At 67.1% G+C, this 55674-nt stretch carries 54 protein-coding genes (2 of these 54 running past the window's edge); 26 read left to right on the top strand and 28 right to left on the bottom strand.

What is annotated here, in order from left to right:
- From WKW79_RS12085 to WKW79_RS12050, 8 genes are all read right to left on the bottom strand, one after another.
- A protein-coding gene (locus WKW79_RS12085) for an ATP-binding protein (RefSeq protein WP_340335395.1) crosses the window boundary here: on the bottom strand, positions 1-840 show its 5' portion. 726 nt of this gene lie to the left of the window's left edge; only the first 840 of its 1566 coding nucleotides appear in the window; it begins with the start codon at positions 838-840; its stop codon lies off the left edge, out of view.
- 22 nt (positions 841-862) lie between these two features.
- Entirely contained in the window at positions 863-1168 is a 306-nt protein-coding gene (locus tag WKW79_RS12080) for a hypothetical protein (protein WP_340335394.1), read from the bottom strand.
- Positions 1159-1779, bottom strand: coding sequence for an ATP-binding protein (locus WKW79_RS12075; RefSeq protein ID WP_340335393.1), 621 nt, complete (start codon positions 1777-1779; stop codon positions 1159-1161). The genes WKW79_RS12080 and WKW79_RS12075 overlap by 10 nt, the downstream gene beginning before the upstream one ends.
- Entirely contained in the window at positions 1779-2930 is a 1152-nt protein-coding gene (locus tag WKW79_RS12070) for a porin (RefSeq protein WP_340335392.1), read from the bottom strand. The genes WKW79_RS12075 and WKW79_RS12070 overlap by 1 nt, the downstream gene beginning before the upstream one ends.
- A gap of 203 nt (positions 2931-3133) precedes the next feature.
- Positions 3134-4591: an efflux transporter outer membrane subunit gene (locus WKW79_RS12065; RefSeq protein ID WP_340335391.1), complete on the bottom strand. Its 1458-nt coding sequence runs from the start codon at positions 4589-4591 to the stop codon at positions 3134-3136.
- Positions 4588-7791, bottom strand: coding sequence for an efflux RND transporter permease subunit (locus WKW79_RS12060; RefSeq protein WP_340335390.1), 3204 nt, complete (start codon positions 7789-7791; stop codon positions 4588-4590). Before WKW79_RS12060 ends, WKW79_RS12065 begins: the two co-directional genes overlap by 4 nt.
- A gap of 418 nt (positions 7792-8209) precedes the next feature.
- Entirely contained in the window at positions 8210-11353 is a 3144-nt protein-coding gene (locus WKW79_RS12055; RefSeq protein WP_340335389.1) for an efflux RND transporter permease subunit, read from the bottom strand.
- A 109-nt stretch (positions 11354-11462) separates the two neighbouring features.
- Positions 11463-13046: an efflux RND transporter periplasmic adaptor subunit gene (locus WKW79_RS12050; protein ID WP_340335388.1), complete on the bottom strand. Its 1584-nt coding sequence runs from the start codon at positions 13044-13046 to the stop codon at positions 11463-11465.
- 274 nt (positions 13047-13320) lie between these two features.
- Between WKW79_RS12050 and WKW79_RS12045 the strand changes: the two genes are divergently transcribed.
- The 6 genes from WKW79_RS12045 (at position 13321) to WKW79_RS12020 (ending at position 17374) form a co-directional block, all read left to right on the top strand.
- Positions 13321-13845, top strand: a complete 525-nt coding sequence (locus WKW79_RS12045) for a DUF6622 family protein (protein WP_422823880.1) — start codon at positions 13321-13323, stop codon at positions 13843-13845.
- A 26-nt stretch (positions 13846-13871) separates the two neighbouring features.
- Complete coding sequence (locus tag WKW79_RS12040) at positions 13872-14174, top strand: 2TM domain-containing protein (protein WP_340335387.1); 303 nt, start codon at positions 13872-13874, stop codon at positions 14172-14174.
- A 34-nt stretch (positions 14175-14208) separates the two neighbouring features.
- On the top strand, positions 14209-15189 hold the full coding sequence (locus WKW79_RS12035; protein WP_340335386.1) for a sterol desaturase family protein: 981 nt from the start codon (positions 14209-14211) through the stop codon (positions 15187-15189).
- A complete protein-coding gene (locus tag WKW79_RS12030; RefSeq protein ID WP_340335385.1) occupies positions 15186-16250 on the top strand; it encodes a sensor histidine kinase in 1065 nt (354 codons plus the stop codon). Before WKW79_RS12035 ends, WKW79_RS12030 begins: the two co-directional genes overlap by 4 nt.
- A 130-nt stretch (positions 16251-16380) precedes the next feature.
- A complete protein-coding gene (locus WKW79_RS12025; RefSeq protein ID WP_340335384.1) occupies positions 16381-16509 on the top strand; it encodes a hypothetical protein in 129 nt (42 codons plus the stop codon).
- Between the two features lie 22 nt (positions 16510-16531).
- Entirely contained in the window at positions 16532-17374 is an 843-nt protein-coding gene (locus WKW79_RS12020) for a LytR/AlgR family response regulator transcription factor (protein WP_340335383.1), read from the top strand.
- A 96-nt stretch (positions 17375-17470) separates the two neighbouring features.
- Here WKW79_RS12020 and WKW79_RS12015 read toward each other — a convergent pair whose 3' ends face one another.
- Complete coding sequence (locus WKW79_RS12015; RefSeq protein ID WP_340335382.1) at positions 17471-17812, bottom strand: hypothetical protein; 342 nt, start codon at positions 17810-17812, stop codon at positions 17471-17473.
- Between the two features lie 140 nt (positions 17813-17952).
- Here WKW79_RS12015 and WKW79_RS12010 point away from each other — a divergent pair, with 140 nt between their 5' ends.
- From WKW79_RS12010 to WKW79_RS12000, 3 genes are all read left to right on the top strand, one after another.
- A complete protein-coding gene (locus WKW79_RS12010) occupies positions 17953-19755 on the top strand; it encodes a glutamine--tRNA ligase/YqeY domain fusion protein (protein ID WP_340335381.1) in 1803 nt (600 codons plus the stop codon).
- A gap of 60 nt (positions 19756-19815) precedes the next feature.
- Positions 19816-20757 carry a peptidoglycan DD-metalloendopeptidase family protein gene (locus WKW79_RS12005; RefSeq protein ID WP_340335380.1) on the top strand — a complete coding sequence of 314 codons (942 nt, stop codon included), beginning with the start codon at positions 19816-19818 and terminating at the stop codon, positions 20755-20757.
- Positions 20758-20977: 220 nt separating this feature from the next.
- A complete protein-coding gene (locus WKW79_RS12000; protein WP_340335379.1) occupies positions 20978-21853 on the top strand; it encodes a TauD/TfdA dioxygenase family protein in 876 nt (291 codons plus the stop codon).
- Between the two features lie 7 nt (positions 21854-21860).
- On the opposite strand, the gene WKW79_RS11995 is transcribed toward WKW79_RS12000, so the two are convergent.
- Complete coding sequence (locus tag WKW79_RS11995) at positions 21861-22196, bottom strand: hypothetical protein (RefSeq protein ID WP_340335378.1); 336 nt, start codon at positions 22194-22196, stop codon at positions 21861-21863.
- 106 nt (positions 22197-22302) lie between these two features.
- Positions 22303-23256, bottom strand: a complete 954-nt coding sequence (locus WKW79_RS11990) for a M14 family metallopeptidase (RefSeq protein WP_340335377.1) — start codon at positions 23254-23256, stop codon at positions 22303-22305.
- 132 nt (positions 23257-23388) lie between these two features.
- Between WKW79_RS11990 and WKW79_RS11985 the strand changes: the two genes are divergently transcribed.
- Positions 23389-23601 (top strand): hypothetical protein, encoded by a 213-nt coding sequence (locus WKW79_RS11985; RefSeq protein WP_340335376.1) that lies wholly within the window; start codon positions 23389-23391, stop codon positions 23599-23601.
- Positions 23602-23652: 51 nt separating this feature from the next.
- Complete coding sequence (locus tag WKW79_RS11980; protein ID WP_340335375.1) at positions 23653-24792, top strand: NHL repeat-containing protein; 1140 nt, start codon at positions 23653-23655, stop codon at positions 24790-24792.
- Here WKW79_RS11980 and WKW79_RS11975 read toward each other — a convergent pair.
- The 6 genes from WKW79_RS11975 to WKW79_RS11950 all read right to left on the bottom strand — a co-directional run bounded on the left by WKW79_RS11975 (position 24789) and on the right by WKW79_RS11950 (position 31353).
- The gene (locus tag WKW79_RS11975; protein ID WP_340335374.1) at positions 24789-25850 is read right to left on the bottom strand and encodes a hypothetical protein; all 1062 of its coding nucleotides are present in this window, start codon (positions 25848-25850) and stop codon (positions 24789-24791) included. The genes WKW79_RS11980 and WKW79_RS11975 overlap by 4 nt on opposite strands.
- An 80-nt stretch (positions 25851-25930) precedes the next feature.
- Complete coding sequence (locus WKW79_RS11970; RefSeq protein WP_340335373.1) at positions 25931-26653, bottom strand: ABC transporter ATP-binding protein; 723 nt, start codon at positions 26651-26653, stop codon at positions 25931-25933.
- A gap of 14 nt (positions 26654-26667) precedes the next feature.
- The gene (locus tag WKW79_RS11965; RefSeq protein ID WP_422823878.1) at positions 26668-28614 is read right to left on the bottom strand and encodes a branched-chain amino acid ABC transporter ATP-binding protein/permease; all 1947 of its coding nucleotides are present in this window, start codon (positions 28612-28614) and stop codon (positions 26668-26670) included.
- A gap of 21 nt (positions 28615-28635) precedes the next feature.
- Positions 28636-29511 carry a branched-chain amino acid ABC transporter permease gene (locus WKW79_RS11960; protein WP_340335372.1) on the bottom strand — a complete coding sequence of 292 codons (876 nt, stop codon included), beginning with the start codon at positions 29509-29511 and terminating at the stop codon, positions 28636-28638.
- A 109-nt stretch (positions 29512-29620) separates the two neighbouring features.
- Positions 29621-30820, bottom strand: coding sequence for an ABC transporter substrate-binding protein (locus tag WKW79_RS11955; RefSeq protein WP_422823877.1), 1200 nt, complete (start codon positions 30818-30820; stop codon positions 29621-29623).
- A gap of 182 nt (positions 30821-31002) precedes the next feature.
- Complete coding sequence (locus WKW79_RS11950) at positions 31003-31353, bottom strand: hypothetical protein (protein ID WP_340335371.1); 351 nt, start codon at positions 31351-31353, stop codon at positions 31003-31005.
- Positions 31354-31491: 138 nt separating this feature from the next.
- On the opposite strand from WKW79_RS11950, the gene WKW79_RS11945 reads away from it, so the two are divergent.
- Positions 31492-32187, top strand: a complete 696-nt coding sequence (locus WKW79_RS11945; protein WP_340335370.1) for a DUF899 family protein — start codon at positions 31492-31494, stop codon at positions 32185-32187.
- A gap of 15 nt (positions 32188-32202) precedes the next feature.
- On the opposite strand, the gene ylqF is transcribed toward WKW79_RS11945, so the two are convergent.
- Positions 32203-33183, bottom strand: coding sequence for a ribosome biogenesis GTPase YlqF (gene ylqF, locus WKW79_RS11940; RefSeq protein ID WP_340335639.1), 981 nt, complete (start codon positions 33181-33183; stop codon positions 32203-32205).
- A gap of 97 nt (positions 33184-33280) precedes the next feature.
- Here ylqF and bamE point away from each other — a divergent pair, with 97 nt between their 5' ends.
- The 7 genes from bamE to WKW79_RS11905 all read left to right on the top strand — a co-directional run bounded on the left by bamE (position 33281) and on the right by WKW79_RS11905 (position 39110).
- Positions 33281-33880 carry an outer membrane protein assembly factor BamE domain-containing protein gene (gene bamE, locus WKW79_RS11935; protein WP_340335369.1) on the top strand — a complete coding sequence of 200 codons (600 nt, stop codon included), beginning with the start codon at positions 33281-33283 and terminating at the stop codon, positions 33878-33880.
- 105 nt (positions 33881-33985) lie between these two features.
- Positions 33986-34573, top strand: coding sequence for a cell envelope protein SmpA (locus WKW79_RS11930; protein WP_340335368.1), 588 nt, complete (start codon positions 33986-33988; stop codon positions 34571-34573).
- A gap of 187 nt (positions 34574-34760) precedes the next feature.
- Entirely contained in the window at positions 34761-35753 is a 993-nt protein-coding gene (locus WKW79_RS11925; protein WP_340335367.1) for a substrate-binding domain-containing protein, read from the top strand.
- Between the two features lie 5 nt (positions 35754-35758).
- Positions 35759-36499, top strand: coding sequence for an ATP-binding cassette domain-containing protein (locus WKW79_RS11920; protein WP_340335366.1), 741 nt, complete (start codon positions 35759-35761; stop codon positions 36497-36499).
- Positions 36496-37545 carry an ABC transporter permease gene (locus WKW79_RS11915; protein WP_340335365.1) on the top strand — a complete coding sequence of 350 codons (1050 nt, stop codon included), beginning with the start codon at positions 36496-36498 and terminating at the stop codon, positions 37543-37545. The genes WKW79_RS11920 and WKW79_RS11915 overlap by 4 nt, the downstream gene beginning before the upstream one ends.
- Positions 37546-37760: 215 nt before the next feature.
- Positions 37761-38651 (top strand): FkbM family methyltransferase, encoded by an 891-nt coding sequence (locus WKW79_RS11910; protein ID WP_340335364.1) that lies wholly within the window; start codon positions 37761-37763, stop codon positions 38649-38651.
- A gap of 144 nt (positions 38652-38795) precedes the next feature.
- Positions 38796-39110, top strand: a complete 315-nt coding sequence (locus WKW79_RS11905; RefSeq protein WP_340335363.1) for an NIPSNAP family protein — start codon at positions 38796-38798, stop codon at positions 39108-39110.
- A gap of 8 nt (positions 39111-39118) precedes the next feature.
- Here WKW79_RS11905 and WKW79_RS11900 read toward each other — a convergent pair whose 3' ends face one another.
- The gene (locus WKW79_RS11900; protein ID WP_340335362.1) at positions 39119-39520 is read right to left on the bottom strand and encodes a PaaI family thioesterase; all 402 of its coding nucleotides are present in this window, start codon (positions 39518-39520) and stop codon (positions 39119-39121) included.
- Between the two features lie 179 nt (positions 39521-39699).
- Between WKW79_RS11900 and WKW79_RS11895 the strand changes: the two genes are divergently transcribed.
- The 3 genes from WKW79_RS11895 to WKW79_RS11885 all read left to right on the top strand — a co-directional run bounded on the left by WKW79_RS11895 (position 39700) and on the right by WKW79_RS11885 (position 42609).
- Positions 39700-41331, top strand: a complete 1632-nt coding sequence (locus WKW79_RS11895; protein WP_340335361.1) for a DUF4139 domain-containing protein — start codon at positions 39700-39702, stop codon at positions 41329-41331.
- A gap of 45 nt (positions 41332-41376) precedes the next feature.
- Positions 41377-42009: a LysE/ArgO family amino acid transporter gene (locus WKW79_RS11890; protein ID WP_340335360.1), complete on the top strand. Its 633-nt coding sequence runs from the start codon at positions 41377-41379 to the stop codon at positions 42007-42009.
- Positions 42010-42180: 171 nt separating this feature from the next.
- Positions 42181-42609 carry a CBS domain-containing protein gene (locus WKW79_RS11885; RefSeq protein ID WP_340335359.1) on the top strand — a complete coding sequence of 143 codons (429 nt, stop codon included), beginning with the start codon at positions 42181-42183 and terminating at the stop codon, positions 42607-42609.
- A 97-nt stretch (positions 42610-42706) separates the two neighbouring features.
- Here WKW79_RS11885 and WKW79_RS11880 read toward each other — a convergent pair whose 3' ends face one another.
- The gene (locus WKW79_RS11880) at positions 42707-43090 is read right to left on the bottom strand and encodes a hypothetical protein (RefSeq protein ID WP_340335358.1); all 384 of its coding nucleotides are present in this window, start codon (positions 43088-43090) and stop codon (positions 42707-42709) included.
- A gap of 197 nt (positions 43091-43287) precedes the next feature.
- Here WKW79_RS11880 and WKW79_RS11875 point away from each other — a divergent pair, with 197 nt between their 5' ends.
- Positions 43288-44967: an AMP-binding protein gene (locus WKW79_RS11875; protein ID WP_340335357.1), complete on the top strand. Its 1680-nt coding sequence runs from the start codon at positions 43288-43290 to the stop codon at positions 44965-44967.
- 27 nt (positions 44968-44994) lie between these two features.
- Here WKW79_RS11875 and WKW79_RS11870 read toward each other — a convergent pair whose 3' ends face one another.
- The 6 genes from WKW79_RS11870 to WKW79_RS11845 form a co-directional block, all read right to left on the bottom strand.
- Complete coding sequence (locus WKW79_RS11870; protein ID WP_340335356.1) at positions 44995-46041, bottom strand: Gfo/Idh/MocA family protein; 1047 nt, start codon at positions 46039-46041, stop codon at positions 44995-44997.
- A 56-nt stretch (positions 46042-46097) separates the two neighbouring features.
- Entirely contained in the window at positions 46098-46385 is a 288-nt protein-coding gene (locus tag WKW79_RS11865; protein WP_340335355.1) for a putative quinol monooxygenase, read from the bottom strand.
- 1 nt (position 46386) lies between these two features.
- Positions 46387-46932: a hypothetical protein gene (locus tag WKW79_RS11860; protein ID WP_340335354.1), complete on the bottom strand. Its 546-nt coding sequence runs from the start codon at positions 46930-46932 to the stop codon at positions 46387-46389.
- Entirely contained in the window at positions 46932-47615 is a 684-nt protein-coding gene (locus WKW79_RS11855; protein ID WP_422823875.1) for a C39 family peptidase, read from the bottom strand. Before WKW79_RS11855 ends, WKW79_RS11860 begins: the two co-directional genes overlap by 1 nt.
- A gap of 8 nt (positions 47616-47623) precedes the next feature.
- Positions 47624-48001, bottom strand: a complete 378-nt coding sequence (locus tag WKW79_RS11850) for a hypothetical protein (RefSeq protein WP_340335353.1) — start codon at positions 47999-48001, stop codon at positions 47624-47626.
- A gap of 102 nt (positions 48002-48103) precedes the next feature.
- On the bottom strand, positions 48104-49642 hold the full coding sequence (locus tag WKW79_RS11845; protein ID WP_340335352.1) for a hypothetical protein: 1539 nt from the start codon (positions 49640-49642) through the stop codon (positions 48104-48106).
- 564 nt (positions 49643-50206) lie between these two features.
- Between WKW79_RS11845 and WKW79_RS11840 the strand changes: the two genes are divergently transcribed.
- Both WKW79_RS11840 and WKW79_RS11835 read left to right on the top strand, forming a co-directional pair.
- The gene (locus tag WKW79_RS11840; RefSeq protein ID WP_340335351.1) at positions 50207-51607 is read left to right on the top strand and encodes a transporter; all 1401 of its coding nucleotides are present in this window, start codon (positions 50207-50209) and stop codon (positions 51605-51607) included.
- A 26-nt stretch (positions 51608-51633) separates the two neighbouring features.
- Positions 51634-53070, top strand: coding sequence for a sigma-54 dependent transcriptional regulator (locus WKW79_RS11835; RefSeq protein ID WP_340335350.1), 1437 nt, complete (start codon positions 51634-51636; stop codon positions 53068-53070).
- 44 nt (positions 53071-53114) lie between these two features.
- Here the strand turns inward: WKW79_RS11835 and WKW79_RS11830 are convergent, their stop codons facing one another.
- Positions 53115-54032 (bottom strand): SDR family oxidoreductase, encoded by a 918-nt coding sequence (locus tag WKW79_RS11830; protein ID WP_340335349.1) that lies wholly within the window; start codon positions 54030-54032, stop codon positions 53115-53117.
- 138 nt (positions 54033-54170) lie between these two features.
- Between WKW79_RS11830 and WKW79_RS11825 the strand changes: the two genes are divergently transcribed.
- Positions 54171-54530, top strand: coding sequence for an HPF/RaiA family ribosome-associated protein (locus WKW79_RS11825; protein WP_340335348.1), 360 nt, complete (start codon positions 54171-54173; stop codon positions 54528-54530).
- A 16-nt stretch (positions 54531-54546) separates the two neighbouring features.
- Here WKW79_RS11825 and WKW79_RS11820 read toward each other — a convergent pair whose 3' ends face one another.
- Positions 54547-55674 carry the 3' portion of an alpha/beta hydrolase gene (locus WKW79_RS11820; protein WP_340335347.1) on the bottom strand. The gene runs 24 nt beyond the window's last position, so 1128 of the gene's 1152 nt are visible here — the last part of the coding sequence; its start codon lies beyond the right edge, outside the window — the gene reads right to left on this strand; the stop codon is at positions 54547-54549.

The following is a 55674-nucleotide window of genomic DNA, read 5'->3' as shown; positions in this document are numbered from 1 at the left end:
GTCCAGGCGTGCCGCCATGTCGTTGAAGGTGCGGCCGAGCAGCGCGAGTTCGTCGGTGCCATGCACGGGCACGCGCGTGACCGCGCGACCGCTGGCCACGTCGCTGGCAGCCTGGGTCAATGCGTCGATCGGGCTGAACCAGCGCCGCGCGAGCAGCCACGACAGGGCCAGCGCCAGCACCAGGCCAGCCAGGCCGGTCAGCATGACGATGCCCGACTGGCGCGCGACGAAGGCACGGTCGGCCTCGCTCTTGAGGCCCTCGAGCGGCGCCAGCACGAGGTAGCCGACGATGCCCTTGCCCTGCCGGATCGGCAGCCTTGCAGCCTCGTGCGGATCGGCCACCAGACCCACCACGGTGGCGCCCGTGGCGTCGACCAGGCTCAGCCGCTGGAAGGGCGAATCGCCGGACGGGCGACCGCCGAAGAAGAGCCAGGGTGGCGGCGCATAACGCGACGCGCCGGCGTCGATGCGCGGCCAGGGTGGCGGGCCGTCCGGCCGCTGGCCTTCCTGCTCCCTGGAAGGCGGCCGCTGGTACCAGGGCGGCAAGCGGTTGTCCTCATTGCCCCGCGCGTCGGTGTTGGCCAGCCCGAAGTCGCCCATCTGCAGCCTGCGCCAGGCATCCTCGTCGTCGCGCAACTTGCCCCAACTGCCATTGGCCGCGTAGTGCTTCTGCAGCAACTGCACGAGCCAGTCCATGCGCCGGATCTCGATCTCGGCCACGTAGGGCCCGAGGCCGCGCTGCAGGCCGAAGATCGAGAAGCCCGCGAAGATCAGCAGCACGCCGAGCAACAGCGTGGCGAGCGCCAGGAAGATCTTCCTGGAGAGCGTCAGTCGGGGCATCGGTTCATACGGCGCAAGACCTTTATTCTGCGGCGGCAATCATCGATGGGCCGGGGGATCGATCGGGCGCACGGTCGGGTGCTTGGCTCGGCGCGCCTGCCGTGAGGCGCGCCGAGCCCGGCGTCCTGCGTTGCCGGGGACCGTCGGCGCTGGCGACCTGTACCGGCCCGGTGGCCATGATCGGCGCCAGCGTGAATTGGCGGAAATTGCCTGTGCCCGTATCTTCGACCGGCCGATCGTCGCTGCGTTCGCCGCAGCCGACCATCGCGCACAAGGTCAGCGTGCAGAGCGCGATCGCCACCGGCCGACATGCAGCTGCTACATGCATGCCGCCACCCCGCTCGTAATTTGCGCGCACAGGGGCACCCGCAAGGTGATGCCGAGTTCGCCGGTGGGCGCGGGCGCCGTGTACACGCGCCCGCCGTGCTCGGTCGCGAGACGCTGGCAGCTTGCCGCGCAGGCGTCGATGCCGCCCTCCGCCGAATCGCGCGGCGCAAGCCCCTTCGCCGCGCGCTCGAACAGCCGGGCCAGCGCGGTACCCTGCCCGGGGGGAGCGGCGTCCAGAAAGTGCACCACCGCATGCTGCCCTTCGACGCGTGCCAGCACTTTCAACGTACCGCCGGCCTGCATCGCATGTGCGGCGATCTTGACCACGTGCGACAGCAACTGGCGGATGGCGGACTGCCGGACGAACACCGGCAACTCGCTGCACAGCAGTTGCTGGTTCAACACGATGCCGCGCTGCTCGAGCAGTGCCGCGCAATCGAAGGGCATGGCGCGCAGCAATTGCAGCAGGTCGGTGTCGGTGCGTGGCTCCGCCGGCATCGTCAGCGCTGGCATCGGGGGCGCCACGGGCCTGCGCGTCCTGCGCTCGAGCGTGTGCCAGAACGCGGTGAGCGTGGTCGCGGACACGATGGTCATGATGAGCGGGCCGGTCATCAGAACGCGTGGCGGATGCCGAAGTCGTAGCCGGTCGACGAGCGCGGGATGCCGGTGTAGCTCACCGCGCCGCCGGTGGTGATGGCCGAACTCAGGCCGCCCGTGTAGAACGCGTCGTTGCTGTTGTTGACGCGAGCCACCGTGGTGTACAGCGCGGTGCGCTTCGACAGGTTGTAGACATAACCGAGCGCATATTTGTCGACGCGCGGGTTGTCGCCGTACACACCTGCCGCACCGTCGTTGTAGCGCACGGCCGAATAAGCCGCGCGAATCAACCCGGCGCCCACCGGCACCGTCGCGCCCAGCAGGTAGCCGTTGTAGCTGTCGTGCGTCGATGCCACCGTCGTTCCCGAGAACTTGTTGCGCACGCTCGAGAGTTCGCTGAACAGCTTGACCGGCCCGAAGTCCCAGGACGCGCCGAGGTTGGCCGATTGCACGGTGCGCCCGAGCGCGCTGGTGTCGATGATGGTGTTTTCGCCATACGAGGCCGCGATGTCGAGCGGGCCGTTGGCATAGCCGAAGCGTGCGCCGATGTAGCGGCCCGCATTGCTGTTGGTCGAAGGGATCAGCGGCGACACCGTGGTGCTGTCGACGTTCTCGTGCAGGCCGTATTGCACCTGCCCGTAGAAGCCGCCGAGGTTGCCCGGCAGGAAGTAGCCGACCACGTTGCTGGAGCGCATGTAATTCGGGTTGGCCAGCGTGCTGCTGCCGTTCACGGACGAGATCACGTTGGCACCCGAGCCGTAGGCGCCAAACGGGTCGAACACGGTGTCGTTCCAGTAGTTGGCGTTGTAGTCGCGGCCAAGCCGGAATTCGCCGAAGCGGCCCGACAGGCTCACCGTCGAGCGGCGGGTGAAGTTGAGGCCGCTGCCACCATCGTCGGTGCTCAGCGGCGCCTCCAGCCAGAAGCTCGCCGCCAGGCCGCCGCCCAGGTCTTCGGTGCCCTTGAAGCCGATGCGGCTGGCGTCGTAGCCCGAGTTGGTCAAGCTCCATTGACTTTGCTTGTAGCCCTGCCCCGTAACCGGGTCGCGCGAGGTGGCCGACTGGTAGCTCGCGGCGGTGTCGATCACGCCAAACACCGTCACGGACGACTGCGCAGAGGCCAGGCCCATGCCCAGGGACGCCATCGTTGCCGAGAGGATTCGTTTCATTCAGTTTTCTCCGTTCAAGGGATTGCATCGAGTCGTTGCGATGAACTGCTTCAGCGCGACGACAAGGCGATGTTGAACGGCGAATTCGGAGGCAAATGGGAGGTGGCGTAACGAGTGGTGGGGGTGAGAATTGCGGATGCGGCGAGCATGACGAACGCACGAACGTGATGAAGGCCGCGAGCGCGGGCGGCCGCAGAATGCCGTCAGCGCGGCGACGAAGTGGCGGTCTTCTCCGCGTCTGCGTCATGCATCCAATCGGCATCCCAACCACCGCCCAGACCCTGTATCAAACCCACCGCCGCCGCCTGCCGGCTGACCTGCAACTGCAGCACCGTGCGCCGCGCGCTGAGCGCGGAGGCTTGCGCCGTGACCACGTCGGTGTAGCTCACCTGGCCTGCGCGATAGCGGTTGAGAAACTGTTGCTCGGTCTTGTCGGCTGCGACGGACGCTTCGCGTCGCAACGCCTCCTGCTGGGCCAGGCTGGCCGTGGCCGTGAGCTGGTCCTCGACGTTCTGGAAGGCCGTCAGCACGGTCTGGCGGTAGCGGGCGACGGAGGATTCATGCGCAGCCTTCGCCGCATCGACACGCGCACTGATGGCGCCCGCATCGAACAGCACCTGCGAGGCCGAGAGGCCGAAGGACCAGACCAGTTGCGGCGCGCTGAACAGGTCTTGCCAGCGCAGGGAGGTGGTGCCCGCCGTGGCGCTGATCGTCAGGCTCGGGTAGTAGGCGCTGCGTGCGATGCCGATCTGCGCATTGGCGGCGGCAACGGCGCGCTCGGCGGAGGCGATGTCCGGGCGGCGCTGCAACAAGGTCGACGGAATGCCCAGCGGCACGGCGGGCACCACCGGCTTCCAGGCGGTCAGGGCGGCCAACTCGAACTGCGCCGGCGCCGCGCCGACCAGCACGGCAATCGCATGCTCGAGCGTGTCGCGCGTCTGCTTCAAGGCCACGCGTTCCGCACGCGCATTGACCAGTTGCGTCTGCGCCTGCAACACGTCGCTCTGCGGCGCGATGCCGGCTTCGTAGCGGTTGCGGGCGATGGTATAGCTGCGCTGGTAACCCTCGATGGTGTCGTCCAGCAGGATCAATTCGGCATCGGCTTCGCGCAGCGAGAAATAGCTGGTGGCCAGGAGGCCGATGGCCGACAGCCGCGCCGCCGCCAGGTCCGCCGCGCTGGCCTGGGCCTGGGCCTGCGCGCTGCCCACGGCGGCGCGCAGGTTGCCCCAGATGTCGGGCGTCCAACCCGCGTCGAGCGAGACGCCGGCGGAGCCCGCGACGATCGGCACGGTGCGGTCGCCACTGCGCCGCGCGTTGCCGGACAGGCCCAGCGTCGGGAACAGGGCCGCGCGTTGCTCGCGCACCAGCGCCTGGGCCTGGTCGTAGTTGGCGACGGCTGCGGCGATGTTCTGGTTCGACACCTGCACGCGCTCGGCCAGCGCGTTCAGGCCTTCGTCGCCGAAGAGCTTCCACCATTCGCCGCGGTCCAGCGTATCGGCGGGCGCGGCGGGCACCCAGCCTTCGGCGGCGCGGGCTTCCTTCCAGGTGTCGGGGGAAGCGATCGCCGGCTTTTCATAGGTCGGCCCGACGGCACAGCCCGCCAGCAACACGGCCAGCGCCAGCACGACGGGTTTGATCAAGAGGGAATGCGGCACAGTCATGTCGAGAGGCCGGCGGAACGGCTCAGGTATTTTTCGTTGGCGGGGCGGCGGCGCAGCTTGTCCATCAGCACGTAGACGACCGGCGTGGTGAGCAGCGTGAGCAACTGGCTCGCGATGAGGCCGCCGATGATCGACACGCCCAGCGGCTGCCGCAGTTCGGCCCCTTGGCCGAAGCCGATGGCCAGCGGCAATGCGCCCAGCGCCGCCGCCATGGTGGTCATGAGGATGGGCCGGAAGCGCAGCAGGCAGGCCTCGCGCACGGCCTCAGTCGCGGTGAGCCCGCGCGCACGCTCTGCCTCCAGCGCAAAGTCGATGATCAGGATGGCGTTCTTCTTCACGATGCCGATCAGCAGGAACACGCCGATCAACGCAATGATCGAGAAGTCCATGCGGAACAGCAGCAGCGCCAGCACCGCGCCCACGCCCGCCGACGGCAAGGTGGTCAGCACGGTGATCGGATGGATCAGGCTTTCATAGAGAACGCCCAGCACGATGTAGATCACCACCAGCGCCGCGAAGATCAGGAAGGCCTGCTGCCCCTGCGATTGCTGCGCACTCGCGGCCGTGCCGCTGAAGCTGCCGCGCACGTTGATCGGCATCGCGATGTCGGCACCGGCCTGCTCGACGATGGCGCGTGCTTCGCCGATGGAAACACCCGGGACCAGGTCGAAGGAGATCGTGCTCGACAACTCTCCTCCCTCGTGGGAGATCGACATCGGGATGGCGCGCTCGGAGATTTTCGCGACCGTGCTCAGCGGGACCATCGTCGTGGTGGTGTTGGCCAGCGGCGAGCCGGTCGAGGCGCCGCGCAGGCCGGGGTTGGCCGAGGTCAGCACGGGCACATTGCCGCTGGTCACCGACGGGTCGGACGGCACGTAGAGGTCCTTGAGCTCCACCGGCCCGCGCATGAAGCGCGGCGCCCATTCCATGATCACCGCGTACTGGTTGAGCTCGTCATAGATGGTGGCCACCGAGCGCTGGCCGAAGGCGTTGTAGAGCGAACTGTCGATGGCGCTGGAACTCAGGCCCAGGCGCGAGGCGCTGTCGCGGTCCACGTTCACGAAAGTCTCGACGCCGTTGTCGGACTGGTCGCTGTCGATGTCGGTCAGCGACTCTTCCAGCTTCAGGCGATCCGCCAGCTTGCCGACCCACAGGCGCAGGTCCTTGAGATTGTCGCTCTTGAGGGTGTACTGGTAGGTCGAATTGCTGGAGCGCCCGCCCATGCGCAACTCCTGCACCTGGCCGAGGAACACGCGCAGGCCGGTGAGCTTGTCGAGTTGCGGGCGCAGCCGCGCGATGACTTGCGCGCTGGTCGCGTCGCGCTGGTTCACCGGCTTGAGGTTGACGAACATGAAGCCGCCGCCCGCGCGGCTGCCGCCCGAGAAGCCGACCACCGTGTCGACGGCCGGATCGGCGCGCACGATGTCGACCGCCTGCTTCAGCTTCTCGCCGAGCGCGATCGACGAGATGCTCTGGTCGGCACGCAGGCCGCCATTGAGCTGCCCGTTGTCCTGCTGCGGAAAGTAGCCCTTGGGCACGTGCTTGAACAGGTAGAAGTTCAAGCCGATCACCGCCACCAGCACCAGCATCACGATGGTCTTGCTGTGCAGCGCCCAGTCCAGGCTGTGCTCGTAGGTGCGCAGGATGAAGTCGTAGCTGTTCTCGGCCCAGCGCACCGGCCAGGCACGCTTGCGCGGCGGCGCGTTCGGGTCTTCCTTCGGCTCGGACGAGAGCAGCCAGGCGCACATCATCGGCGTGGTGGTCAGCGAGATCACCAGCGAGATCAGCACCGCCGCCGACAGCGTGATCGCGAACTCGCGGAACAGCCGGCCCACCTGCCCGTCCATGAACAGCAGCGGGATGAACACCGCCACCAGCGACAGGCTGATCGACAGCACGGTGAAGCCGACCTCGCGGGCGCCGAGCAGCGCAGCCTCGAGCCGGTTCATGCCGGCCTCGATGTGGCGGCTGGTGTTCTCCAGCACCACGATCGCGTCGTCCACCACGAAGCCGGTGGCCACGGTCAGCGCCATCAGGCTCAGGTTGTTGAGACTGAAGCCCAGCAGGTACATCACGCCGAAGGTGCCAAGCAGCGACACCACGGTGGCGACCGCCGGCACGATGGTCGCGCGCGCCTTGCGCAGGAACAGGCCCACCACCAGCACCACCAGCACGATCGAGATCATCAGCGTGACCTCGACCTCGCGCAGCGACGCGCGGATGGAGTTGGTGCTGTCCGATGCCACCTGGACGTCGATGTCCTGCGGCAGTTGGGCGCGCAGTTCGGGAATGAGCGCGCGCACCCCATCGACGGTTTCGATGATGTTGGCGCCGGGCTCGCGCGTGATGAGGATGATGATGGCCGGCTCGCCATTGAAGAGCCCGGTGGTGCGCCGGTTCTCGACGCCGTCGACCACGTTGGCCACGTCCGACAGTCGCACGGCCGCGTTGTTGCGCCACGCGATGATCATCGAGCGGTAGTCGGCCGCGCGCAGCCCCGGCGAGGGCGTGTAGATCTGCAAACGCCGCCCTTCCCCTTCGATCGCGCCCTTGGGCCGGTTGGCGTTGCTGGCCTGGATGGCGGCGCGCACATCCTCGGTGCTGATGCCGTACTGGTTCAGCGCGTAAGGCTGCAACTCGATCCGCACCGCCGGCAGCGAGCCCCCCCCGATCTCGACATCGCCCACGCCCGGCACCTGCGAGACGCGCTGGCTGACGATGTTGGACACCGCGTCGTAGATTTGCCCCGGCGTCTTGGTCTTGGAGGTGAGCGCGAGGATGATGACCGGCGACGATGCCGGGTTGGCCTTGCGATAGGTCGGGTTGCGACGCAGCGTGGCGGGCAGGTCCACGCGCGCCGCGTTGATCGCCGCCTGGACTTCGCGCGCCGCGCCGTCGATGTTGCGGCTGAGGTCGAACTGCAGGCTCACGCGACCGGAGCCGGTCGAACTGCTCGACGTCATCTCGTTGACGCCCGCAATGGTCCCGAGCCTCCGTTCCAGCGGCGTGATGACGCTGCTGGCCATGGTGTCGGGGCTGGCGCCGGGCAGTTGCGCCGTCACCGAGATCGCCGGGTAGTCGACGTTGGGAAGCGGCGAAACCGGCAGCACGAAGAAGGCCGCGATGCCGGCGAGTGCGATGCCGATGGTCAACAGGACCGTGGCGATGGGACGCTTGACGAAGGGGCTGGAGAGGTTCACTTCTCCGCTCCTGTGGTGGTTCGAAGGCGTTCGGAGTTCGGGGAGCGGCGGCGTGCCGGTTTTGCTCCCTCTGCCCCCTGGAGAGAGTTGGGGTGAGGGCAACCCGTGCGCCCTCGTCGACCCGGTATTTCTCCCTCTCCCTCTGGGAGAGGGCCGGGGTGAGGGCAGCCCCCTCCCCCACGGACGAGACGGTGGATCTCCCCCAAGCCCGGTACGCGGTGCGGACTGGCCGATCCCTTGTGCGGCGCTGAGGAGCGCAGCATTTGCCGGATCAGGGCCGCATGCTGATTGAGCGAAGCGAGATCATGCGGACCCCGGCAAATGCGAGCACCGCAAGGGAGCCCCGAAGGGGCCGCCGCAGTAGGGTCGGACAGACCGTACCGCGTACCGGGCGCTCTCTGCAAAAGGCGCGCACGAATCACGCCACCACCTCAGCAGTCTTCCGACCAAACCGCCGCCCCATCCGATCGAACGCCAGATAAATCACAGGCGTCGTGAACAGCGTCAACACCTGGCTCACGATCAACCCACCAAAGATCGCCAGACCCAGAGGCCGCCGCAACTCCGCCCCCTCCCCAAACCCCAGCATCAACGGCACCGCAGCAAACAACGCCGCCAACGTCGTCATCAAAATCGGCCGAAACCGCAACAACGCCGCCTGGTGAATCGCCTCCTGCGGCGACTTGCCCTCGGTGCGCTCCGCATCGATCGCGAAGTCGATCATCATGATCGCGTTCTTCTTCACGATGCCGATCAGCAGGATGATCCCGATGATCCCGATCACCCCCAGGTCATTGCCCGTGATCCACAAGGCCAGCAACGCGCCCACGCCCGCGGATGGCAGCGTCGACAAGATCGTCAGCGGATGGATGTAGCTCTCGTACAGCACGCCCAGCACGATGTACACGCACACCACCGCCGCCAGGATCAGCCACAACTGGTTCGACAGCGACTTCTCATAGGCACCCGAAGCGCCCAGGAAGGTCATCGTCACGCTCGCCGGCATGCCGATGTCCTTCGCGGCCTGGCGGATCGAATCCACCGCCTTGCCCAGCGACACGTTGTGCGCCGTGTCGAAGCCCACCGTCGCCGCCGGGTACTGCGCCACGTGCGTGATCTGCAGGGGCGCGAGTTGCTCGCGGATCGTCGCCACCGCCGACAAGGGCGTCGGCGCGCCGGTCCCCGTCTTGAGGTTCAGCGTGCCGAGCTGCTGCGGCGTCTCGATCGAATCGGCCTTGGCCTCCAGGATCACGCGGTATTGGTTCGTCTCGGTGAAGATCGTCGACACGATGCGCTGGCCGAAGGCACTGTAGAGCACGTCGTCCACCGCGCTCGCCGTCACCGCCAGGCGCGACGCCGTGTTGCGGTCGATGTCTACATAGGCCGACAAGCCCTCCGCGCCCGCATCGCTGGTCACGTTGCGCACCCGCGGCTCATGCTCCAGCCGGGCCATCAGCTTCTTCACCCACTCGGTCACCGTGGCCGAACTCACGCCCTCGATCGACAGGCGGTACTCGGTCGGGCCGGTCTCCGCGTCGATGGTCAGGTCCTGCGTCGGCTGCAGGTACAGCGTCACACCGGCCACCTCGCGCACACGTTCGCGCAGGCGGTTCATCACGTCTTCCTGGTTGCCGTGCTTCGGCTTCAGGTTGACCAGCATGCGCCCCGTGTTGAGCATCGTGTTGTTGGCCGCGTCGACACCCGTGAACGAACTCAGGCTCTCCACATCCGGGTCGGCAAGGATCGCCTTCGCGGCAGACTGCTGAAGCTGCGACATGCGCTCGTACGACACGTCCTGCGCCGCCTCGATGCGCGCCTGCAACTGGCCCGTGTCCTGCGTCGGGAACAGGCCCTTCGGGATGAACACGTACAGCGCCACCGTCAGCACCAGCGTCAGCAGCGCGACGATCATCGTCAGGCCCTGCGCACGGAACACCCAGCCCAGCGACACGTCATAGCGCGCGATCACCGCGTCGAAGAAGGCCTGCACCTTGCCCGCCACGCCGCGCGTCGCGTTGTGCGGTTCGCTCTTCAACATGCGCGCCGACATCATCGGCACCAGCGTCAAGGACACCACCGCGGAGATCAGGATCGTGATCGCCAGCGTCATTGCGAACTCGCGGAACAACCGCCCCACCACGTCGCCCATGAACAGCAGCGGAATCAGCACCGCGATCAGCGACACCGTCAGCGAGATGATCGTGAAGCCGATCTGCGAGGCGCCCTTGATCGCCGCCGCGAAGGGCTTCTCGCCTTCCTCCAGGTAGCGCGAGATGTTCTCGATCATCACGATCGCATCGTCCACCACGAAGCCGGTCGCGATCGTCAGCGACATCAGGCTCAGGTTGTTGAGGCTGTAGCCCAGCATGTACATCACGCCGCAGGTGCCGATCAGCGAGATCGGTACGGCCAAGCTCGCGATGACCGTGGCGCGCCAGCTGTGCAGGAAGAAGAAGATCACCAGCACCACCAGCACCACGGCCAGCGCGAGTTCGATCTCGACGTGCATCACCGAGGCGCGGATGCCGGTGGTGCGGTCGCTGAGCACCTTCACGTCGAGGCCGGTGGGCAACTGCGCCTGGAGGTCTGGCAACTGTTTCTTGATGGCATCGACCGTGGCGATCACGTTGGCGCCGGGCTGACGCTGCACATTCAGGATGATCGCCGGGGTGAGTGCGCCTTCCAGGCTCTGCGCCGACGTATCCTCGCTGCCTGCCGAGGGTGTCCCCTTCCAGCCCGACCAGGCGCCCAGCTTCGTGTTCTCCGCGCTGTCCACCACCTGCGCCACGTCGATCATGCGCACCGGTGCGTTGTTCTTGTAGGCGACGATCAGGTTCTTGTAGTCGTCGACCGTCACCAACTGGTCGTTGGCATTGATACTGTACGAGCGCTTCGGCCCGTCGAAGCTGCCCTTGGCGCTGTTGGCATTGGCATTCGAAATGGCCGTGCGCAGCGCATCGAGCCCGATGCCGTAGGAAGCCAGCGCACGCGTGTCGGCCTGGATGCGCACCGCAGGCCGCTGCCCGCCCGAGAGCGTGACCAGCCCCACGCCTGACACCTGGCTGATCTTCTGCGCGAGGCGCGTGTTGACGATGTTCTGCACCTCGGTCAGCGGCATCGTCTTCGAACTGATGGCGAGCGTGAGCACCGGCGCATCGGCCGGGTTGACCTTGGCATACACCGGCGGCGCGGGCAGGTCGGCCGGCAGCAGCGAGTTGCTGGCGTTGATGGCGGCCTGCACCTCCTGCTCGGCCACGTCCAGCGTCTCGGTCAGCGAGAACTGCAGGGTGATGATCGACACACCGGCCGCGCTGGTCGAACTCATGCGGTTGAGCCCGGACATCTGGCCGAAGTTGCGCTCCAGCGGCGCCGTCACGGTACGGCTCATCACTTCGGGGCTGCCGCCCGGATAGAGCGTCTGCACCTGGATGGTCGGATAGTCGACCTGCGGCAGTGCAGACAGCGGCAGGAACTTGAAGCCCACCAGACCGGCCAGCACGATCGCGACCATGAGCAAGGCCGTCGCGACCGGACGCTCGATGAAGGGGCGGGACGGGCTCATGGCAGTCTCCCCGCCCAACTCAACGCACCGCCACTGCAGAGCATGCGAGCGTGCCTGGCACGGCTCGACACTTCGCTCATGGCCCTGTCCCTGATCCTGCGTGCCACGCTCATTCCGCCTGGCGCCGCGGGCGCTCGCTCATGCGCTGCCAACGCTCCAACGCGGCGGGGTCGCCCCGGTCGATAGCCTCGAGGAACTTCTTGCGGCGATCCAGTTGCTCGGGGTCGTCCTTGGCCGAATCGAGCATGCGCTGGCGCTGCTCGGGCGTGGGTGGCTTGACGGCCGCGGCTGCGACCGCAGGTGCCGGCGTTGCGGGCGCGGCCTGCGGCGGCGCGGCGGCCGCGCCATTCGCCGGCCCTGGCGCTGCGGCGCCCTCTCCCGAAGCCGGCGCCTGCCCACCCGCTGCACCCTGCCGCTTGCCGCGCTGCCGATCGCCGGGCGCGTCGGTCGGCAACTGCACGCGCGAACCATCCTTCAGCCGGTCGCCGCCTTCCGTCACCACGCGCTCGCCTTCCTTCAGGCCTTCCGTGATCACCACCGAATCCACCGACGCATCCCCGCGCTTCACATTGCGCATGCTCACCGTGCGGTCCTCGTTGATCACGTACACGTAGTTGCCCGTCCCGGCCGTGCGCAGCGCCGTCACCGGCACCACCACTGCCGCCGCGATGGTCCGCAATTGCAGCTTGATGTTGACGAACTGGCTCGGGAACAGCGTGTTCTTCGTGTTGTCGAAACGCGCCTTGGCTTTCACCGTGCCAGTGGTGGTGTCGACGATGTTGTCGAGCGTGGAGAAGGTGCCCGTGTCCAGCGTGGTGGCACGCGTGCGGTCGAGCGCGGTAACGCTGAGTTTCGCGCCTTGCGCCATGCGCGCCTCGATCTCCGGCACCCGGTCCTGCGGCACCGAAAACTGCACGTCGATCGGGTTCATCTGCGTGATCGTCGCGATGCCGGTTGTGCCGCCCGCCGACACATAATTACCCGGGTCCACCGTGCGCAGGCCGACGCGGCCGGTCACCGGCGAGGTGATGCGCGTCCAGTCGAGGTTCAGTTTGGCGGCTGCTTCCGCGGCCTTGTCGGTGATCACCGTGCCTTCGAGTTGCTTGACCAGGGCGGCCTGCGTGTCCACGTCCTGCCGCGCGATCGAGTCCTGGCCCAGCAGCGTGCGATAGCGCGTCAGCGTGACGCGCGCGGCTTCCAGTTGCGCCTCGTCGCGCACGCGCGTACCGTTGGCCTGCATCAGCGCCTGCTCGAACGGACGCGGGTCGATGCGCGCGAGCACCTCGCCCTTCTTCACGACCTGGCCTTCCTTGAACAGCACGTCGGTCATGACGCCGCTGACCTGCGAGCGCAGCATCACGGTGGTCAACGGCGTGACGGTGCCCAGCGCATCGAGGATCACGGGGATGTCCGCGTGAGCCGCAACCGCCATGCCCACCGTGACGGTCGGCCCTGCGCCATTGCCGGCGCCGCGCGGCCCGCCGGGCCCACCGGGCCCGCCCGGTCCGCGCGGGCCACCCGCGCGCGCGCCCGCCGCGTCGACAGGCGGTCGATTGATCAGGTACCAGGCCGCCCCCGCCACGCCAACCACCAGCAGCAGCGCCACGACGGCGCCCAGCCAGCGCCGCCGCCGCGTCGGCGGCACAGGAGCGGTCGGTGGCAAGGGTTGGAGGTCTGGGGGGCGGGAATCCATGGAGGGTCCTGGGTCAACGGGGCAATGCGCGAAAAACGGCGCTTCGATACGGGTCGCGGCGATGGTAGCGCGCTCATCCACGGCTAATACGACGGCTGTTCTGCCGTGCCGTAAAGCGTGTGTAAAGCGCGCCGCAGCGCACTGGATTTCACGCCGCCCGGCTGCATTTCGCGCCGCCCCACTGCATTTCGTCGCATGCCGCTCGTCGCTGCGGCCGACCATCGGCACAGTCCGCCCATCGTCTTCCAGACCACTACCTGATCGGACCACCACCATGATGCTGCTGCAAATCCTCTCCCACACGCCCCGCTGGGTCTTCGTGCTGTTCGCCGTGCTTGTCTGGTTCGGCGCGAAACAGTTGCTCGCCAGCAGCGTGAGCCTCGCGCGCACCACCGTCATGCCGATCGCGATGACCGCCCTGTCGATGTCCGGCGTGTTGTCCGCCTTCGGTGACTCGCCGATGGCACTGGTTGGTTGGGCCGTGGCGGCCATCGCCCTTGCAGCCCTGTTGCTGCAACGTGGCGCACCGGCGGGCACCCGCTACGACGCCGACGCACGCCGCTTCCACGTGCCAGGCAGCGCCGTGCCGCTGGTGCTGATGATGGCCATCTTCGTCACCAAGTACGCCGTCGGCGTGGTGATGGCGATGCATCCCGAGCTTGCCCACAATCACAACCTGGCCCTCGGCATCGGCACACTGTACGGCGCATTTACCGGCACCTTCGCTGGACGCGCGATCCGCCTCTGGCAGTTGGCGATCCGCCACGACCGCAGCCTCGCCGCCGAGCAGGCCGCCTGATCGCAACGCAATCAAGGAGAAACGCCATGCAAGCCACCACCCTGCCCCTGGACGAAGACACGCGCCTGGACAAGCTGGCCCGCCGCCGCGCCCGCGCCAAGATGGGCTTCTTCTCGCACGCGACCATCTACGTCGCCGTCAACCTCGGCCTGATCGCCCTTTCGCTGAGCACCGGCCGGCATTGGGCCTTGTTCCCGCTGCTGGGCTGGGGCGTCGGGCTGCTGGCGCACGGACTGTCGGTGTGGGTCTTCGCGCCGGGCGGCGACATGATGGAAAGCATGGTCCGGCGCGAACGGACCAGGCTGGTGTCGAAGTCCGAACCATGGTGATTGAAAGCCGCTTCTTCCTCCAGAATCTCAAGCCATGAACGTCCTGCTGCTGGTCCTCAAGCTGTCGGTGCTCACCGTGCTCGTCGCTTCCGTCGCCGAAGCGCTGGTCCTCTCGTGGCGCCATGCCCGGCGCGGCGGCCCCGCCTACGACTGGAAGGCGGCTGGCATCTCCGTGGTGGACTTCCTGGTGCGGCAATACGCGCTCACCTGGCTGCTGCTGTGGCCCTTCGCGATGTGGAGCGGCGCGATGGACTGGGTCTGGCAGCACCGCCTCTGGACGCTGCCGCTGGACCACTGGTGGGGCTGGGTCGCCTGCTTCATCGGCCAGGAGTTCTGCTACTACTGGTACCACCGCGCGGCGCATCGCGTGCGCTGGTTCTGGTGCACGCATGCGATTCACCATTCACCCAATCAGCTGAACCTGTCGGCCGCCTACCGCTTCGGCTGGACCGGCAAGCTCACCGGCAGCCTGGTCTTCTTCATGCTGGCGCCGCTGCTGGGCATGCCGCCCGACGTGATCCTCCTGATGCTCACGCTGAACCTGCTCTACCAGTTCTGGGTACATGCGACGTGGATCCCGCGCCTCGGCCCGCTGGAGTGGTTCCTCAACACGCCCTCGGCGCACCGCGTGCACCATGCCTCGAACCTCGAATACCTGGATGGCAACTACGGCGGCGTGCTCACCGTGTTCGACCGCCTGTTCGGCACCTACATTCCCGAGCGCGACGACCTGCCCTGCCGCTACGGCCTGGTCACGCCCATCACCACCTACAACCTGCTGCATATCGAGTTCTGCCACTGGCAGGCGCTGTGGCGCGACCTGCGCTCGGCACGCTCGGCACGGGCGGTGTGGGGCTACCTGTTCAAGCCACCGGGCTGGTCGCCGGATGGGCAGGGGACCACCACGGAAGAGTTGCGGCAGCGTGCGCGCGTGATGGTGGCTCCAGCAGGTGGCGAGGCACGTGCCGCAGGCGGTGCCCGGCCCGCCACGGACGACATGACCCTGGCCCCATGAACATCCGCTGGCGCGACGCCGTTCGCCACTTCCTCCAGATCGCCGCGTTCTGCTGCGCCATCGCAGTACTCACAACGCTGATCTGGCCCGCGAGGAGCTACGGCAACCAGCTTGGCTACGCGCTCTCGATCGGCATCGTGTCATGGCTGGTGATCGAATTCGGCCGCTACTTCTTCGACCCGCGCAACTGCCACACCGACAGCAGCGGAGGCCATGGCTGGCCGAAGGGCTGGCGCGGCATCCTGCTGGCCACCATCGGCATTTCCTGCGGCTTCTTCTTCGGCGAACGCATCGCCGGCATGCTCCTTGGCACCGGCCAGGCGAGCTCGCCGCGCGATACCGTCATCAGCGTGGTGATCACTGCCATGGCCGGCACGGTCGTCACCTTCTACTTCCATTCGCGCGGCAAGGCGGCCATGCTGGCTGCACAGGTCAACGCCGCCGAACGCGATGCCAGCGAGGCCAAGCTCAAGCTGCTCGAAAGCCAACTCGAACCGCACATGCTGTTCAACACGCTGGCCAACCTGCGCGTGCTCATCACCACCGACCCGCAGCGCGCCGTAGCCATGCTCGACCGGCTCAACAGCTACCTGCGCGCCACGCTCAGCGGCTCACGCGCGCTGGCGCATCCGCTGTCCGCCGAGTTCGACCTGCTGCGCGACTACCTCGAGCTGATGTCGGTGCGCATGGGCGACCGCCTGCACTACACGCTTGACCTGCCCGACCACCTGCGCGACGTGCAAGTGCCGCCGCTGCTGCTGCAACCGCTGGTCGAGAACGCGATTCAGCATGGGCTGGAGCCGAAGGTGGGCGGCGGCAGCATCATCGTGCGTGCCTCGCAACAAGGCACGGGAAGCGAGGCGCGACTCGTCCTGGAGGTCAACGACACCGGCGTCGGGCTGTCGCAGCACGCGAGCACCCTGGACGAACCGGGACGCGGCTTCGGACTCACCCAGGTCCGCGAACGGCTGGCCAGCGCCTACGGCGATCGCGGCGCGATCACGCTCGCCCCGGCAGGCAGCGGCGGGGCCTGCGCGGCGGCTACGTTGCCGATGGGCTGAGGCGCATTCATGACCTCGGCATTTTGCTAGGCTCGTTCGAATGGCCAACACGCGCAGCAGACTTACTTCGCAGAGGCAAGCTCCCAATTCCACATCGGCCCGGTGCGCTCCGAAACTCCCGCCCGGGCCGATGCGCGATTCGCAAGCTGTGCACGATGCGCTGTTTCTCAAGGAGGAGTGCCCGCCACCGGCCAAGTCGCTCGATGAACTGAAGAAGGGCATCCGGACCCATTTCAAGCGCCGTCATTCCGACAAGTGATCGATCAAGCCGCCCGCAAGCCATGACCCGCCCCACCGCCCTCATCGCCGAAGACGAACAACTGCTGGCCCAGGCCCTCCGCGCCGAACTCGCTCAAGCCTGGCCCGAGCTCGACGTGGTCGCGATGGTCGGTGATGGCCGCAGCGCCGTCGTCGCCGCGCTGGAGCGCTTGCCCGAGGTGCTGTTCCTCGACATTCGCATGCCCGGCCAGGACGGCCTTTCTGCCGCGGCGGAACTTGCCGACACCTGGCCGCTGGACAAGGCGCCGCTGCCGCAACTGGTGTTCGTCACCGCCTACGACGAGTACGCCGTGCGCGCCTTCGAGCAGCAAGCTGTCGACTATGTGCTGAAGCCGGTGCAAACCGAGCGCCTGCGCAAGACCGTCGGTCGCCTGCAAGCCGCGTTGACGGCACGCTCGCCCGCGCCGCCCGACAGCGCCAGCGCCGCGATCGAGGAAACGCTCGCGCAATGGCGCCGCATGCTCTCCGCCGCCGGCAACGGCGCGCTACCCGGCTTGCCGGCCACAGCGCCCGCCCCGCTCAAGCTCATCGCCGCCAGCGACGCCGGAGGCGCCACCGTGCGCATGGTCCCCATCGACGAGGTGCAGTACTTCGAGGCCGCCGACAAGTACGTGCGCGTGCTCAGCGCATCGCACGAGTACCTCATCCGCACGCCGCTCAAGCAACTGTTGCCCCAGCTCGACCCCAACACCTTCTGGCAGGTGCACCGTGCCGTTGTGGTCAACACCCATGCGATCGAGGCCGTGCATCGCGACGAGGCCGGCAAGCTGCACCTGCAATTGCGCAACCGCGCCGAGCGCCTGGCCGTCAGCCGCCTGTTCGCGCACCTGTTCCGCGCGATGTAGTCGCCGCGCGGACCGTGCACCCATGAAAAAAGCCGACTCCTTGCAGAGCCGGCTGGTGCCGCAGGCCTTCAAGAATAATGAAGGCCTATGGGAAGATCAACGGTAATAGCCGTGGCCGTGACCATGGCGATAGTAGCCGCGCGGCGGACCGTAGTAGACCGGCGCGGGACGGTAGTACACAGGCGCGGGTGCGTAGTAAACCGGCGCCGGCCGGTAATAGACAGGCGGTGCCGGCTGGTAGTACACCGGCGCAGGCGCCGAGTAGACCGGCGCGGGTGCGTAGTAACCCGGCTGGGCCACACCGATCGCCACGCCCGGGACATTGACCCCCACCGACCAAGCCACCCCGGCATTGGCCGACGCAGCCGCGAAAAGCGCTCCCGCCCCCACGGCGGCAGCGGCTGCGAACTTGAAAAGAGTTGAACGATTGAGGCTCATGATTCGGGTTCTCCGGTTTCAGGGGCTGAAAAAGACCGCCCATGCAAGTATTCAACGCGCCAGGTGCAAAGCGGATGCCTCCTCCTCTGTGAAGAAGGTACCCAAAGGTAACGCGATGCCCCGCCACCTAGAATGAATGGATGACTTCCCCCGTTGACAAAGATTCCGCAAAGCCAAGCAATTTTTTGCGCCACGTGATCGAAAGCGACCTCCAGCAGGGGGTTTACAGCGCCCGCAAGTGGGGTGGCAGCCCCGGAGACGCGCAACACCATGCACAAGGCATGCCAGACCCGGCCAAGGTCCGCATGCGCTTTCCGCCGGAGCCCAACGGATACCTGCACATCGGCCATGCCAAGAGCATCTGGCTCAATTTCGAGCTGGCCAAGGAATACGACGGCGTCTGCCACCTGCGCTTCGACGACACCAACCCCGAGAAGGAAGAACAGGAATACGTCGATTCCATCCGCGACGCCGTGCGCTGGCTCGGCTACGCGACCGACCTGGCCGACCGTCCCGAAGCCGCCGGCACGACACAGTCGCACGAGTACTTTGCCAGCGACTACTTCGACTTCATGTACCGCGCCGCCGAATACCTGATCGGCGCCGGCCTGGCCTACGTCGACGAGCTAAGCGCCGAGGAAATCCGCGCCAACCGTGGCGACTTCAACACGCCCGGCACCGACAGCCCCTTCCGCACCCGCAGCCCGGAAGAAAATCTCGCCCGCTTCCGCGCCATGCGCGACGGCCAGCTCGACGACGGCGCCGCCATCCTGCGCGCGAAGATCGACATGGCCAGCCCCAACATCAACATGCGCGACCCGGCGCTCTACCGCATCCGCCGGGCCACGCACCACAACACCGGCGACAAGTGGTGCATCTACCCGATGTACACCTTCGCGCACCCGATCGAAGACGCGCTGGAAGCCATCACCCACAGCATCTGCACGCTCGAATTCGAAGACCAGCGCCCCTTCTACGACTGGCTGCTGGACCGCCTGGCCGAGGGCGACCTGATCGAGAGCCCCCATCCGCGCCAATACGAGTTCGCACGCCTCAACGTCACGCACATCATCACCAGCAAGCGCAAGCTGCGCCAACTGGTCGAAGAGGGCCACGTCGACGGTTGGGACGACCCGCGCATGCCCACCCTCGCCGGCCTGCGCCGCCGCGGCTACACGCCCGATGCGCTCAAGCTCTTCTGCGAACGCAGCGGCGTGACCAAGTCCGGCGGCTGGATCGACTACGCCAGCCTGGAAGCCGCGCTGCGCGACACGCTGGACCCCATCGCCCCGCGCGCCATGGCCGTGCTCGACCCGGTCAAGCTGGTCATCACCAACTGGGGCGAACTGATGGGCGGCGACGATGCGCTCGACGACTGCGCCGCACCCATCCACCCGCACCATCCGGAGATGGGCCGCCGCGAGTTCAAGCTCGGCCGCGAGGTCTGGATCGAGGCCACCGACTACGAGGACGTTCAACCCAAGGGCTTCTTCCGCCTGTTCCCCGGCAACAAGGTGCGTCTCAAGTACGGCCACGTCATCGAATGCACCGGCGGCACGCGCGATGCGAACGGCAAGCTGGTCGAGGTGCAGGCGAAGCTGGTGCCCGACACCAAGAGCGGCACGCCCGGCGCCGATGCGATCAAGGTCAAGGGCAACATCTCGTGGGTGGCCGCGGCCGATGCCTTGCAGGCCGAGGTGCGCCTGTACGAGCGGCTGTTCGCGGCGGCGAATCCGGGCAGCGGGGAACTGCTGGACGAGTTGAACAAGGACAGCCTGGTGACTTGCACGGCCTACGTGGAGCCCTCGTTGGCGATGGCCTCAGGCGGCTCGGGCTTCCAGTTCGAGCGGCATGGCTACTTCGTGGCGGACACGAAGGCCGCGGCGCAAGGGCAGCGCGTCTTCAACCGCGCCGCGGGCATGCGCGACAGTTGGGGAAAGTAACGGCATCGAGGTGACGGCCGTGTCGCGCGCTCCCTGTGGATGCCGCACTAAACTCGACCGATGCGTCCCCCCGAAGCCCTTTCATCGCACCCTCTGGAAGCCGTCGACAAGGCCTTCCGTCCTGATTCGTCCACGGTGCGTTTGAACCGCCGCACGGCGCTGCTCGGCGCCGCCGGCTTCCTGGCCATCGCGGCAATGCCTGCGCTGGCCGCGCGCCCGGCAAAGACGTCCTCGTCATCCACAGGCGCCTGGCCGCGCGCATCCCAGGTTCCGGGCGGAGTCGCACGCCTTTCGCTCGGCCCTGGAAAGACCCGCCCCGCCGCCCACGATGGCGACATTCCGCTGCTCGTCATCGGCGGCCCCAAGGAATGGACCGCACTCGTCGGCATCCCCTTGTCCGCCCAGCCCGGCGAGGCCCACATCTCCGTGCTCCCGCCCGAAGGCGGCGCATCGCGCGAAATCAGCTACACGATCGCGCCCAAGCAATACAGCGTGCAGCGCCTCAAGGTCGCACCCGGCACGGTCGACCTTTCCGCGGAAGACGAAGCCCGCTACAAGCGCGAGCGCGCGCACCAGGACACGGTGACCTCCGTCTTCACCGAGCCGCTGCCCCAGAAATTCCGGATGCGCGTGCCGGTGCCGGGCCGTCGCTCCAGTTCCTTCGGCCTGCGCCGCGTGTTCAACGGGCAGTCGCGCAATCCCCACAGCGGCATGGACATCGCGGCCGGCACGGGCACGCCGGTGCTGGCGCCGCTGCCGGGCCGGATCATCGACACCGGCAACTATTTCTTCAACGGCAACACCGTGTGGATGGACCACGGCGGCGGCCTGCTGACCATGTATTGCCACCTGAGCCGCATCGACGTGATGCCCGGCGACATGGTGGACACCGGTACGCGCCTCGCGCTGGTCGGCGCCACCGGACGAGTGACGGGACCGCACCTGCACTGGTCGGTGATGTTGAACAAAGCGATGGTCGACCCGGCGCTCTTCATCGATTGACGACGGCTTCGCAATCGAGCGCAGGACAAGGCGGGGCGCCGCAGACAGTGCTGTAGCACGGCAAGGCGATCCAACGCCGTCATGTGCTCGATTGCGAAGCCGTCAGGGATTTCGAGCTTGGGGTCGACCCTTGGATTGTCTCGTTCGCGGCGATCGGCGGCCGACGCTTGACCGTGTAATTGACGCCCTGTCACACACAACCAAGCAAAGGACTGCACAGATGGCCAACATCGCCCCCATGACCCTGATCGACATTCCGGCCCGCTACAAGCACATCCGGCCGGTGCCACGCATGCCAAACTTCGCGGCCTGGATCGAGGGTGTCGACCTCATCCAGCCTATGAACGACGCGGTCAAGGCCGAGTTGCGCCAGGCGCTGTTCGACTTCGAGGTGATCTTCTTCAAGCCGCAGACACTCACGCCGGAACAGCACATCGAACTCGGCAAGGTGTTCGGGCCGATCTCCAAGGGCTCCTACTTCGACCGCCGGCCCGACGCGCCCGACCTGGAGATGATCGTCTCCGACCGCGAGCGCCCGCCTGCCATCGACAGCTGGCACACCGACATCAGCTGGAAGCCGAATCCTCCGCTGGGCACGGCGATCCAGATCGTCGACACGCCGCCGGTCGGCGGCAACACCTGCTGGATCAGCACCAGCAAGGCCTACGACTGGCTCTCGCCCGGCATGCAGCAGTACCTGGAAGGCCTGAGCGCGGTGCACACCTGGGAGGTCTCGGGCTTCCGCGAGTACCTCGGCAGGAAGGGAGACGACGCGCTGATCGCCGCGATCAAGGCCTTCAAGCCGGTGACACATCCGGTGGTGCGCCTCAACCCCGATTCAGGACGCAAGTGCATCTACGTCAACTCCGACTTCACCCGCCACATCCTCGGCGTCGACCGGGTGGAGGCGCGCGGCATGCTGCACTTCCTGCTCGACTGGCTGCGCAAGCCGGAGTTCATGATGCATCACCAGTGGGAAGCCGGCGGCATCGCGATCTGGGACAACCGCAGCACGCAGCACTATGCGGTGGCCGACTACTGGCCCCATCACCGCGTGAACCAGCGCGTCACCTTCGACGTGCCGGAATCGACCTGAAGTCTTCCTAAACAGGCCGCTTGTAGACCACACCCATTACGGTGCCGTTGTCGTCCACGCTGCACACGGCGCTGCGTTTCGACGGCCCCACCTGGAGGTTGATCGCATAGACGCCATCGACCATCGAGGTGCCGTTGACCACGGTGATGTCCGACACCGGCACCTTCAGGGTCCGCGCCGAGGAATTGACGCAGTTGGCCACGGCACGCTGCGGCGCGCCGCCGACGTTGGCCGATGAGACCACCGCCGGCCATTCCGGTTGCCCGGTCGTGTTGCTGCAAGCCGCGAGCATGGCGGCCGTGGCGAATGCCGACATCACTCTCGCGCCGTAGAAGTTCCGCATGAGGTCTCCCGATGGTGTCGGCGGATATTAATGCGCCGACGTAAAGGAATTGATCCTGCGACGTAAAGAGCCAGGCCACCTGAATCCGCAGCCCCGGCCGGGCCGTCTATCGCGCAATCGGCCGTGTCAGGTACACGGCCTCCCGCCCGACGATCGGCTCGCGCGTCGGCATGAACACGGTGCAGTCGTCGCAGGGCGAGCGGATTTCCTCCGTGCCGTCCGTCCCGATCAGCTCGCCCTTGGCAAAGGTCTCGAAGCCGATCAACGGCCGCGTGAAGGCGAAGTCCTTCGTCTTGACCATCAGCGTCTGCAGCAATTCGAAGCGGCGTTGCGGCTCGGTCGCGGGCGTTGCCTCGCGCGCGATCAGCCCGAAGTGCGCGAGAAAGCGCAAGCTCACCTCGGTGGCCAGGTCCGCCGTGGCACGCTTGAAGTGCTGGCCGCATTCGACCACCACCGCCGCGCCCGGCGCGTCGGCGCCCGCATGCCGGCCATGCTGGATCAGCGGCGTGCCGGAGCCGAGGCCATTGGGCATGACCAGGTGCACCGGCGGCAGGCCGATGGCCATCGCCACGTCGGCATTGCGCGCGAAGTCCGGATAGACCCAGAACGGCACCACGTCCTGGCTGGTGGAGTGGATGTCGAGGATATGGTCCGCCGCCGCGACGACCGGGCGCAGGGCGCGGGCGCGGCGCAACTCGGGGCTGTCCTCGGCGCCCTCCAGCAGTTCGTCGGACCAGATGCGGTTCAGGTTGTGCACGATCTGGCGGTTTTCGTACGGTCGCTCGACGTCGAAGGCTTCGTAGGCCTCGACGTGCGCGAAGCTCACCGTCAGCGTGCCGACGAGCGGGCGGACGCCGGTGTCGAGCAGGTGCTTCGCCGCGACCATGCCGCAGATCTCGTTGCCGTGCGTGAGCGCGTTGATGAGCACATGCGGGCCCGGCTTGCCCGACGCGAATCGATGCACGTAGTCGACGCCGGTGTTGCCCCGGCGATAGGCCGACAGGTCGCCCTGGATGACTTCGATGGGATGGGAGGAAGGGGCGATGGTTTCTGCGGTCATGGATCGTGGGGAGTGCGTTGCCTGCAAGAGTTTGCTACACCTTGCCGCTTTGCGCTGTCGGCCGATCATCCGACACACGCAAGCCCTCCAAACCCGCTCTAATGGCAGCTCATCCACGAGGAAGGAAATGACATGTCCCAATTCGCGACGGTGACAGGCGACGTGACCTACACGCCCGGCGACGGCACGCCGATTCCCATCCCCAAGGGCCGCATCGAGGTCGACCTGACCTTCGACAGTGCCACGCTGAGCTGGGAAGCCGAGCGCGGCGTGGTCGGCCTGACAGCCATCCCGCGCATGCAGTTCGACGAGTACGTCGAGGACGGGAAGATCGTCATGGAGTAGGCCGCCGGCGCGCTTGCCGGGTTCGAACAACAACACCAAGAAACATCGCACATGAAGTACCCCCTCCCCCACTGGCTGGTGCTGCTGGCCAGCGCAGCCGCCATCGTCGCGTCGACCACGGCTTGCACCTCGCCTTCGTCCGGCATGGCCAGCGCCACGCTGCCGAGCTGGCGCGTGGACGCCGCCTGGCCCAAGCCGCTGCCCAACAAGTGGATCCTCGGCCAGGTCAGCGGCATCGCCACCGATGCCGACGATCACATCTGGGTGCTGCAACGCCCGGGCAGCCTGACGGAGGACGAACGCAGCGCCGCGCTCAACCCGCCGCAGGCCACCTGCTGCACCGCCGCGCCGCCGGTGCTGGAGTTCGACGCGGCCGGCAACTTGCTGCGCTCCTGGGGCGGCAAGGGTGCGGGCTACGACTGGCCCGAGAACGAACACGGCATCCACGTCGATGCGAAGGGTTTCGTCTGGATCACCGGCAACGGCGAGAACGACGGTCAGGTGCTCAAGTTCACGCGTGACGGCAAGTTCGTGATGCAGATCGGCAAGGTCGGTCCGCAGACCGGCAGCGCCGACACCACGCGCCTGGGCCGCGCGGCCGGCGTCGAGGTCGACATGGCGGCCAACGAGGTCTACGTGGCCGATGGATATCACAACAACCGCGTGATCGTCTTCGATGCCGACAGCGGCGCGTTCAAGCGCATGTGGGGCGCCTTTGGCAAGCCGCCGATCGCGGTCGGCAAGCCCGATGGCCGTCGTACTGCGCCGCCCACCGCCGCACAGTTGCAGACCTTCGGCAGCCCGGTACATTGCGCACGGGTTGCACGCGACGGGCTGGTCTATGTGTGCGACCGGCTCAACAACCGCGTGCAGGTGTTCCGCAAGAACGGCGAATACGTGAAGGAGTTTTCCGTCGAGCCGCAGACGGCCGGCAATGGCGCCGTGTGGGACATCGTGCTGTCGCGCGATCCGGCGCAACGCTGGCTGCTGATGGCCGACGGCCGCAACAACCAGGTGCTGGTGCTGTCACGCGACACCGGTGCGGTGCAGGGCCGGCTGGGTCGCGCGGGCCGCTATGCGGGCGAGTTCCACTGGGTGCACGACCTGGCGATCGACTCGCAGGGCAACCTGTATGCGGGCGAGGTCGACACTGGCAAGCGGGCGCAGAAGTTCGTGAGGAACGCGAACTAGGAATGAAATGACATCGAGCAGATCGAAAGATCGCCGTTGCATCCTGCGAGGTAGACCGACTTCGGATTGCCGTTGACGGGGAAGTCGTCCTCGGACCGGAACAATGCAGTGAACAACTTCAGATCGGCCTTGCGCGGCGTGTCCGGGTTGTCGGCCGAGAAGCACGCATGCATCTTGCTGCTCGACACATTGCTCTGCATGTCGATGTAGCGGAACCTGGGCGAACGGATGATGTCCAGCCCCGGGTTGAGCCCCAGCTTGATCTCGCCCGAATCGGCGATGTCGGCCGCAGCCAGCACCGGGTCGAGGTTGTTGAAGACGATGTAGACGCGGTCCTTCGGACTCAGCTTCTCGACCCAGCCGCGGTGCTGCTCGGCCCGCGTGCAGGGCGCAAGGAGGATCACGTTGTCGGCCGTGGCGACCGCCGCGTGCGTGCCGTCCAAAGGCAGCGTTTTCTGCAGGAGATGACAGCCGAGGCTGTGTCCGGCGATGCTGTAGGGTTGCTGCACGCCAGCGAACATCCGCGCCACGGCGACCAGGCGAAGGAAGCGCGCGACGGCCATCGTCGACTGCTGGGCGTTGATCTTCGCCTGGTGGTAGCGCTGGATCTTGCTCTTGATGGCGCCCAGGCCGAGGTTGCCGGACTTCACCTGCTTCAGTGAATCCTCCGCATCGCCGTCCGAAGCGAGGGCAACGGCGTTGCTGCCGTCGGGCAGGAAGCCTTCCGATGTCCATGAGAAACCGATGACGCTGATGCCGTAGATGTCCTCGAGCCGCTTGCACCTGTAGAAAGACTTGGCCGGCGGATTGCTGTTTCCATGAAGGTAGACCAGCACCGGCCTGCCCGCCCCGAACACGGCGACCAGCCTTGGAATGAGGTCGTTGTCGTCAGCCTGCGGGCTCACGTTCGCCAGGGTCCAGGTTGCGCCACCCCCCGCCTTGTAGACCCCAGCCACATCGGCTGCGGCAAGGGACTCGTCCATGATGGTGAAGCGGTTGGTGAACGCCGCCTCGTCGTTCTTCGAGACGTCGATTTCGCGGTTGGTGAAGAACAGCATGCAAGCTCCTGCGTGAGTGGAAGCGGCAGCATAGGAATGCGCGTCGCAGCGCGCATCCCACGACGAGGGGAGACGCTAGCTCAATGCCCGCCGCCCAGGTACGCCGCCTTCACCGCCGGATCGTTGCGGAGCTTTTCTGCCGGGCCTTCGACCGAGATGCGGCCGTTTTCCAGTACGTAGCCATAGTCGGCCACGCCCAATGCGGCGGCGGCGAACTGTTCGACCAGCAGCATCGTGACGCCCTGCGACTTGAGCCGCTCGATGATGCGGAACACTTCGGCCACCAGGATGGGCGCAAGACCCATCGAGGGTTCGTCGAGCAGCACGACCTCGGGGTTCAGCATCACCGCACGCGCCATCGCGAGCATCTGCTGCTCGCCGCCCGACAGCGTACCGGCCAGTTGCGTGCGGCGCTCCTTCAGGCGCGGGAACAATTCCAGCGCACGTTCCAGGTCGCCCGCCACGTCGCCCTCGGGACGGCTGCCGGTCAGGCGCGGGAAGGCGCCGAGCGTGAGGTTGTCGGTCACCGTCATCGTGGCGAACACGCGCCGCCCTTCGGGTGAATGGGCCAGGCCCAGCTTGGCGATGTTGTAGGCCTCCAGGCCGTCGATGCGCTTGCCGTTGAGCGTGATCTCACCACCCGTGGCGGCGATCATTCCGGAGACGGCGCGCATGGTGGTGGTCTTGCCGGCGCCGTTGGACCCGATCAGCGTGACGACCTTGCCCTTGGGCACGTCCATCGAGATGCCGTGCAGCACCTGCACCTTGCCATAGCCGGCCGAGAGATTCTGGATTTTCAGCATTTCTTTTCTTTCTCTCAGGCGGGCTGGGCCTGCGTTTCCTGGCCACCCAGGTAGGCCTCGATCACCTTCTCGTCGGCCTGCACCTTGGCCGGTTCGCCCTCGGCGATCTTCTGGCCGAAGTCCAGCACCGACACGGTGTCGCACATGCTCATCACCACGTCCATGTGGTGCTCGATCAGGATCACGGTGATGCCGTGGTCGCGGATCTTGCGGATGATGGCGATCAGTTCCTTGATGTCCGGCGCGGTCAGGCCGGCAGCGGGTTCGTCGAGCAGCAACAGTTGCGGGTCCAGCGCCAGTGCGCGGGCGATCTCCAGCAGGCGTTGCTTGCCGTACGGCAGGTTGCGCGCTTCTTCCTCGGCGAACTCCTCCAGCCCGACGAACTTGAGCAGCCCCAGCCCGCGCTTCACCGCCGCAGCGCTCTCGCGGCGGTAGCGCGGCGTATGCACCGCCACGTCGAACAGGTTGCTCGCGAAGGTGTGGTGCAGGCCCACCTGCACGTTCTGCAGCGCCGTCATCTCGCCGAACAACTGCACGTTCTGGAAGGTGCGCGCGATGCCCGACAGCGCGATGTCCGAGGACGTGCGCCCGACCAGCGAGCGCCCGCCGAAGCTCAGGTTGCCGGCCGTCGGCACGTAGATGCCGGTGAGCACGTTCATCATCGTGCTCTTGCCCGAACCGTTGGGCCCGATCAGCCCGTGGATGGTGCCGCGCTTGACGGCCAGGTCGACATTGTTGAGCGCCTTCAGGCCGCCGAACTGCATCAGCACGCCGGACGCTTCCAGCACCTGGTCGCTGCCGCCGGCGCCGGCCGCGGTCGACACGGCATCCGCCACCGGCGCGCCTTCCACCGCCACGTCGATCTGCGGCTTGGGACGGCGCAGGTTCAGCGCATTGCGCACGAAGCCGACGATGCCGTCCTGCAGGTAGTACACGACGAACAGCATGATCACGCCGAAGATCGACAGGCGCCAGTCGGTCATGGTCTGCAACCAGAAGGCCAGGCCCGCCAACGCGATGCTGCCGACCACCGGAATCGCCATCGCCGCCGGCGTCGCCTTGCCCCGCTTGACCGCCACCGTCGCGCTGATGGCCACCAGCACCGCCAGCACCACCGACACGTAGCGGAACAACTCCACGTCGTCCAGCAGCTTGGGCAGCAGCACGATGATGGCTGCACCGAGCAGCGAGCCGATGCGGCTCTTGCGCCCGCCCATGATCACCGCCAGCAGGAACAGCACCGTGAGTTCGAAGTTGTATGAGTTGGGCGAGATGTACTGCTCGGAGTACGCATAGAGACTGCCCGCCATGCCCGCGAAGCCCGCGCTGATCACGAAGGCGTAGACCTTGTAGCGGTACACGGAAACACCCATGCAGTCCGACGCCACCGGGCTGCCGCGCAGCGCCTCGAAGGCGCGGCCCAGGTGCGAGCGCAGCACACGGTGCACGATGATGAGCGAGATCGCCAGCATCACGCCCACCACCCAGAAGAACTCGCGCTCGTCCAGCTTGTGGCCGAAGAGCGGCGGCTTCTCGAGCTTGATGCCCATCGGGCCTTCGGTGAGGAAGGTCATCTCGTTGATGAGGATCTGGATGATCGTGCCGAAGGCCAGCGTCACCATGGCCAGGTACGGCCCCGTCACGCGCAGTGCGGGCAGCGCGAGGATCGCGCCGAACACGGCCGTCACGCCCACTGCCGCCAGCAGCGACACCATCAGCGGCGCGCCCAGCTTGAACACCAGCACGCCGGCGGTGTACGAGCCGATGCCGAACAGGCCCGCATGGCCGAGCGAGACCTGGCCCGTGTAGCCCACCACGATGTCCAGCCCGAACAGCAGGATCGCGTAGATCATGATGGTCTCGAGCAGGTGGATGTAGTACGGGTTGTGGATCGCCACCGGAAAGAGCATCAGCAGCGCAAAGCCGATGGTGGCGAGAAGAATTCTGGAAGTGTTGTTCATGTTGTCTTGCTGAATCGGCCCTCAGACCTTCTTGATCGCCGATTTGCCGAACAGGCCCGCCGGCCGCACGGCCAGCACGATGAGCAGCAGCACCAGGCCCGGCACGTCCTTGTAGCCGGTGCTGAGATAGAAGCCGGTGGTGGTCTCGGCCACGCCGAGGATGATCCCGCCGACCACGATGCCCATGCCGCTGGTCAGCCCGCCGATGATCGCCACCGCAAAGGCCTTGAGGCCGAGCACCGCACCCATGGTCGCGCCGGTCAGCGTCAGCGGCGCGATCAGCACGCCGGCAAAGGCCGCCGTCATCGACGACAGCGCATACGAGAAGGTGATGACCAGTCCGGTGTTGATGCCCATCAGCTTGGCGGCATCGCGGTCGTTGAAGGTCGCGACCACGGCCTTGCCGTAGATCGTCTTGCGGTTGAAGAACTCGACGGCCAGCATCATCAGCAGCGCGCCGGCGACCACCAGGATTTCCATCGGCAGCACGTTCGCGCCGAGGAACTTGAGCGGCGACTCCGGCAGCGGCGACGGGAACTTCAGGTCGTCCCGGCCCCACACGTTTTCAGCGACGTTCTTGAAGATGATGCCGAGCGCGATGGTCGACATGATCCAGCCGAATTCGCTCTTGATCTTGATGGCGGGCCGCACGCCGATGCGTTCGACCACCGCGCCCTGGAAGGCGCCGAACAGGCACACGATGGGAATCATCAGCCAGTAATTGACGCCCAGCCCGACCAGCGTCAGGCCGACCAGCGCGCCGAGCATCAGGGCATCGCCCTGGCCGAAGTTGAGGGTGTCCGAAGTGGCGAAGGTCAGCTGGTAGCCGAACGCGATGACGGCGTAGATCATCCCCAGCGCAATGCCGCTGAAGATGAGTTGGGTAAGGATTTGCATGGCGTTCTCTGGAGTTGTTGTAGCCTGGCCCGTGGGCCTTTTTGCGGCGCTCAAATGCAACGCGCCGCCGCAGGCTGCCAGCACTGCGGCGGCGCGCGCACGATGGCGTTTACTGTTGCTGCTTGACGCGCACGGCGTTCTTCAGGTCGTCCGGATTGGCGAACACCACGCGGCCACCCTTCACTTCACCGAACACCGGGATGTTCGCGGTGATCGCGTCATGGTCGGTCTTGGAGAAGGGCTTGTTGTAGGTGGTGACCACGCCTTCGACCGGCGCCTTCAGGTCTTCCAGCGCTTCCTTGATCTTCGGGCCGTCGGTGCTGTTGGCCTGCTTCATCGCGGCGGCCAGCAGGTAGATCGAGTCGTAGCCTTGCGCGGCCGACACCGGCGAGTCGATGCGGTTGTTCTTCGGCTTGAAGGTCTTGACGTAGTTCTCGATGAAGGCCTTGCGCTTGGGCGTGGTCGGCTCCTGGATGAAGGTCTGCGGCATGCGCGCGCCCTCTCCGCCCGGGCCGGCGTTGTCGATGTAGTTGGCCATCGACAGCGTCCAGCTGCCGACCATCGGCACCTTCCAGCCCAGCTTGGTCATGCCGTTGGCGATCTGCGCCAGCTCGGGACCGATGCCGTAGGTCAGCACGGCTTCGGCACCGGCTTCCTTGGCCTTGAGCAACTGGGCCGTCATGTCGACGTCCTTGATGTTGAACTTCTCGACGGCGACCGGCGTGATGCCCTTGGCCTTCAGCGCCTTCTCCAGGTCTTCGCGGCCGAGCTGGCCGTAGTTGGTGGAGTCGGCCAGGATCGCGACCTTCTTGTAGCCGCGGCGCGTGACCGCCTCTTCCACGATCATCGGCGCCTGGATGCTGTCATGCGCGGAGTTGCGGAAGACGTAGTTCTCGGGGTCCTTGTCGAACTGGTGCGTGATGATGGAGCCGGTGGCCACGTTGTTCATCACGGGGATCTTGGCTTCCTGGAAGAAGCGCTGCGAGGCCAGGGCCACGCCGGTGTTGATGTACCCGACGGTAGCAACCACCTTTTCCTTGTTGATCAGCTCTTGCGCGATCTGCACGCCGCGCTCGTTCTTGGCTTCGTCGTCGCGTTCGACGAGTTGGATCTGGCGGCCCAGCACGCCGCCGGCCTTGTTGATTTCCTCTGCGGCCAGGCGCACGCCGTCGCGCATGCTCACGCCCATCGACGACGAGCCGCCGGTGAAGGGACCATCCACGCCGATCTTGATCGGGTCAGCGGCGAAGGCGCCGGCGGAGCAAACGATGAGGCCGGCCATGGCCAGGCGGTGAAAACGAAACTGCATGAAAAAAAGTCTCCGGAGAAAAGGGTCAGTGGCCCGAACAAAAGCGACGGCGCAGCCGACGCGCGATGCTGTAAGAACTTAACCAAAAGTAACCTTACGGCAGAGAGTGACAACCCTAGCGAAAACCCGAGGCTGATGTAAGCCGGCAATAAGTTTCGCGTGGGTCGAATTCAGGGGCGCAATTACCGACGCCACCCACCGCGTCCGCCTCGGCCGGAACCGCCCGCCCAACCGTAGCCCCTTCCGTAGCCGGGCCGCGCAGCGTAGCCGTGCCCGTATCCATAGAAGGGCCGCCCGCCGTAGTAGGGATAGCGCCCTCCGTACCAGCCATAAGGCCGACCGTAGCAGCAGCCTCCGTAATAGGCGCCGCCAACGTACAGCCAGGGCGCAGCATAGGGGACCCCGTAGCCGTACGAATAGGCATAGGGATAGGTGGTCGTATAGCTGCCGTCCACAGGCACGGCGACGCAGCCGCCGAGCGTGAGCAAGCCGCCAAGTGCCAAGGCCAGTCCGGCCGGGTGGATTCGCTTCATGCGTGGCTCCTTTGCTTGCATGCGGTGTGCGCCGCCCGCTCAACGCCCTTCGTCGGCGCAGGCTGACAAGGATTTCCCGCGCAGGCGCCTTGCCGCCCAGCGGCAGGCACTTGATCGTTTGGAACACAAGGAGCAACCATGGTTCAACTTCAATCCGCATCCGAACTCGCCGCCGCCGCTGCGAGCAAGCCCTATCCCAACGACAGCGCCGACTATCGCCAGGCCCGCACGGCCTTGCTCGCGGAGGAGATCGAGTTGCGCCGCCACATCGAGCGCGTCGCCGCACAACGCCGCCAGTTGCCGCTCGGCGGAGAAGCGCCGCCTTACCAGTTCAAGGACGAGAACGGCAAGACCATCGGCCTGGCCGACATGTTCGGCGCGCACGACACGCTGGTCAGCTACTTCTGGATGTACGGCCCGCAGCGCGAGCGGCCGTGCCCGATGTGCACCGCCATGCTGGGCGCCCTCGACATTCCCGCGCGCGACCTCAGCCAGAAGGTGGCGATGGCCGTCATCGGGCGTTCACCAGTCGAGCGTCAGTTGGCCTTTGCGCGCGAGCGCGGCTGGCGCAACCTGAAGTTCTACGCCACGGTCGGCGACGATTTCGCGCGCGACTACCGCGGCCTGGCGCCCAACGGCGACGAATGGCCGGCGCTGGACGTGTGGGTCAAGCGCGACGGCAAGGTCCACCACTTCTGGGCCGGCGAGATGGGCGGCACCGAGGACCCGGGTCAGGACGCACGCGGCGCACCCGACCCGACACCGCTGTGGAACATCCTCGACCTCACGCCCGCCGGGCGCGGCACCGACTGGTATCCGAAGCTGGATTACTGACGCGCCGCGAGCGGGTCAGGCAGCGTCCGGCTCGTCGGGCCGAGGCGTGGCGGTCGGCGCCTCCTCGCCGCCGCGCTGCGGCTTTTTCTTCTTCGAGCGCGCGGCCTTCTTCGCGGCGCGCTCGGCGTCGGCCTGCATGCCCGCCGCGAACCATTGCATGAACTCCTCCGGCGTCTCCAGCGTGATGCGGCCCATGCTGCCGTTGCGGAACTCGTGCATCACGACTTCGGCCGCCTTCTGCGTATTGACCTTGCCCTTGCCCAGCAGCGCGCCGCGCTTGCGGCCGATGGCTTCCAGCGCCTCTTCGTCGCTCAGGTCTGCGATCGACTCCGTGAGCTTGAAGCGCGCCTCCACCAGCCCCGCATAGTCTTTCTTCAAAGTCGCCAGCAGCTCCAGCGCGACCAGTTCCTCGTCGTACGCATTGCGGCCCACCGCGCCGCTGGCCGCCAGGTTGAAGCCGCTCTTGGGCACGATGATGCGCGGCCACAGCATGCCGGGCGTGTCCCACAGGTAGAAGTCGTCGGCCAGCACGATCCGCTGCTCCAGCTTGGTGATGCCGGCCTCGTCGCCGGTCTTCGCCTTCTTGCTGCCGGTCATGGTGTTGATGAGCGTCGACTTGCCGACGTTGGGGATGCCGCAGATCAGCACGCGCATCGGCTTGGCCATGCCGCCCCGATTCGGCGCGAGTTCGTGGCAGGCGGCGATGAGGCGCTGCGCCGGCGTGCTCAGGCTGGCATCGAGCCCGATGGCGCGCGTGTCGGGCTGGGCGTTGTAGTGTGCGAGCCAGAGCGCGGTGCGCTCTGGGTCGGCCAGGTCCTGCTTGTTGAGCACCTTGAGGCCAGGCTTGTGGCCGGTGAGTTCCGCCAGCATCGGGTTGGCGCTGGAACCGGGCAACCGGGCATCGAGCAACTCGATCACCACGTCGATATCTTTCACGCGTTCCGCGATGGCCTTTTGCGTCACGTGCATGTGACCGGGGAACCACTGGATGGCCATCTGTGTACTTTCTCTCACTCGGTGATTTGCCTGAAGGAACTCAATTGTCGACGACCCATAGAATTCCCTCGACACAAACAATCAGGGAAGACAAGTCATGCTTCGACGCCACGCATTGGCACTCGCGATCGCCATCGCCGCTCCTGTTTCAGTCGCCCATGCGCAGCGTCCTGCGGCACCGCAAGGCCCGCTCATCACGGGTTTCCTGTGCTGCAACATGTACACCTACGGCTCCCAGATGGGCGATGCCAACTACCGCGAGGAAGGCACCAGCCTGCTGCCGGTCGGCACGCCGACCCAGGTCACCGGCTACGAGCGGCATTTCATCTACCTGAACGTCGGCGGCAAGACGCAGCGTCTCAAGAACGACTACAGCCGCGATATCGCGATGACGCCGTTCGCCTACCGGTACGTGGTCACGGAAGATCCCCGCGTGCGGATCGCGGCCTTCGAACCGCGGATTCGCGACGCGATCGGGGCGGCCAAGATCACGGAAGGCATGACGCGCGAACAGGTGACCATGGCCGTCGGCTGGCCCATGACCAGCGAGAACCCGCGCCTCGAGGCCGATGTGTGGCGCTACTGGGCCGACTCCTGGTCGGAGTACCAGGTGTCCTTCGACAAGGTCGGCAAGGTCAAGGCCGTGACCGGCACGCCCGCGGTGCTGGACCGCGTGCTGTTCGTGCCGGCGCAATAGGCGGCTGCACCGGACGGCTCCGCTGCACGGGCGGGGGGCGTCCGATCAGATCAATGGGCGACCCTAGAATCCGCGCGCACCTCAACCACAAAGGGTCACCTTCACATGCTCCAACGCCTTGCGCTGACAGCCGCCATTGCGATCGCTTTCTCCCCCGCACATGCCCAACGCCCGGCCAGCCCGCAAGGCCCGATGCTCACGGGCTACCTGTGCTGCAACATGTACACCTACGGCAGGCAGATGGGCGACGCGAACTACCGCGAATCCGGCACCACCCTCGTGCCCATCGGCACGCCGGCGCAGGTCACGAGCTACGACTTCCGCTGGGTCGACACCACGATCGGCGGCAAGCCGCAGCGCCTCAAGAACGACTACAGCCGCGACATTCGCATTCCGGAGTTCGCCAGCCGGTACATCGTCAAGGAAGACCCCAAGGTCCGCATCGCCGGCTTCGAGCCGCCCGTGCGCGAGGCGATACAGGCCGCGAAGGTCATGGAGGGCATGACGCGCGAACAGGTCATCATGGCCGTCGGCTATCCCATTACCAGCGAGAACCCGCGCCTCGAGGCCGACGTGTGGCGCTACTGGATCGACTCCTGGTCGGAGTACCAGGCGGCCTTCGACAAGGCCGGCAAGGTCAAGTCGGTCGCCGGCCCGGCCGCAGCGATCGTGCAGTACACACCGGGGCAGTGAAGCCCGAAGGCCGCGGCTGATCCGCGCCTGCGCCCAAGCGCGGGTCTGCCCGCTCGACACCTTCCGATACAAGTACTACAGTCCGCCTTCTCTTGGGTCCCAGACAGCCCGCATGAGAGATCCCGCGCGGCTTGCCAGCGGTGCAAGAGAGCCTTGTCAGTGCATATCCCACAACGAAGGAGACGCAATGAAGAAGTCGGTTCTTGTGTTCGTCGGCGCGGCCCTGGCCGCCCTCCTCGCCGCCACGCCGGCGATGGCCCAGAAGAAGACGTTGGCGGTGGTCGTGAAGGGGCTGGACAACCCCTTCTTCACGGTGCTCGGCGATGGCTGCGCGCTGTGGAACAAGGAGAACCCCACGTCGGAATACACCTGCCTCTACACCGGTCCGGCCTCCAGCGCCGATGAAGCCGGCGAAGTGCAGATCGTCGAAGACCTGATCAACAAGGGGGTGGCCGGCATCGCCATCTCGCCGTCCAACGCGCCGGCCATGGCCACCATGCTCAAGGCCAAGGCGCCGAAGATGCCGATCATGACCATCGACGCCGACCTCGGCGCCGCCGACAAGGCGCTGCGCAAGACCTACCTCGGCACCAACAACTACGACATGGGCGTGCTCATGGCCAAGCACCTGAAGGGGCTCAACGCCAAGGGCGGCACGGTCTGCATGCAGCTGGGCAACGTGGCGGCGGACAACATCAACCAGCGCGCCGCGGGCTTCCGCGACACCATCGCCGGCAAGAAGGGCATCGACCGGCTGAAGGGTGAAGGCGGCTGGACCGAGATCGCCGGCTGCCCGCTGTTCACCAATGACCAGATCGACCTGGCCAACCAGCAGATGTCCGACGTGTTCACCAAGAACCCGAAGCTCAACGCCTTCATCCTGGTGGGTGGCTGGGCGCAGTTCGGACCGTCGGCCTATGCGCAGGTGACGGACCAGGTGAAGCCGAAGCTGGCCTCGAAGGAACTGATCATCATCGCCGGCGACACGCTGCCGCCGCAACTCGACGCGCTGAAGAACGGCCGCAGCCATGCGCAGATCGGCCAGCGTCCGTTCGAGATGGGGCATCGTGCGCCGGCCGTGCTGATCGACCTGATCGGCGGCAAGAAGGTGGCGGATCCGCTCTTCACCGGGCTCGATGAATGCGTGCCCACGAACCTGGACAAGTGCCCGGCGAAGTAACAGGCATGGCTGTCCTGGAGCTCAGCGGAGTCTCCAAGCACTTCGGCGCCATCCAGGCGCTGACCGACGTCTCCCTCTCGCTGCATGCGGGCGAGGTGGTCGGCTTGATGGGCGACAACGGCGCCGGCAAGTCCACGCTGGTGAAGATCGTCGCCGGCAACTACCCGCCGAGCGACGGCACGCTGGCGATGGAGGGCCGCCCACTGGCCTTCCACAAGCCGGCCGACGCGCGCGGCGAAGGCATCGAAGTGGTCTACCAGGACCTGGCGCTGTGCGACAACCTCAGCGCGGCCGAGAACGTGTACCTCGGCCGCGAGTTGCGGCGCGGCATCGGACCCTTCAAGATCCTCGACTACCGGGCGATGTACCAGCGTGCGGGCGAACTGTTCGCGGAGCTGAAATCGGAGACGCGACCGCGCGACCTGGTGCGGCGCATGTCGGGCGGCCAGCGGCAGGCGGTGGCGATCGCGCGCACGCGCCTGGCCGACCCGAAGATCGTGCTGATGGACGAGCCCACCGCCGCCATCAGCGTGCGGCAGATCACCGAGGTGCTGAGCCTGATCCGGCGCTTGCGCGACCACGGCATCGCGGTGGTGCTGATCAGCCATCGCATGCCCGACGTGTTCGCGGTGGCCGACCGCATCGTCGTGCTGCGCCGCGGCGTGAAGGTAGCGGACAAGCCGATCGCGCAAAGCTCCCCCGAGGAAGTGACCGGCCTCATCACCGGCGCGATCGAGACCGCATGACAACGCAGGACCAACGCATGGCCGCCATCAGCCTCGAAGAAACCATCGACCGGCGCGTGCACGGCACCTGGCTGAGTTGGCTGGTGAGCCAGCAGACCTTCTGGGTCTCGGTGGCGGCGGTGGTCGCATTCGTGGTGCTGGCCTTTTCCAGCGACGTGTTCGCGACGCAGCAGAACCTGTTCAACGTCACGCGCAACTTCGCTTTCGTGGCGCTGATCGCGATCGGCATGACGGCCGTGATCATCACCGGCGGCATCGATCTTTCCGTAGGCGCGACGCTGGTGCTCTCTGGCATGGTGGTGGGGATGTCGATGGCCGAAGGCATGTCCATCTGGCTGGCGATTCCGCTGGCGCTGGGCGCCTCGCTGCTGGTCGGCGCGATCAACGGTTTCATGATCGCCTACATCGGCGTGCCGCCCTTCGTGGTGACGTTGGGGATGCTGTCGATCGTGCGCAGCCTGGCCATGGTGCTGTCGAACAACCGCATGGTCTACCAGTTCGGGCCGGACCAGCCGAAGCTGCTGGCACTCGGCGGCGGCTTCGTCACCGTGCCCCTGCCCTTCACCGATGCGATCCATGTGCCGAGCCCGGTGCTGTTCCTCATCGTGCTGCTGGTCGTCGCAAGCTTCATGTTCCGCTGGACGCGCTGGGGGCGGCACCTCTATGCCATTGGCGGCAACGAGCGCGCGGCGACGATGACGGGCGTGCCGGTCAAGCTGGTGAAGGTCAGCGTCTACATGTTCTGCGGGCTGTGCGCGGGCATTGCCGGCGTGCTGGAAGTGGGTTGGCTCGGCACCGTGACGACCAGCCTCGGCCAGGGCATGGAGCTGTCGGTGATCGCGGCCTCGGTGATCGGCGGGACCAACCTGGCCGGAGGCATCGGCACGGCCTTTGGCGCGGTAGTGGGCGCGGCGCTGATCGAGGTGATCCGTAACAGCCTGATCCTGCTGGGGATCAGCACCTTCTGGCAAGGCACCTTCGTGGGAAGCTTCATCATCGTGGCGGTGCTGTTCGACCGGCTGCGGGCGCGCAGCGCCAACGATTGAAGCATGAGGGCCGGCCCTCCGCCTTGCCGCCGACCCGCCGCAAGGTGTACGCCCCTGGCCGATCGCCATAGCGAGGCGCTCCATCCCTGGCCGAATGATGGTCCGGAATATGCATCCGGTCCGCCGGGAAAGGGTCATGAATCCATTTGTAGCCCTTTATAGTTACTCACAATTGTTTCTAACCATGTCCGACATCGGGCAGAGGAGGGGCGTACATGTTGAAGAGCGGGATCTATCAGGCCATCCTCCCGGTGGTGCGGGGCTTTGGCCGGCATCGTTTTTTCAGCAGCCCGCTGGTGACGCGCCTGCTCTGGGACACGGCGCCGCGCGAGGCGATGATGCTGGCGTCCTGCCCGTCCGAATCCTTCGTCGTCGCGGCCGGTGACCAGATCATCGGACAGTGGCTGTTCAAGCACCGCGAGCCTTTCGACTTCGACAAGCTGCAACGGGTCGTCGGGATGCTGGGCGAGCAGCGCATGAAGCTGCTGCTCGACATCGGCGCGAACATCGGCACCATCTGCATCCCGGCAGTGAACCGCGGGCTGTTCGAGAAGGCCATCGCGTTCGAGCCCGAGCCAAAGAATTTTTCATTGCTGCGAGCCAACGCGGAACTCAACCGGGTCGCGGACCGCATCACCACGCACAACATCGCGCTGGGCGAGAAGGACGACGAGTCCCTCGCCTTCGAGTTGTCCACTGAAAACTACGGCGACCACCGGGCGCGTTACGGCAACGGCAAGTCCGACCCGGGCCGCGAGACGATCCAGGTGCCGTCGCAGACGCTCGACCGCATCCTGGACGGCGTCGATCTCAGTTCGACCTTGCTGTGGATGGACACACAAGGCTTCGAAGGCTATGTGCTGGCCGGCGCGACGCGCACGCTGCAACGCAAGCTGCCGCTGGTGACGGAGTTCTGGCCCGGCGGACTGATCAACAGCGGCAGCATGGAACGCTTCAGGGGCGCCCTGCAGCTGGCCGGATACAGCTCTTTCTGCGACTTGAGCGAAAAGAAGATCGCGATGCGCCCCTTCTCGCTCGAGGCACTCGATGCGCTGGCGCAGCGCCTGGGGACGGAAAACGGGCAGACCGACTTGCTGGTCGTCTAGATTCCCTCGCGCCATCAAGGAGGGCGCGCTACGCCGTCGTGGTCGCGTGCGAACGCATCAGACACCCCTCAGCCGCACTTCCCGATTGCCCGCCGTGCGCGCGAGTGATTCAATCGTTCCTCTTTCGTGATGAAGGAGACTGCGATGGCCTACGAAGCGCGTTATGTCCTGCGCCCCAACCCGGGCGCCGATCTCGGTGCCGTCATCGAAGCCGTGAAGGCTGGCGCGGCCCTCTGGAAGAAACATGGCGCACCCGACCCGCAACTCTGGAGCGTGGCTGCGGGTGAACTGGGCAACTACGTCCTGACCATCCAGTTCGAGAACGCGGCGGCGTACGCCAAGGTGACGGACCCCCTGTCGGCCGACCCCGAATTCCGCCGTTGGCAAGCCAGCAACGTGCAGGCGGGAGGTTTCACCTGGGTGCGCAGCAACCTGATGCGTGAGATCGCGCTCTCGTAGCGACGACTTCAACTCACCGGCACCAGGATCGCATTCCCGGTCGCCACCAGCTTGGGCGCTGCGTCGCCCTCTCCCTCTGCAAACAACTCCGCGACGGCGAACACCTGCTTGCGCCCGGCCTTCACGACGCGGCCTCGTGCGACGAAGGCGCGGCCCACGGCGGGCGCGAGGCAATTGACGGAGAAATGGGACGCCAGCACTTTGCCGGCCACCGTGCTGGCCGCGAAGCCGCAGGCGGTGTCGAGCATGGCGCCGATCAAGCCCGCATGCAGGAAGCCCGCGTACTGGCCCAGTTCGTCGCGCCACGGCATGCGCAACTCGGCTTCGCCGTCGGCCGCGTGCGTGACATCGAAGCCTGCCCAGCGGTTGAACGCGGCGGTCTGGTTGACGGCCTGGATGGTGTCCAGCATGGCGTGCCTCCTTCTCGTGGATCGAGCGGCCACTCTACGGATGGATCGCATGGCGGCGCGTCACTCCGGCGACCGAGTTCGCCCAGGCAGTTGCATGCGCGACAGTCTTGCGCCGCGTGGATTAACCCGCTTCGCCCTCGTGCCCCGTACAAGCCGGTTCATCACTTCACGAGGCCCTCATGCCCCTCCCCTTCGCTCTTCGACGCTGCGCCATCGCGCTTGCGCTTTCCTGCCCCCTGCTGGCCCTGGCCGCACCGGCCGATTCGCGCATCACGCAGGTCAAGGTCTACCCGGGCAGCGCCACGGTGGAGCGCGTGGCGCGCGTCACCGCCGGCACACGCACGCTCAGCTTCACCTGCCTGCCCGCGGGCCTGGACGCCCAGAGCATCCAGGTGAGCGCCGACGCTGCCGTGCGCCTGGGTGAAACGTCGGTGCTGACGCAGCCGCGCGCGCTCTCCACCGAATGCGCCACCAACCCGCTCGACGGCCGCATCCGCGACCTGGAGGACCAGAAGGCCGTGCTCCAGTCGGAAAGCGATGCGCTGGACCTCGTGACCGGCTACCTCAAGGGCATCACGGTGAACGGCGGCGGTGGCACGCACGACGATGGCGTGCCGAAGGTGCGCCCCGCCGCGCCCGATGCGAAGTCCGTCGCGGCCATGGCCGAGGCGCTGCGTCGCACCGGCCAGGACTCGCTTCAGAAGCAGCACCTGCTCAAGCGCCGCCAAACCGAACTGGACAAGCAGCTCGCGCCCCTGATCGCCGAGCGCGGTCGCACACAGGGGCAGGGCCAGGGCGGCAACGTGACGACGGTCACAGTGACGCTGGCCGCCGCGCGCGATGCCGACGTGAAGCTCAGCTACCAGGTCGCCGGGCCGGGTTGGTCGCCGGCCTACCGCGCGCTGCTCGACACCACCACGCGCAAGGTCCGCATCGAACGGCAGGCGCTGGTCGCGCAATCGACCGGCGAGGACTGGCGCGGCGTAAAGCTCACGCTCTCCACCGGCCAGCCGCGCCGCGAAACCACCGGCCGCCTGCCCGCACCGTGGCGCATCGGCATCGAGCAACCGCAGCCCCTGCGCGAACGCAGCGGCGCGCCTGCTGCATCGATGCCGGCGGCAGCACCCGCGCCGATGATGAAGGCCGCCATGGACCGCTTCGACGAACCCGCCTTCGACGTGAGCGTGTTCAACAACAGCTTCGCCACCGAGTTCGCGGTGCCCAATGCGGTCGACGTGCCCTCCAGCGGCCAGCGCGTGGGGTTGGCGCTGGGCCAGGTCGAGGACACGGTCAAGCTCGCGGCGCGCACCAGTCCGCAGGTCGATGCGAGCGCCTTCCTCATCGCCGACATGGCCCCGCCCGAAGGCGTGTGGCCGGCCGGTCCGCTTCAGCTCTATCGCGACGGCGCCTTCGTCGGCAACGGCCGGTGGACGCCGCCGACCGATGCGCGCCTGACGCTCTCCTTCGGCCGCGACGAACTGGTGCGCGTGCAGGCCGAGCCGGAGCGCGACAACCAGGGCACGGGTGGCTTCGTCGGCCTGCGCGCCGAACGCAAGCTCCAGCGCGGCTACGTGGTGGAGAATCGCCATCGCACGCCGATCGCGGTGCAGGTGCTGGAAGCGGCGCCGGTGTCGGTGAACGAAGCGGTGGAGGTCAGCGCCGCCTTCCAGCCGAAGCCCACCGAGCGCGAGTGGAACAAGCAGCCCGGCATGACGCTGTGGTCCTTCGACCTGGCCGCCGGGGAAAGCGCCCGCGTCGCCGCGGACTACACGATCAGCTATCCGAAGGATGTGCGGATCTCGACGCGCTGAGCTGCCCAGCCCCATGGCCATCCGGTGGCGAGAATGCGGACCACCATGCCGCAACCCACCACCGCCCTCGCCTCCGCCTTCCTGACCGGTTTCGGCATCACTCTCGGCCTCATCGTCGCCATCGGCGCGCAGAACGCCTTCGTGCTGCGGCAGGGTCTGCGGCGCGAGCATGTCGGGCCGGTGGTGGTGTTCTGCGCGCTGGCGGACACGCTGCTCGTCATCGTCGGGGTCTGGACCATGGGCAGCCTGCGTACGACGCTGCCGGCACTGGCCCCTGCACTCACGCTGGGCGGCGCCATCTTCCTTTTCGGCTACGGCCTGCTGGCGCTGCGGCGGGCCTTGAAGCCGCATGCGCTGCTGGCCACCCAGGGCGCGCCGGAGCCTGCATCGCGTGCCCGCGTGCTGGCGCAGACGGCCGCGTTCACCTTGCTGAATCCGCATGTGTATGTCGACACGGTGCTGCTGGTCGGCTCGGTCGGCGCGCAGGAGGTTGGCGCGGCGCGCATCAGCTTCGTGACCGGCACTGCATTGGCCAGCACGGCCTGGTTCGCGCTGCTCGGCATTGGTGCGCGCTTGCTCGCGCCGCTGTTCGCCAGGCCGGTCGCCTGGCGCTGGCTCGACGCATTGGTGGGCGTGATGATGCTGGCGCTGGGCTTTCTGCTGCTCCGGCAAGCCTGATCCGGCGCGTTCATCGGGCGCTGCGAAGCAAAAATGCATACCAAGGTATTGCCACGAAGTGGCGCAAAGCCCCTTTGTTGCGAATTGCAATGGCGGTGACGCCAGTGCCGCCTATGATTTGTCAGGCGCGACCCTTGCGTGTGTCGCGATCACGATCCAGAGGAGAACCCCATGAAACCCGTGTCAGAGTTGCTCAAGCGCCGTGGCCCCGCCCTGTTTCATATCTCGCCGGACACCACCGTGTTCGATGCGCTGCACGTGCTGGCGAAGCACGAGGTGGGGGCGCTGCTGGTCATGAGCGAGGGCAAGCTGGTCGGGGTGATCTCGGAGCGCGACTACACACGCAAGGTAGCGCTGCTGGGCAAGAACTCCAAGGAGATGAAGGTCTCGGAGATCATGACCGCCAACGTGATCACGGTGACCTCGAAATCGCAGACGACCGAGTGCATGACGCTGATGAGCCAGAAGCGCATCCGCCACTTGCCGGTGGTCGACGGCAGCATGGTGATCGGCATGATCTCGATCCGCGACCTGATGGACGACATCATCGCGGACCACGAGCAGACCATCGAACAGCTGACCAGCTACATCCAGAGTTGAGCCTGGGCGGGCCGGGCGTGCGCGGCACGCACCGGGTTGCGGTGCCGCTCGCCAACCTGGCAAAGGATGCGTGCGCCGCGGAGGCGCCGTTCAGCGTCTAGCGCCGGCCGTTCGTGCTGAGCCGCAACCAGCCGTTCGCGCCGCGCACGCAGACACCCGCCAGCATCTCGCCACCCGGCCCACGGGCCTGCACGCGTTCACCTTCGTTCCGTCCATCGCACAGGGTCCGCACGTCGACCACGGGCTCGGGCTGGACCTGCGCTACGGGCGTCGGCGCCGACGCGGGTGCGACACCGACCGGCACGGGCGTGGCGGCAACCGGCGCAGTTGCGGGCACGGGCTGCGGTACGGCCGACATGGGTGGTGGCGCCACCGCTACTGGCGGAGGAGGGGGTGATGCGGGCGCTGGCGGTGGCGGCGTGGTGCAGGCCTGCAAGGCGGCGCAGGCCAACAGGCCGAGCCATCGATGCCGAACGTTCATGACCGAATCTCCTGGATGCTTGTGCTGGGCGACGGGGCCGCACCTTAACGCGACTTCGAGGTGCCGTGCAAAGAAGAAAAACGCAAGCAAGAGCGCTGCCAGCGCACCCGGAAGATGAGCGGCAAACCCGCTGGACCGACGCCCGCCTTCGCCTCTAAGCTCTTTGCCAGAGTTCCAACGCTTGGCAAGGAGTCCTGATGACGGAGATTTCCGGCGAGAACCTCCCCCTCCAACGCCTCTTCCACTGGGAGCGCACCGCGCCGCAGCGCGTCATCCTGACCCAGCCGGTCGGCGGCGGCCAGTTGCAGCACTTCACCTGGGCACAGGTGGCCGACCAGGCGCGGCGCATGGCGACATGGCTGCAGGCCCAGGGCTTCGAGCCGGGCTCGCGCATCGGCATCTTCTCGAAGAACTGCGCCTGGTGGCTCATCAGCGACCTGGCCATCTGGATGGCCGGCCATGTGTCGGTGCCGCTCTATCCCACGCTGTCGGCCGACTCGATCCGCCTGATCCTCGACCACAGCGAGGCCCGCGCCTGCTTCATCGGCAAGCTGGACGGCTGGACTTCGATGGTGCGCGGCATCCCGGACGACCTGCCCTGCGTCTGCTTCCCGCTCGCGCCGGCCGATGCGGTGAACCGCTACGCCAGCTGGGACGCGATCGGTGCCGGCACGCTGCCGCTACAGGGCGAGGTGCGGCGCGGCGCCGACGAACTCGCCACGGTGATCTACACCTCGGGCACCACCGGCCGACCCAAGGGCGTGATGCACAGCTTCGGCACGTTGGCCTGGGCGGCGCAGGCGGGCAAGAAGCAGGTGCAGCGCTTCGATACCGACCGGGTGCTGTCGTACCTGCCGATGGCCCATGTCGCGGAGCGGGTGCTGGTCGAGCAGGGCTGGCTGGCCACCGGCATGCACATCTACTTCGCCGAGAGCCTCGAGACCTTTGCGAGCGATCTCGTGCGCGCCCGGCCGACGCTGTTCTTCTCGGTGCCGCGGCTGTGGGTCAAGTTCCAGCAGGGCGTGCTCTCTCACCTGCCGGCGCAGCGGCTCGACCTGCTGCTGCGCATTCCGATCGTGGGCGGCATCGTGCGCAGGAAGATCCTGGGCGCGCTGGGGCTGGACCAATGCCGCGTGGCGGGCGGTGGCGCGGCACCGATGCCGCTGGCGCTGCTCCAGTGGTACCGCCGCCTGGGCCTGCCGATCAACGAGGCCTACGGCATGACCGAGAACCTGGCCGTCTCGCATTGCACCGTGCCGGGCGTCAACCAGGAAGGCACCGTCGGCCCCGCGAGCGAGGGTGTCGAGGCGCGCAGGGACCCCACGACGGGCGAACTCCAGATGCGCAGCCCCGGCCTCATGCTCGGCTACTTCAAGGACGCGGAACTGACGCGCGAGGCCTTCACCGACGACGGCTGGATGCACACGGGCGACAAGGGCGAGGTCGATGCGCAAGGCTGCTGGCGCATCACCGGCCGCATAAAGGACCAATTCAAGACCGGCAAGGGCAAGTACGTGGCGCCTTCGCACATCGAGGACCGCCTGTGCATGCATCCGGCCATCGAGACCTGCATGGTCGCCGGCGCCAACCTGAGCCAGCCGCTGGGCCTGGTGAGCCTGTTGCCGACGGCCTTCGACACCGAGGCCGCGCGGCGGGAACTGGAGCCGCAGATGCTCGCGCACCTGGACGACGTCAACGCCCGCCTGGACCCGCACGAGCAACTCGACTGCCTGGTGCTGCTGAAGACGCCCTGGACGGTCGAGAACGGCTTCCTGACGCCCACGCTCAAGGTCAAGCGCGGCGTCGTCGAGGAGGCCTACGCACCACGGTTCGAAGAATGGGTGCAGAAGGGCAGCAAGGTCGTGTTCGCGGAGTGATCGCGGGGCCGACGCGCTCGCCGACGCTCAGGCTGTCACGTCGACCGCGCCGCCCGAACGCGCACTCTGCGCGATCGCTTCCAGCGTGGCCGCGTTGTCCAGGCTGGCCTGCGCGGCCCGCCCGATTGCGTCGAAGTCCCTTTCACGCACGACCTTGGCAAAGGCTTCCGCAGCAAAGCGAAATCCGCTGCCGGTGGCGGAGCGAATCACTTCGAACGGCACGGAGTTGGCAGTGCCCCGGCGCACGCGCAGTTGGCTGGGCAGGTAGCCGAACGGATGCGTGCCGGCGACGTCGCTGGTGTGGTTGAGGTATTCGCTGTCGAGCGTGCCCTTGCTACCCGTCACCAGCAGGTTCCGGTGGTTGGCCGTGTCCATGGCGCAGGAGAGCTGGGCGCGGCGGCCGTCGGCATAGTGCAGCGTCGCCATCGTGCTGATGTCCACGCCCGATTCGGCCCAGCTTGCGTCGGCCGTCACGCGTTGCGGCGCGCAGCCCATGACCAGGCGGATCGCGCTCAGCGCATAGCTGCCGGCGTCCAGCAGCGCGCCGCCGCCCAACTCGGGGTTCATGCGGATGTTGCCCTGCGCATTGGCCAGCACGAAGCCGAAGCTCGCCTGCGCGGAGCGCACCTCGCCGATGGCGCCCTCGGCCAGCAAGGCGAGCATGTCGCGCGTCTGCGGCTGGAAGTAATACGGGTAGGCCTCCAGCAGCATCATCCGGGCGGCGCTGGCGGCGTCGAACATGGCCTGCGCCTCGCGCCGGTTCAGCGCCAGCGGCTTCTCGCACAGCACATGCTTGCCGGCCTGCGCCGCCTTGACGGCCCATTCGGCATGCAGGCTGTTGGGCAGCGGGAGGTAGATGGCATCCACGCCCTCGTCGGCCAGCAAGGCCTCGTAGCTGCCGTGATGCCGGCCGATGCCCTGTGCGGCGGCGAAGGCGGCGGCCGTCTCGGCATTGCGGCTGGCCACGGCGACGACCTGCACGGCCGGGCTCGGCGCCACGTCACGCGAGAACTGCCGCGCGATGTTGGCGCAGCCGAGGATGCCGATGCGAAGCGGTGGAGCGGAAGAAGACATGCGTGATCCAGGAGGTGCCGACGAGCCGTCGGCCAGCACCTGGCGCGCAGAGGTCGTCAGGCGAGCCGAGTGTAGGGAAGAATCTCCGGCGGCGCCCCGAACAGGGGGCCGGCCGCAGCCACCGCCGCACCGACGTGCGGGCTGGCCATGTGGGTGTCGACCGCGCCTTGGTCGGTCCATTCCTCGACGGTCTCGAAGATGTGCGGCGCCTGGGCCTGCTGGTAGAGCTGGTACGAGATGCAGTCCTTCTCCTCGCGCGACTTCGCCGCCAGCTCCGTCATGATGGTCAGCCCCTGCGCCGCGGCCTCGGGCCTGAAGCTGATGCGGGCGAGGATGTGGACCATCTCAACGGCCCAGGCCGCGCGTCACGGCGTCGCTGATGGTCGCCATCGAGTTCAGCGCCTTCATCGTGCCCATGGAGTTGGAGCTCGCGTTGATGATGGTCTGGTTGTTGATGTGCTGGTCGTTCAGCGTGTTCTGCACGATGGTGCCGCCCGCACCCAGGTTGATCGACGGGTCGACGACGTTGCCGGGGCCGATCTGCACAAGGTTGAGCGTGCGCAACTGCGTATTGAGTTGGGCGGCCTGGGCCGGTGTCAGGTTCGTCAGGTTGCCGAAGTCGAGCGTAGTCTGGGTGACCAGGTCACCGTTGACGTACACGGCCCGCGTGATGCCGAAGCTCACCAGGAGGCCCGAGCCCAGGTCGAAGCCGCCGCGCAGGTCGTCGAGCTTGTTGTCGCTGACGGCCATCCAGACCTCGGACTGCTCGTCCGGATCTTCGCCGGTCGCGTTGGCCATCAGCGCTGCGCACACCAGCACCGGCGTGAACCAGCGCGAGCCCCAGCGGGGCCGCAGCAGCGACTTCTTGACGGGGGCCGCGCGGCGTTTCATCAGAAGTCTCCCGGGCCGAACTTGGGCAAGGTGATGGCGGTCAGGCTGTTGCGGTCGACGCCGTCGCCCACCGGCGCGCGCGGCGCCACGCGCCAGTCGGCCGCGAGGTTGAAGCGCGCGATGTCCATGCGGTTGTGAACGACGAAGAGCAGCTTGTTGGCCCAGCGCTTCTCGAAGGCATGGCGCGGAATCGCGCGCGTGCCTTGCGCAGGGTCGCCGACGAGCACGCGATCGGGCTGCACGCCCTTGATCACGACGAAGTGGTGGTAGCCGTTCTCGTTGATCAGCACGATGGCGGGCACGCGTGCGTCGTTGAGCTTCTCGAGCGGCTGCTTGAAACCATCGGCGATGAAGCCGTGGTTGGCCAGGTAGCGCTTCATGTCGAACAGCGAGAAGCCTTCCTTGTGGATCTTCTGCTGGTCGCCCTGGGCGTACATCTCCTCGAAGACGGACTGCTCCGTCACCGGATAGCTGAAGTGGTGGGTGAGCAGGGTGGCGACAGCCGCGGAGCCGCAGCTGAAGTCGTATTTCTGCAGCATCGTCGTCTTGAACTTCGCCTGCCGCATATTGGTCACCGGCAGCGTCACGTCGCCGCCGCCAGCGATGCCGGGGAAATAGGCTTGCTGCGCCGGCGCCGAGGCAGCCGTCGCAGCGAGCATCATGCAGATCATCAGGTGGCGCATCGGCGCTCTCAGTTCATCTGCAGGTTGAGGATCATCGAGTTCTGTATCAGCACGTTGGCGCCCGTGTTCTGGATCACGACCGGCAAGCCGCTCATGTTCTCGAACGAGCCACCCCCGATGCTGTTGGAACCCGTGTTGACATTGCGCGCGTAGTTGTCCGCGGTCGTTCCGGTCAATGTCGCTTCATTGGTCGTCTGGGCCCCGCCCCTCGACGCCGACAAGGTGTCTTCATCGGCCGGCATGGCCACGAATGCGGCGGCTTGGTCCGCCGCCGCAATCGCGGATGCGCCAGACGCCGGCACGGCGTCTGGTTGCGCGGCAACAGGTGCCGCAAGGAGGGACCCGATCGCCACGCAAGCGAATGCGAGGGAATGGATGGATTTCATGGCGTCTGTCCTGTGGCGTTGATGGTGTGCAAACGCGGCAGACACCGCGCGGTCCTGCATCGCATGCAGGCCGCGCGGCGAATGCCGTGATGCACGCAGGCGTTACTTGCCGACCGCGAGGTTGGCCTGCACGTTCACACTCTGCTGGACCAAGGCCGCGGCACCGGTGTTCTGCACGATGTTCAACACGCCGGCCGCCGATTGCGCGGTGCCCGTCATGCTGTTGTAGGCATTGAACGTGCCGGCATCGACGGTGTTGGTACCGCCAGCGCCGCCCGTTCCGGCCGCGCCCGCGCCACCCGTTCCGCCTTCAGCGGTGTTGGTGCCACCGGAGCCCGCGCCGCCCGCACCACCGGTGCCGCCGCCGCTTGCGCCGCCATTGCCTGCCGTGGCGCTGCCATTGGTGGCGTTGCCATTGGAAGCACTGCCGTTGGTGGCGTTGCCGCCTGCACCGCCGGTGCCTGCGCCAGCCGTGTGTGCGCCACCGGCGCCGCCATTGGCCGTGCCGCCTGCGCCGCCCGCGCCGCCTGCGCCACCCGTGCCGCCCGCTCCGCCGGTCGCGCCTGCGCCAGCGGTGTTCGTGCCGCCTGCACCGCCAGCCGCGCCTGCGCCACCGGTGTTGGTGCCGCCCGCGCCGCCTGCTGCACCCGCGCCACCGTTGGTGGTGCCGCCTGCGCCGCCCGTGCCACCGGCACCTGCGGTGTTCGTGCCGCCTGCGCCGCCGGCTGCGCCAGCGCCAGCCGTGTTCGAGCCGCCCGCGCCGCTCGCGCCGCCTGCGCCGCCGGTGTTGCTGCCGCCTGCGCCGCCGCCGCTGCCCCGGCCGCCGTTCGCATTGCCGGTGTTGCCGCCGTTGCCGGTGTAGCCGGAGTTGGCCGTGCCGGTCGCGCCGCCGCCGCCGCCCCTGCCGGCATTCGCATTGCCGGTGTCGCCGCCGCCGCCGGTCCTGCCGGAATCGGCGCTGCCGGTGCCGCCGCCGCTGCCACCGCTGCCGGTGGACGACCTGCCGGTGTCGCCACCGCTACCGCCGCTGCCCGTGGACGAACGACCGGTATTGCCGCCGTCGCCGCCCGAGCCGCCGTTCGCAGCCGCCGCTGCCTTGCCGCCGTAGCCAGCCGTCGTGGTGGCATCGCCGCCCGAGGCGCGGCCATTGGAATCGCCGCCGGAGCCCCTGCCACCATTGCCGGCGCTGGCGCTGCCATTGGTGTTGCTGCCATTGGAGGCGCTGCCATTGGTGGCGCTGCCGCCCGAACCGCCGAGCGCGGCCTGGCCAGTACCGCCCGTCGCGCCGGTGCCGCTACCCGAAGCAGAGCCGCCCTTGCCCGTGCCGCCCGCGCCGCCATAGCCCTTGCCGCCATTGGCATTGCCCCAGTTGCCCGGGTTGTTGCCGATGTTGGACACCGTGTTGCCGGAGACCGTGCCCGTCAGTTCGCTGTAGCCGGTGATCTGCGAGGACGTGCTGTTGAATGCGTTGTCGAAGGTACCGGTCGATCCGTTGTTCAGCGCGGCCGAGCGTGCCGCACTCGCCGTGTTCTCACCTGTGGTGTTTTCCCCTCCCCTGTCTGCTGTCTGTGCTCCGCTCTGCGCGAACGCAGCTCCGGAAAAGGCCAGCGCAAGTGCAGCGGCCAATAGTGTCTTTTTCATACAGTCTCCAAAAGGTTGATGATGAAAGGGCAGGACATGCGATCGACTTGCGCAATCGCAAATCGGGAGCGCCCTCTGCAACTTCGGTACCAGCTTGCGAATCTGTCCTGGTGATTCGCGTCGCTTCATTGGGGAAATGAGTTCGACGCGTCGTGTGCGCAGCGCGACCGGCGTCGTGCGGGGCTTGGAAAGCAGGCCGATTGGCGCGGCTTCTGTCACGCTGCCTTGACGAATCGGCCGCCGCGTAGGCCCCGTTGCAACAGCTCTACCTCTGTGCGGCTTACAAGCGCCATGTAAAGCCGCCGTCCGCGATCGTCACATCAGTGTGACGCCGAGGCACCCCTGCATGCCTGCCGTTGACGCCTTTTCTCGGCGGAAGCCCACTGATGGCGGGCTTTTCAGCCTCCCACACCCGTTTTTCGGGAGGTGGCACAAGTCCGTGACAGCACCACCCCGATTTCCCATTTTGTTTACCTTTGTTTTCAAATACTTCTTGCCACGTTTTGAGTGAAACACTTACGCTCTCGCCTGCTACCTCACACCTAGAAACACTTGAGGGACAAGATGACGACTTTTCATCCGCACAAGTTGCGCGCGCTGGCGGTGGTGTGTTCTTCGCTGGCATGCACGGGCGCTTTCGCGCAGTCTGAATCGTCGGCGGCCAGCCCGTCCAAGAGCGGCGCCAAGACGCCCCCCAAGAGCACCAAGCCGGCGACCCCCACTCAGAGCGTGTTGCAGCGGCAGGTCAACGCGCAAGGGCAGCAGATCGAGGCCCTGAAGAAGCAGGTCGCCGACCAGGACGCACGCTACCGCGAACTGCAGGAGCGCCTGGACAAGGAAGCCGCGCGTACCGCCACCGCTCCTGCCGCGCCCACCCGGCCGAGCGCGGCGGCGGCATTCGGCGGCGCCGCCGTGGCCTCCGGTGCGAGGCCGGCCGAGGGCCAGCCACCCGCTGACGGCGAGCGCGCGGTGCGCGTCGGCGTCGCGCCCGCCGCGACCCCCGAGCCGCAGGCGCCCGTGGCGCAGTTGTTCGACGAACCGAGCGTGCTCACGCCGCGCGGCCGCTTCGTGCTGGAACCCACATTGCAGTACGGCTACTCGTCCAGCAACCGGGTGGCGCTGGTCGGCTATACCGTGATCCCGGCCATCCTGATCGGGCTGATCGACGTGCGCGAGCAGAAGAGCAATACCTTCGTCGCCGGCCTGACCGGCCGCTGGGGCGTCACCAACCGCATGGAGCTGGAGCTGAAGGTGCCCTATGTGATCCGTTCGGACGCCACCGTGAGCCGCGAGCTCGGCGTCGGCTCGGCGGGGGACAACGTCTTCAACACCAAGGGCCATGCCGTCGGCGACGTGGAAGCGGCCATGCGCTACCAGCTGAGTTCCGGCAAGGACGGCTGGCCCTACATGGTCGGCGGGCTGCGCTTCAAGTCGCGCACCGGCACCGATCCATTCAGCGTCGTGACCGATTGCCAGGTCCGCTGCGTCGGCACCAACGCCACCGGCACCGGCCTGCCGACGGAACTGCCGACCGGCTCGGGCTTCTATTCCCTTCAGCCCAGCCTGACCTGGCTGTTCCCGACCGATCCGGCGGTGTTCTTCGGCGGCATCAACTACACCTACAGCTTCGCCCGCAAGGATGTGAGCCGCCGGGTGCTGGGCGGCGGGGTCGAGCAACTCGGCGACATCAAGCCGGGCGCCGCCTGGGGCTTGAACGTGGGCATGGGCCTGGCCTTGAACGACCGCTCCTCCTTCAGCCTGGGCGTGGAGCTCTACACCATCGGCCGCACCCAGCAGAACGGCCAGTCGGTGGCCGGCTCGGTGCGCACCCAGCTCGCTTCCCTGCTGCTGGGCTATTCCTACCGCATGACGGACCGCCAGACGCTCAATGTGTCGGTGGGCGCCGGCCTCACCCGGGACACGCCTGACCTGACGCTGACCGTGCGGGTGCCTTTCTCCTTCTAAATGTATCGGCCCACCGGGCCACCTCCATGCAACCCCAACACATTCTTTGCCTGAACCTGGAAGGCGATGCCGAGACTGCGGCCTCGCAGTTGACCGCGAACGGCTGGACCGTCACGCAGGCGCGCGACGTGGGCTCGGCCGTGCGCATCCTCACGCACGGGAGCTTCCATGTCGGCCTGCTGATCGTCGGCGCGAGGCTGGGCGTGCCGGCCTCTGCCGTTGAGGCGCTGGTCGGCGCTTCGGACACCACGCAATGGGTGGCCCTGTGCCAGCCCGAGGCGCTGGAGTCGGCCGAGTTCCGCGACCTGGTGCTCAACTGCTTCTTCGACGAACAGGTGCTGCCGGTGGAGGACTGGGGCGACCTGTCAATGATGCTGGGCCATGCGCGCCAGCGCGGCATGCTCAAGCGGCGGCACCGGGCCGACGCGCGCTCGGTCGATGCGCTCGGCATGGTCGGCCAGGGCGCCGACATGGCGCGCCTGCGCTCGGAGATCCGCAAGGTGGCGCAGACCGAGGCGCCGGTGCTCATCGGCGGCGAGAGCGGCAGCGGCAAGGAACTGGCGGCGCGCGCCATCCATCAGTGCTCGCCGCGCGCGTCCGGACCCTTCGTGGTGGTGAATTGCGGCGCCATCGCGCCGACGCTGATCCAGTCGGAACTGTTCGGCCACGAGCGCGGCGCGTTCACCGGCGCATCGGCGGAACGGCGCGGACTGATCGAGGCGGCCAGCGGCGGCACCATCTTCCTGGATGAGATCGGCGACCTGCCGCTGGAGCTTCAGACCAACCTGCTGCGCTTCCTGCAGGAGAAGACCATCAACCGCGTGGGCGCCGTGCGCAACCTGCACGTCGACGTGCGGGTGGTGGCGGCATCCCATGTGAACCTGGCGGAGGCGGTGGCCGTGGGCCAGTTCCGCGAGGACTTGTTCTACCGGCTCAACGTGCTGTCGATCGACGTGATGCCCTTGCGCCGGCGCATGGAGGACGTGCCGATCCTGGCCGAGCACTTCTTCCAGCGCTGCGCCGCCAAGACCCGCACCCATGCGCGCGGCTTCAGCCGGCAGTCGATGGAAGCGATGCAGGCCCACACCTGGCCGGGCAATGTGCGCGAGCTGTTCAACCGCGTGCAGCGCGCGGTGGTGATGACCGACCGCCGCCTGATCGCGCCGGCCGATCTCGGCCTGTCGATGGCCGACAGCACCATCGGCATGGCGCTGAACACGGCGCGAATTACCGCCGAACGCGACGTGATCTGCCTCACGCTGAACCGCGTGGGCCGCAACATCACGCATGCGGCGCGTGAGTTGGGCGTGTCGCGCATGACGCTCTACCGGCTCATGGACAAGCACAGCATCGCACTGGAGGCGGAACCGCGGCAGCAGTCGGCGGCATGGGGCGCGCAACCCGCGCCCAAGCCGATACGCACGACGTCGTCGAGCGTGACGGGGTTCGGGACGTCGTCGTAGCCGCTGCCGGCCTGATGGTTCCCCGTCAGGCCTGATCTTCTCGACTAGGCCAGCGCTTTCGCTGCTTCCATTGCCTTCCCGATCTCGACAGCGCCCTGCGCAGCGCCGCTCATCGGCACCTGCTCGCCGGCACGGTCGGTCACCTCGGCCATGCGGGCCACCAGTTCCTCGGGTGCGTCCGGCGCGATGCCGATGTGGACGCCCTGCGTCAGCGTGATGTGGGCCGCCTCGAAGGCGCCAGCGCCGGCGCAGAGGATGGCGCGCGTCGGCGCATCCTGCGAGGCCAGCACCAGCATGGCGGGCACCACGCCTTCGGGCTTCAGCGCTTCCAGCACTTCGGCGGGCATCAGGTCTTCCGTCATGCGCGTGGCGGCCGTGGGCGCCAGGCAGTTGACGCGGATGTTGTTCTTGGCGCCCTCGAGGCTCAGCGTCTGCATCAGGCCGACCAGCGCCATCTTGGCCGCGCCATAGTTGCTCTGGCCGAAGTTGCCGTACAGGCCCGACGACGAGGTGGTCATCACGATGCGGCCGTACTTCTGCTCGTTCATCAGCGCCCATACGGCCTTGGTGCAGTTGACCGCACCCATCAGGTGGACATCCATCACCAGCTTGAAGTCGGCCAGTTCCATCTTGGCGAAGGTCTTGTCCCGCAGGATGCCCGCGTTGTTGACGAGGATGTCGACGCGGCCCCAGGTGTCCACGGCCTGCTGGACCATGGCCTGCACGGCCTCGAAGTCGGTGACCGAGGCGCCGTTGGCGATGGCTTCGCCGCCGGCGGCCCGGATCTCGTCGACCACGGCCTGCGCCGCGCTGGCCGAGCCGCCCGAGCCGTCGCGTGCACCGCCCAAGTCGTTCACCACCACCTTGGCGCCGCGCGCCGCAAGGGCCAATGCATGCTGGCGGCCCAGTCCGCCACCTGCGCCGGTGACGATGGCCACGCGGCCCTTGAATTCGATTGACATATTGCTCCTGTAGGTAATTGGGCAGTGCCCATGCGAGAAAGCGTCGAATTTAAGGCAGCGGCAAGCCCAAGGCAGTCACATCGGTTCATGATGGGGCTGGCAATCCGCCGAAAGTGTTGAATTGGTCGAGGAGGCACCATGCAGATTCAAGTGAACGCGAGCAATGGAATCGAGAACAAGGACGCACTGGAGCGATGGGCGGACGGGGAAATCAAGGGGGTGCTGGCGCGTTTCCTGGACGAGGTGACGCGCGTCGAGGTGCACATGAGCGGCGAAACGCCCGGCAAGAGCGGCGGCGGCGACAAGCGCTGCACGATGGAGGCACGGCTGGCGCATCACCAGCCGGTGGCGGCGACGCACGACGGGCCGACGCAGGACGAGGCCTTCCGCGGCGCGCTGGCCAAGCTGAAGCGTCTGGTCGAACACACGCTGGCCCGCATCGAAGGGCGGCGCGACCGCGATTCGATCCGCAAGGATGTGGATATCGCGCCGGAATGAACCTGGCGGCCGGGCCTCAGTCCAGCCCGGCCAGGAACTCCGCCAGCCGCCGGTTGACCGCTTCCGGCTGCTCCTGCTGCACCCAGTGGCCGGCACCCTCGATGAGGTGCACCGCGCGCATGTCGGTGCAGACCCTGCGCTGCATCGCCTCGAAGGCGCCGGGGACCTGGTGCACGCCCCAGTCCTGGCGGCCGGCAATGAAGCAGGCTGGCACGTCGATGGTCCTGCCGCCGAAAGTCTGCAACTCGGCGATGAAGCGCGACGAGGTGCCGCAGCGGTACCACTGCAAGCCGCCCTGGAAGCCGTTGCGCGCGTACTCGGCGCTGTAGACGCGCAATGCCTCGTCAGGCAGCCAATGGCAGGCGGCAATTGCCTCGGGTGAAGGCATTTCGGCGGCGACCGTGGCGGCCATGCCCAGGGTCTTGTCCATCACGTAGTAGGTGGGCAGTTCGGCCAGCGCCTCGGCGCTGAGTCCGGACAGCGGATGCGGCTGGTTGCCGGGCCAGTCGGCGCTCTTGTGGTGGTAGTAGGCGCGCAGGAAGTCGTGCACGCCTTGTATCGCGCCGTGCATGTCGGCATTGGCCTCGGGCGTCGAGTAGTACCACTGGTAGTGCTTGCGGGGACGCGGCAGCGCGGCCAGCGCCTCCAGCACCTCAACCATCGGCCCACGGCCGGGGGTGTCTCGCTTGACGGTGTCGAAAGGCAAGGCCGGCGGGCCGCCGAAGGGCGCGCTCATGAGCACGACCGAGCGGAACACATCGGGCCGCAGCAAGGCGCACCATGCCGCGACCGGCGAACCAAAGTCATGGCCGACCACCGCGGCCACCTGGCGATGGCCGAGCGCGAACACCAGGCCCAATACGTCGCGCACCAGGTTCAGCATGCGAAAGGAGGCCAGGTCGCCGTCGTAGCGCGCATCCCCGCCCGTGGTGCGGCCATAACCACGCTGATCCGGCGCGATCACATGAAAGCCCAGGGCCGCCAGCGGCAGCATCTGGTGGCGCCAGCTGAAGGCCAGCTCCGGGAAGCCGTGCAACAGGACGACCAAGGGAGGCCCTGGCTGCTCGAAGCCCGCCTCCAGCCAGTGCATGTGCAGGCCATTGCCGTTGTCGGCGAAGCTGGAACGCACGCCCTCGGGCAGCGG

The organism is Variovorax robiniae (assembly GCF_037889955.1).
In the GTDB taxonomy this organism is placed as follows: Bacteria; Pseudomonadota; Gammaproteobacteria; order Burkholderiales; family Burkholderiaceae_C; genus Variovorax; species Variovorax robiniae.
Note: the sequence above shows the minus strand (reverse complement) of the source record. Positions and strands in the feature narration are given on the sequence as shown.

Coding starts and splice junctions, on each gene's coding strand:
- WKW79_RS12080 (WP_340335394.1), bottom strand. CDS start 1,168: ATGCATGTAGCAGCTGCATGTCGGCCGGTGGCGATCGCGCTCTGCACG.
- WKW79_RS12075 (WP_340335393.1), bottom strand. CDS start 1,779: ATGACCGGCCCGCTCATCATGACCATCGTGTCCGCGACCACGCTCACC.
- WKW79_RS12070 (WP_340335392.1), bottom strand. CDS start 2,930: ATGAAACGAATCCTCTCGGCAACGATGGCGTCCCTGGGCATGGGCCTG.
- WKW79_RS12065 (WP_340335391.1), bottom strand. CDS start 4,591: ATGACTGTGCCGCATTCCCTCTTGATCAAACCCGTCGTGCTGGCGCTG.
- WKW79_RS12055 (WP_340335389.1), bottom strand. CDS start 11,353: ATGAGCCCGTCCCGCCCCTTCATCGAGCGTCCGGTCGCGACGGCCTTG.
- WKW79_RS12050 (WP_340335388.1), bottom strand. CDS start 13,046: ATGGATTCCCGCCCCCCAGACCTCCAACCCTTGCCACCGACCGCTCCT.
- WKW79_RS12045 (WP_422823880.1), top strand. CDS start 13,321: ATGATGCTGCTGCAAATCCTCTCCCACACGCCCCGCTGGGTCTTCGTG.
- WKW79_RS12040 (WP_340335387.1), top strand. CDS start 13,872: ATGCAAGCCACCACCCTGCCCCTGGACGAAGACACGCGCCTGGACAAG.
- WKW79_RS12035 (WP_340335386.1), top strand. CDS start 14,209: ATGAACGTCCTGCTGCTGGTCCTCAAGCTGTCGGTGCTCACCGTGCTC.
- WKW79_RS12030 (WP_340335385.1), top strand. CDS start 15,186: ATGAACATCCGCTGGCGCGACGCCGTTCGCCACTTCCTCCAGATCGCC.
- WKW79_RS12025 (WP_340335384.1), top strand. CDS start 16,381: ATGCGCGATTCGCAAGCTGTGCACGATGCGCTGTTTCTCAAGGAGGAG.
- WKW79_RS12020 (WP_340335383.1), top strand. CDS start 16,532: ATGACCCGCCCCACCGCCCTCATCGCCGAAGACGAACAACTGCTGGCC.
- WKW79_RS12015 (WP_340335382.1), bottom strand. CDS start 17,812: ATGAGCCTCAATCGTTCAACTCTTTTCAAGTTCGCAGCCGCTGCCGCC.
- WKW79_RS12010 (WP_340335381.1), top strand. CDS start 17,953: ATGACTTCCCCCGTTGACAAAGATTCCGCAAAGCCAAGCAATTTTTTG.
- WKW79_RS12005 (WP_340335380.1), top strand. CDS start 19,816: ATGCGTCCCCCCGAAGCCCTTTCATCGCACCCTCTGGAAGCCGTCGAC.
- WKW79_RS12000 (WP_340335379.1), top strand. CDS start 20,978: ATGGCCAACATCGCCCCCATGACCCTGATCGACATTCCGGCCCGCTAC.
- WKW79_RS11995 (WP_340335378.1), bottom strand. CDS start 22,196: ATGCGGAACTTCTACGGCGCGAGAGTGATGTCGGCATTCGCCACGGCC.
- WKW79_RS11990 (WP_340335377.1), bottom strand. CDS start 23,256: ATGACCGCAGAAACCATCGCCCCTTCCTCCCATCCCATCGAAGTCATC.
- WKW79_RS11985 (WP_340335376.1), top strand. CDS start 23,389: ATGTCCCAATTCGCGACGGTGACAGGCGACGTGACCTACACGCCCGGC.
- WKW79_RS11980 (WP_340335375.1), top strand. CDS start 23,653: ATGAAGTACCCCCTCCCCCACTGGCTGGTGCTGCTGGCCAGCGCAGCC.
- WKW79_RS11975 (WP_340335374.1), bottom strand. CDS start 25,850: ATGCTGTTCTTCACCAACCGCGAAATCGACGTCTCGAAGAACGACGAG.
- WKW79_RS11970 (WP_340335373.1), bottom strand. CDS start 26,653: ATGCTGAAAATCCAGAATCTCTCGGCCGGCTATGGCAAGGTGCAGGTG.
- WKW79_RS11965 (WP_422823878.1), bottom strand. CDS start 28,614: ATGAACAACACTTCCAGAATTCTTCTCGCCACCATCGGCTTTGCGCTG.
- WKW79_RS11960 (WP_340335372.1), bottom strand. CDS start 29,511: ATGCAAATCCTTACCCAACTCATCTTCAGCGGCATTGCGCTGGGGATG.
- WKW79_RS11955 (WP_422823877.1), bottom strand. CDS start 30,820: ATGCAGTTTCGTTTTCACCGCCTGGCCATGGCCGGCCTCATCGTTTGC.
- WKW79_RS11950 (WP_340335371.1), bottom strand. CDS start 31,353: ATGAAGCGAATCCACCCGGCCGGACTGGCCTTGGCACTTGGCGGCTTG.
- WKW79_RS11945 (WP_340335370.1), top strand. CDS start 31,492: ATGGTTCAACTTCAATCCGCATCCGAACTCGCCGCCGCCGCTGCGAGC.
- ylqF (WP_340335639.1), bottom strand. CDS start 33,183: ATGGCCATCCAGTGGTTCCCCGGTCACATGCACGTGACGCAAAAGGCC.
- bamE (WP_340335369.1), top strand. CDS start 33,281: ATGCTTCGACGCCACGCATTGGCACTCGCGATCGCCATCGCCGCTCCT.
- WKW79_RS11930 (WP_340335368.1), top strand. CDS start 33,986: ATGCTCCAACGCCTTGCGCTGACAGCCGCCATTGCGATCGCTTTCTCC.
- WKW79_RS11925 (WP_340335367.1), top strand. CDS start 34,761: ATGAAGAAGTCGGTTCTTGTGTTCGTCGGCGCGGCCCTGGCCGCCCTC.
- WKW79_RS11920 (WP_340335366.1), top strand. CDS start 35,759: ATGGCTGTCCTGGAGCTCAGCGGAGTCTCCAAGCACTTCGGCGCCATC.
- WKW79_RS11915 (WP_340335365.1), top strand. CDS start 36,496: ATGACAACGCAGGACCAACGCATGGCCGCCATCAGCCTCGAAGAAACC.
- WKW79_RS11910 (WP_340335364.1), top strand. CDS start 37,761: ATGTTGAAGAGCGGGATCTATCAGGCCATCCTCCCGGTGGTGCGGGGC.
- WKW79_RS11905 (WP_340335363.1), top strand. CDS start 38,796: ATGGCCTACGAAGCGCGTTATGTCCTGCGCCCCAACCCGGGCGCCGAT.
- WKW79_RS11900 (WP_340335362.1), bottom strand. CDS start 39,520: ATGCTGGACACCATCCAGGCCGTCAACCAGACCGCCGCGTTCAACCGC.
- WKW79_RS11895 (WP_340335361.1), top strand. CDS start 39,700: ATGCCCCTCCCCTTCGCTCTTCGACGCTGCGCCATCGCGCTTGCGCTT.
- WKW79_RS11890 (WP_340335360.1), top strand. CDS start 41,377: ATGCCGCAACCCACCACCGCCCTCGCCTCCGCCTTCCTGACCGGTTTC.
- WKW79_RS11885 (WP_340335359.1), top strand. CDS start 42,181: ATGAAACCCGTGTCAGAGTTGCTCAAGCGCCGTGGCCCCGCCCTGTTT.
- WKW79_RS11880 (WP_340335358.1), bottom strand. CDS start 43,090: ATGAACGTTCGGCATCGATGGCTCGGCCTGTTGGCCTGCGCCGCCTTG.
- WKW79_RS11875 (WP_340335357.1), top strand. CDS start 43,288: ATGACGGAGATTTCCGGCGAGAACCTCCCCCTCCAACGCCTCTTCCAC.
- WKW79_RS11870 (WP_340335356.1), bottom strand. CDS start 46,041: ATGTCTTCTTCCGCTCCACCGCTTCGCATCGGCATCCTCGGCTGCGCC.
- WKW79_RS11865 (WP_340335355.1), bottom strand. CDS start 46,385: ATGGTCCACATCCTCGCCCGCATCAGCTTCAGGCCCGAGGCCGCGGCG.
- WKW79_RS11860 (WP_340335354.1), bottom strand. CDS start 46,932: ATGAAACGCCGCGCGGCCCCCGTCAAGAAGTCGCTGCTGCGGCCCCGC.
- WKW79_RS11855 (WP_422823875.1), bottom strand. CDS start 47,615: ATGCGCCACCTGATGATCTGCATGATGCTCGCTGCGACGGCTGCCTCG.
- WKW79_RS11850 (WP_340335353.1), bottom strand. CDS start 48,001: ATGAAATCCATCCATTCCCTCGCATTCGCTTGCGTGGCGATCGGGTCC.
- WKW79_RS11845 (WP_340335352.1), bottom strand. CDS start 49,642: ATGAAAAAGACACTATTGGCCGCTGCACTTGCGCTGGCCTTTTCCGGA.
- WKW79_RS11840 (WP_340335351.1), top strand. CDS start 50,207: ATGACGACTTTTCATCCGCACAAGTTGCGCGCGCTGGCGGTGGTGTGT.
- WKW79_RS11835 (WP_340335350.1), top strand. CDS start 51,634: ATGCAACCCCAACACATTCTTTGCCTGAACCTGGAAGGCGATGCCGAG.
- WKW79_RS11830 (WP_340335349.1), bottom strand. CDS start 54,032: ATGTCAATCGAATTCAAGGGCCGCGTGGCCATCGTCACCGGCGCAGGT.
- WKW79_RS11825 (WP_340335348.1), top strand. CDS start 54,171: ATGCAGATTCAAGTGAACGCGAGCAATGGAATCGAGAACAAGGACGCA.